49 protein-coding genes and 4 pseudogenes (2 of these 53 cut by a window edge) are annotated in these 57,438 nt (G+C 60.7%); 33 read left to right on the top strand and 20 right to left on the bottom strand.

Features of this window, described 5'->3' with window-relative positions:
* The 3 genes from G3N95_RS10250 to G3N95_RS10240 all read right to left on the bottom strand — a co-directional run.
* Positions 1-261: the 5' portion of a hypothetical protein gene (locus G3N95_RS10250; protein WP_241018352.1), read on the bottom strand. The gene continues 78 nt to the left of window position 1, outside the view; only the first 261 of its 339 coding nucleotides appear in the window; it begins with the start codon at positions 259-261; its stop codon lies off the left edge, out of view.
* The gene (locus G3N95_RS10245) at positions 258-1,385 is read right to left on the bottom strand and encodes a glycosyltransferase family 4 protein (RefSeq protein WP_205969869.1); all 1,128 of its coding nucleotides are present in this window, start codon (positions 1,383-1,385) and stop codon (positions 258-260) included. Before G3N95_RS10245 ends, G3N95_RS10250 begins: the two co-directional genes overlap by 4 nt.
* A gap of 264 nt (positions 1,386-1,649) precedes the next feature.
* Positions 1,650-4,031, bottom strand: coding sequence for a PIG-L family deacetylase (locus tag G3N95_RS10240; protein ID WP_205969868.1), 2,382 nt, complete (start codon positions 4,029-4,031; stop codon positions 1,650-1,652).
* A gap of 462 nt (positions 4,032-4,493) precedes the next feature.
* On the opposite strand from G3N95_RS10240, the gene G3N95_RS10235 reads away from it, so the two are divergent.
* From G3N95_RS10235 to G3N95_RS10225, 3 genes and pseudogenes are all read left to right on the top strand, one after another.
* Complete coding sequence (locus G3N95_RS10235) at positions 4,494-5,678, top strand: glycosyltransferase family 4 protein (protein WP_241018351.1); 1,185 nt, start codon at positions 4,494-4,496, stop codon at positions 5,676-5,678.
* Positions 5,679-5,722: 44 nt separating this feature from the next.
* Entirely contained in the window at positions 5,723-5,911 is a 189-nt protein-coding gene (locus G3N95_RS10230; protein ID WP_205969866.1) for a hypothetical protein, read from the top strand.
* Between the two features lie 185 nt (positions 5,912-6,096).
* A pseudogene (locus G3N95_RS10225) lies at positions 6,097-6,273 on the top strand (porin); the annotation flags it as partial.
* 61 nt (positions 6,274-6,334) lie between these two features.
* Here the strand turns inward: G3N95_RS10225 and G3N95_RS10220 are convergent.
* The 4 genes from G3N95_RS10220 to G3N95_RS10205 form a co-directional block, all read right to left on the bottom strand.
* Positions 6,335-7,474: a porin gene (locus tag G3N95_RS10220; RefSeq protein ID WP_205969865.1), complete on the bottom strand. Its 1,140-nt coding sequence runs from the start codon at positions 7,472-7,474 to the stop codon at positions 6,335-6,337.
* Positions 7,475-7,608: 134 nt separating this feature from the next.
* Positions 7,609-8,421 (bottom strand): ABC transporter ATP-binding protein, encoded by an 813-nt coding sequence (locus G3N95_RS10215; protein ID WP_205969864.1) that lies wholly within the window; start codon positions 8,419-8,421, stop codon positions 7,609-7,611.
* Positions 8,418-9,494, bottom strand: a complete 1,077-nt coding sequence (locus G3N95_RS10210) for an iron ABC transporter permease (protein WP_205969863.1) — start codon at positions 9,492-9,494, stop codon at positions 8,418-8,420. Before G3N95_RS10210 ends, G3N95_RS10215 begins: the two co-directional genes overlap by 4 nt.
* A gap of 16 nt (positions 9,495-9,510) precedes the next feature.
* Positions 9,511-10,749, bottom strand: a complete 1,239-nt coding sequence (locus G3N95_RS10205) for an ABC transporter substrate-binding protein (RefSeq protein ID WP_241018350.1) — start codon at positions 10,747-10,749, stop codon at positions 9,511-9,513.
* Positions 10,750-10,943: 194 nt separating this feature from the next.
* Between G3N95_RS10205 and G3N95_RS10200 the strand changes: the two genes are divergently transcribed.
* The 3 genes from G3N95_RS10200 (at position 10,944) to G3N95_RS10190 (ending at position 14,534) form a co-directional block, all read left to right on the top strand.
* Entirely contained in the window at positions 10,944-11,657 is a 714-nt protein-coding gene (locus tag G3N95_RS10200) for a response regulator transcription factor (RefSeq protein ID WP_205969862.1), read from the top strand.
* Positions 11,654-13,048: an ATP-binding protein gene (locus G3N95_RS10195; RefSeq protein WP_205969861.1), complete on the top strand. Its 1,395-nt coding sequence runs from the start codon at positions 11,654-11,656 to the stop codon at positions 13,046-13,048. The genes G3N95_RS10200 and G3N95_RS10195 overlap by 4 nt, the downstream gene beginning before the upstream one ends.
* A 145-nt stretch (positions 13,049-13,193) precedes the next feature.
* Positions 13,194-14,534: a chloride channel protein gene (locus G3N95_RS10190; RefSeq protein WP_205969860.1), complete on the top strand. Its 1,341-nt coding sequence runs from the start codon at positions 13,194-13,196 to the stop codon at positions 14,532-14,534.
* Positions 14,535-14,579: 45 nt separating this feature from the next.
* On the opposite strand, the gene G3N95_RS10185 is transcribed toward G3N95_RS10190, so the two are convergent.
* Together G3N95_RS10185 and G3N95_RS10180 are read right to left on the bottom strand one after the other, a co-directional pair.
* Positions 14,580-16,307: a methyl-accepting chemotaxis protein gene (locus tag G3N95_RS10185; RefSeq protein ID WP_205969859.1), complete on the bottom strand. Its 1,728-nt coding sequence runs from the start codon at positions 16,305-16,307 to the stop codon at positions 14,580-14,582.
* Between the two features lie 151 nt (positions 16,308-16,458).
* On the bottom strand, positions 16,459-17,391 hold the full coding sequence (locus tag G3N95_RS10180) for a LysR family transcriptional regulator (RefSeq protein WP_205969858.1): 933 nt from the start codon (positions 17,389-17,391) through the stop codon (positions 16,459-16,461).
* A 143-nt stretch (positions 17,392-17,534) separates the two neighbouring features.
* On the opposite strand from G3N95_RS10180, the gene G3N95_RS10175 reads away from it, so the two are divergent.
* The 3 genes from G3N95_RS10175 (at position 17,535) to G3N95_RS10165 (ending at position 21,029) form a co-directional block, all read left to right on the top strand.
* Positions 17,535-18,863, top strand: a complete 1,329-nt coding sequence (locus G3N95_RS10175) for an MFS transporter (RefSeq protein WP_205969857.1) — start codon at positions 17,535-17,537, stop codon at positions 18,861-18,863.
* A gap of 78 nt (positions 18,864-18,941) precedes the next feature.
* Positions 18,942-20,462, top strand: a complete 1,521-nt coding sequence (locus G3N95_RS10170) for a M81 family metallopeptidase (RefSeq protein WP_205969856.1) — start codon at positions 18,942-18,944, stop codon at positions 20,460-20,462.
* A 90-nt stretch (positions 20,463-20,552) separates the two neighbouring features.
* Positions 20,553-21,029: an NUDIX hydrolase gene (locus G3N95_RS10165; RefSeq protein ID WP_205969855.1), complete on the top strand. Its 477-nt coding sequence runs from the start codon at positions 20,553-20,555 to the stop codon at positions 21,027-21,029.
* A 35-nt stretch (positions 21,030-21,064) separates the two neighbouring features.
* Here the strand turns inward: G3N95_RS10165 and G3N95_RS10160 are convergent, their stop codons facing one another.
* Complete coding sequence (locus tag G3N95_RS10160) at positions 21,065-21,592, bottom strand: NUDIX hydrolase (protein ID WP_205969854.1); 528 nt, start codon at positions 21,590-21,592, stop codon at positions 21,065-21,067.
* A gap of 262 nt (positions 21,593-21,854) precedes the next feature.
* On the opposite strand from G3N95_RS10160, the gene G3N95_RS10155 reads away from it, so the two are divergent.
* The 5 genes from G3N95_RS10155 (at position 21,855) to G3N95_RS10135 (ending at position 27,374) form a co-directional block, all read left to right on the top strand.
* On the top strand, positions 21,855-22,676 hold the full coding sequence (locus G3N95_RS10155) for a DeoR/GlpR family DNA-binding transcription regulator (protein WP_205969853.1): 822 nt from the start codon (positions 21,855-21,857) through the stop codon (positions 22,674-22,676).
* Positions 22,677-22,769: 93 nt separating this feature from the next.
* Positions 22,770-23,756: a sugar kinase gene (locus G3N95_RS10150; RefSeq protein ID WP_205969852.1), complete on the top strand. Its 987-nt coding sequence runs from the start codon at positions 22,770-22,772 to the stop codon at positions 23,754-23,756.
* Entirely contained in the window at positions 23,749-25,032 is a 1,284-nt protein-coding gene (locus G3N95_RS10145) for a D-tagatose-bisphosphate aldolase, class II, non-catalytic subunit (protein ID WP_205969890.1), read from the top strand. The genes G3N95_RS10150 and G3N95_RS10145 overlap by 8 nt, the downstream gene beginning before the upstream one ends.
* Before the next feature lie 146 nt (positions 25,033-25,178).
* Positions 25,179-25,955, top strand: a complete 777-nt coding sequence (locus tag G3N95_RS10140; protein ID WP_205969851.1) for an L-iditol 2-dehydrogenase — start codon at positions 25,179-25,181, stop codon at positions 25,953-25,955.
* 84 nt (positions 25,956-26,039) lie between these two features.
* Positions 26,040-27,374, top strand: coding sequence for a sugar ABC transporter substrate-binding protein (locus G3N95_RS10135; RefSeq protein ID WP_205969850.1), 1,335 nt, complete (start codon positions 26,040-26,042; stop codon positions 27,372-27,374).
* Positions 27,375-27,444: 70 nt separating this feature from the next.
* Here the strand turns inward: G3N95_RS10135 and G3N95_RS10130 are convergent, their stop codons facing one another.
* The 5 genes from G3N95_RS10130 to G3N95_RS10110 form a co-directional block, all read right to left on the bottom strand.
* Positions 27,445-28,203, bottom strand: a complete 759-nt coding sequence (locus G3N95_RS10130; RefSeq protein WP_205969849.1) for a hypothetical protein — start codon at positions 28,201-28,203, stop codon at positions 27,445-27,447.
* A gap of 28 nt (positions 28,204-28,231) precedes the next feature.
* A complete protein-coding gene (locus tag G3N95_RS10125; RefSeq protein ID WP_241018349.1) occupies positions 28,232-30,562 on the bottom strand; it encodes a TonB-dependent receptor in 2,331 nt (776 codons plus the stop codon).
* A 272-nt stretch (positions 30,563-30,834) separates the two neighbouring features.
* The gene (locus G3N95_RS10120) at positions 30,835-31,821 is read right to left on the bottom strand and encodes a FecR family protein (RefSeq protein ID WP_205969847.1); all 987 of its coding nucleotides are present in this window, start codon (positions 31,819-31,821) and stop codon (positions 30,835-30,837) included.
* A 4-nt stretch (positions 31,822-31,825) separates the two neighbouring features.
* On the bottom strand, positions 31,826-32,338 hold the full coding sequence (locus G3N95_RS10115) for a sigma-70 family RNA polymerase sigma factor (RefSeq protein WP_205969846.1): 513 nt from the start codon (positions 32,336-32,338) through the stop codon (positions 31,826-31,828).
* A 358-nt stretch (positions 32,339-32,696) separates the two neighbouring features.
* Positions 32,697-33,389 carry a DUF2325 domain-containing protein gene (locus tag G3N95_RS10110; protein WP_241018348.1) on the bottom strand — a complete coding sequence of 231 codons (693 nt, stop codon included), beginning with the start codon at positions 33,387-33,389 and terminating at the stop codon, positions 32,697-32,699.
* A 576-nt stretch (positions 33,390-33,965) separates the two neighbouring features.
* Here G3N95_RS10110 and G3N95_RS10105 point away from each other — a divergent pair.
* Both G3N95_RS10105 and cysS read left to right on the top strand, forming a co-directional pair.
* Positions 33,966-36,146, top strand: a complete 2,181-nt coding sequence (locus tag G3N95_RS10105; protein ID WP_205969845.1) for a TonB-dependent receptor — start codon at positions 33,966-33,968, stop codon at positions 36,144-36,146.
* 247 nt (positions 36,147-36,393) lie between these two features.
* On the top strand, positions 36,394-37,788 hold the full coding sequence (cysS, locus tag G3N95_RS10100) for a cysteine--tRNA ligase (protein WP_205969844.1): 1,395 nt from the start codon (positions 36,394-36,396) through the stop codon (positions 37,786-37,788).
* A gap of 5 nt (positions 37,789-37,793) precedes the next feature.
* On the opposite strand, the gene G3N95_RS10095 is transcribed toward cysS, so the two are convergent.
* Positions 37,794-38,201 carry a hypothetical protein gene (locus G3N95_RS10095; RefSeq protein ID WP_241018346.1) on the bottom strand — a complete coding sequence of 136 codons (408 nt, stop codon included), beginning with the start codon at positions 38,199-38,201 and terminating at the stop codon, positions 37,794-37,796.
* A 144-nt stretch (positions 38,202-38,345) separates the two neighbouring features.
* Positions 38,346-39,182 carry an MFS transporter gene (locus G3N95_RS10090; RefSeq protein ID WP_205969842.1) on the bottom strand — a complete coding sequence of 279 codons (837 nt, stop codon included), beginning with the start codon at positions 39,180-39,182 and terminating at the stop codon, positions 38,346-38,348.
* Between the two features lie 88 nt (positions 39,183-39,270).
* Here G3N95_RS10090 and G3N95_RS10085 point away from each other — a divergent pair, with 88 nt between their 5' ends.
* Both G3N95_RS10085 and G3N95_RS10080 read left to right on the top strand, forming a co-directional pair.
* On the top strand, positions 39,271-40,197 hold the full coding sequence (locus G3N95_RS10085; protein ID WP_205969841.1) for a LysR family transcriptional regulator: 927 nt from the start codon (positions 39,271-39,273) through the stop codon (positions 40,195-40,197).
* An 89-nt stretch (positions 40,198-40,286) separates the two neighbouring features.
* Positions 40,287-40,700 (top strand): hypothetical protein, encoded by a 414-nt coding sequence (locus G3N95_RS10080; protein ID WP_205969888.1) that lies wholly within the window; start codon positions 40,287-40,289, stop codon positions 40,698-40,700.
* Between the two features lie 19 nt (positions 40,701-40,719).
* On the opposite strand, the gene argC is transcribed toward G3N95_RS10080, so the two are convergent.
* Positions 40,720-41,649, bottom strand: coding sequence for an N-acetyl-gamma-glutamyl-phosphate reductase (argC, locus tag G3N95_RS10075; RefSeq protein ID WP_205969840.1), 930 nt, complete (start codon positions 41,647-41,649; stop codon positions 40,720-40,722).
* A gap of 127 nt (positions 41,650-41,776) precedes the next feature.
* Here argC and G3N95_RS10070 point away from each other — a divergent pair, with 127 nt between their 5' ends.
* Together G3N95_RS10070 and G3N95_RS10065 are read left to right on the top strand one after the other, a co-directional pair.
* Positions 41,777-42,661, top strand: a complete 885-nt coding sequence (locus G3N95_RS10070) for a LysR family transcriptional regulator (protein ID WP_205969839.1) — start codon at positions 41,777-41,779, stop codon at positions 42,659-42,661.
* Between the two features lie 202 nt (positions 42,662-42,863).
* Complete coding sequence (locus G3N95_RS10065; protein WP_205969838.1) at positions 42,864-43,991, top strand: aminotransferase class V-fold PLP-dependent enzyme; 1,128 nt, start codon at positions 42,864-42,866, stop codon at positions 43,989-43,991.
* 186 nt (positions 43,992-44,177) lie between these two features.
* Here the strand turns inward: G3N95_RS10065 and G3N95_RS10060 are convergent.
* A pseudogene (locus tag G3N95_RS10060) lies at positions 44,178-44,995 on the bottom strand (IS5 family transposase).
* A gap of 75 nt (positions 44,996-45,070) precedes the next feature.
* Here G3N95_RS10060 and G3N95_RS10055 point away from each other — a divergent pair.
* The gene (locus G3N95_RS10055) at positions 45,071-45,325 is read left to right on the top strand and encodes an HIT domain-containing protein (protein WP_205969837.1); all 255 of its coding nucleotides are present in this window, start codon (positions 45,071-45,073) and stop codon (positions 45,323-45,325) included.
* A gap of 124 nt (positions 45,326-45,449) precedes the next feature.
* Here the strand turns inward: G3N95_RS10055 and G3N95_RS10050 are convergent, their stop codons facing one another.
* On the bottom strand, positions 45,450-45,623 hold the full coding sequence (locus G3N95_RS10050) for a hypothetical protein (protein WP_205969836.1): 174 nt from the start codon (positions 45,621-45,623) through the stop codon (positions 45,450-45,452).
* Here G3N95_RS10050 and G3N95_RS10045 point away from each other — a divergent pair.
* From G3N95_RS10045 to G3N95_RS09995, 12 genes and pseudogenes are all read left to right on the top strand, one after another.
* Positions 45,586-45,877, top strand: a pseudogene (locus G3N95_RS10045) (integrase); the annotation flags it as partial. The gene G3N95_RS10050 and the pseudogene G3N95_RS10045 sit on opposite strands and share 38 nt — an antisense overlap.
* 523 nt (positions 45,878-46,400) lie before the next feature.
* Positions 46,401-46,561 (top strand): annotated as a pseudogene (locus G3N95_RS40510) (IS5/IS1182 family transposase); the annotation flags it as partial.
* Positions 46,562-46,779: 218 nt separating this feature from the next.
* A complete protein-coding gene (locus G3N95_RS10040; RefSeq protein ID WP_205969834.1) occupies positions 46,780-47,760 on the top strand; it encodes a TauD/TfdA family dioxygenase in 981 nt (326 codons plus the stop codon).
* 13 nt (positions 47,761-47,773) lie between these two features.
* Positions 47,774-48,115 (top strand): cupin domain-containing protein, encoded by a 342-nt coding sequence (locus G3N95_RS10035; protein WP_205969833.1) that lies wholly within the window; start codon positions 47,774-47,776, stop codon positions 48,113-48,115.
* A 91-nt stretch (positions 48,116-48,206) separates the two neighbouring features.
* Positions 48,207-49,787, top strand: coding sequence for a class I tRNA ligase family protein (locus G3N95_RS10030; RefSeq protein WP_205969832.1), 1,581 nt, complete (start codon positions 48,207-48,209; stop codon positions 49,785-49,787).
* Between the two features lie 30 nt (positions 49,788-49,817).
* On the top strand, positions 49,818-51,122 hold the full coding sequence (locus tag G3N95_RS10025) for a SidA/IucD/PvdA family monooxygenase (RefSeq protein ID WP_205969831.1): 1,305 nt from the start codon (positions 49,818-49,820) through the stop codon (positions 51,120-51,122).
* On the top strand, positions 51,112-52,431 hold the full coding sequence (locus tag G3N95_RS10020; RefSeq protein ID WP_205969830.1) for an FAD-binding oxidoreductase: 1,320 nt from the start codon (positions 51,112-51,114) through the stop codon (positions 52,429-52,431). Before G3N95_RS10025 ends, G3N95_RS10020 begins: the two co-directional genes overlap by 11 nt.
* A 99-nt stretch (positions 52,432-52,530) precedes the next feature.
* Positions 52,531-53,772, top strand: coding sequence for a diaminobutyrate--2-oxoglutarate transaminase (gene ectB, locus G3N95_RS10015; protein ID WP_205969829.1), 1,242 nt, complete (start codon positions 52,531-52,533; stop codon positions 53,770-53,772).
* An 83-nt stretch (positions 53,773-53,855) separates the two neighbouring features.
* A complete protein-coding gene (locus tag G3N95_RS10010) occupies positions 53,856-55,097 on the top strand; it encodes an MFS transporter (RefSeq protein WP_205969828.1) in 1,242 nt (413 codons plus the stop codon).
* A 51-nt stretch (positions 55,098-55,148) separates the two neighbouring features.
* Complete coding sequence (locus tag G3N95_RS10005) at positions 55,149-56,096, top strand: succinylglutamate desuccinylase/aspartoacylase family protein (protein ID WP_205969827.1); 948 nt, start codon at positions 55,149-55,151, stop codon at positions 56,094-56,096.
* A gap of 6 nt (positions 56,097-56,102) precedes the next feature.
* Positions 56,103-56,795, top strand: a complete 693-nt coding sequence (locus G3N95_RS10000; RefSeq protein WP_205969826.1) for a glutathione S-transferase N-terminal domain-containing protein — start codon at positions 56,103-56,105, stop codon at positions 56,793-56,795.
* Positions 56,796-56,837: 42 nt separating this feature from the next.
* A protein-coding gene (locus G3N95_RS09995; RefSeq protein ID WP_205969825.1) for an ATP-grasp domain-containing protein crosses the window boundary here: on the top strand, positions 56,838-57,438 show its start. Its footprint extends 653 nt past the window's final position; the window shows 601 of its 1,254 coding nt (coding positions 1-601); its start codon is at positions 56,838-56,840; its stop codon lies beyond the right edge, outside the window.

Here is a 57,438-nt window from a genome sequence, read left to right as displayed (position 1 = left end):
CCGCTCCGCGGCATGAAAGATCTCGGCCAGTGCGGCCTGCGCAGAAGCGGCATCATGGTGGCGCGTCGCGTCCGAGAGCGTGAGGATCGTCTGCATTGCATCGCGTTGCTCGTTCAGCAGCAGTTGCAGCGCGCTGCCGAAATTGTCCTGATCATGGGCTTCAGGGTTCATGTCGAGTCCGTTGGGCAGTGCTGAGTTCGTCGGTGATGGTGCTTGCTCGATGAAGAAACGTATGACGGACAGTTCTTGTTCCAGCTTCACATCGAAGACTCGTTGCGCTTCCAGTCGGGTATCGACGATTTCCCGGCGATGCCGTTCCCTTCGAAAACGTTCTGGGCGATCTTCAGGTAGCGCTCGGCGGTGTCGCGCAACGTATAGCCGTCCATCGCGCGACGCGCGCGTGGCGCATGCAGCGCATCGAGCAGTGCGTGTGCATACGCTGACGTGTTCTTCGTATCGACGAGCGACACGCCAGGGAAATCGCGGGCGAATTCGAATGCCGCGATCCGGCTCGCCACCACGGGAATACCCGAAGCCAACGCTTCAAGGAAGCCGATGCTGTGCGCCTCCCTATGCGAGGGCATCGCGAATACCTGCGATGTCTGCAGAATGGCGGCGACGTTCGATGCGGGGCCGCACAGCGTGACCTGGGCGGCCAGGTTCAAACGGTGCACGAGATTCATGGCCTTATCGTGATAGGCCTGATCTTCGATCACGCCATAGAACACGAGACGTGCATCGGGCTCGTGTTGCAATACGATATCGAACGCATGAACAGTTTCCAGTTGTCCTTTGTCGCTGACATAGCGCCCCAACTGCACGATTTGCTTCGAGGCACGGAAATCGTCAGCGCTCTGCGCAGACGCCGCGTTTTCGAAGCGCGGCAGATCCACGCCATTCGGAATCACCGTCACGCACGGATGCGGGCCGACTTCGCGCAGATAGTCACACGTGTTTTGCGGCGATACGCCGACGACCACTTTTGCGCGATGCGACAACATGCGCTCGGCCCATTTCAGCTTGGGATTGGCGAAATCGTTGGAGCCCGAGTGCATCACATAGACGACGGGTGCGACGCTGGGCAGAAGGCGTACATAGAGCGCCGCGAGCGTGGCGTGCGCGATGATGATGTCGGGTCGGAAGCGTCGGACGCAACGCCAGAGATGCCTGAGGCGTCCTACTCTTCCCAAGGGGGAATCAGGAAAGTCGCACAGCACGCCTGCTGCCGAGAGTTCGCTGCGGCTGTGATCGAAATCAGCCAGCTGCGGTTGCATCGAGGTGATGCAGACTTCGTGGCCGCCCTCCCTGTGCTGGATGGCGAGACCCTTTGCCAGAATCTCCGCACCCGACAGCCGTGGCGCATAGACAACCTGTAGTATCCGCACGTATCACCCTTCCTAATGGGGCTTGTACCTGGAGCACCGGCTCGCCGAACCGTGGAACTCTTGTTTTTGTAGCGTACGGTTGCATGGTTCGATCATCGTTCGTCGCGATCGACCTAAGTGGATATACCATAACCAATCCATGCGACGCGATTCGGTCAAGCACTAGTCGTTACTGGACACGCTTATTCTTTCGGGAGAACTTTTCGTTTCTCTATCTCGATGAGAATTGAACTCGATTCTCATTTTAAGAGGATCAAAGTACCTCTATTGGACGACGCGTTCGAGCCATAGCGATTCCGAGTAAACGGCGGGCAGCAAAAATGATTCCGCAGGTGTACTTCGTATGTCGTTTTCGTTGAACGGATATCGAACGAGGGTGGATTTACCGGCCGTGAAAAGCGTATTGGTCAATATTGCGTCGGTCCTTTCGTAGAAGAAGAGTGCCGTACTGCTCGCATCGTGAAGCACGGATGGCGCGGCATCTTGCCAGCGAATATCCGGCAGGTACTTCAGAAAAACGGGCGCCATATCGGGACGAGCGACATTCCATCTCCACACATCCACGCCGCCTGGTTCTGCGAAATGCGGAACCGTGATGACAATCGACATGTCCGCGCTGGCGTCATTCGTGAATCGCGTCATGTCACGCTTGAATAGCGAAGGAAGGAGAGACGTTTTGCCAGTGCTCCAGCGACCATTGTCGAATCCGAATGTCGTCACCGCCATGCCGGGACTTTCGTCGGTAGATTGAATGGCAATAAACGGGGCGGATCTTTTTTGCTCGCTTCTCAGCGAGAGAATTTGCACACCGGATCGGAAGCGATGGCTGTCGAGTACTTTTGTCTGCTGGATATGTCCGGCATGATCGGCGCCTACGGTCCAAAGCTCGACGGTGTGGTCCGATCTTTGGACTGCAATCAATATTTTTTCGCTCGGTGATTCCTTCGTTGAGAAGGAAATGTACTGCTGTGCGCGTTCAGCGGGAATGTCGTCATTGCTTTGAAACCATAGTGTGGGTGCGAGAAAGCGGTTGCCATTGCTCTTCAATAGCCAGAACGCGGATCCGCCATGTCTCGGCGTGACGACCATCAGATCCGCGCGGCCGTCGCCGTCGAAGTCGCCGATCAGAAAGCGCGCACTGTCGAAACACAACGTGTCGGTGTTGCACGTCGGTTGCGTCGCACGGCTGTCGAAGCTTACGGCGTTGGCGTACCAGTTATCCGGGGTTTCGGACAGGCGCAGAACAGAGTTCTGAACGTAGACATCGAAACCGGGACCGTCGGACCTTCTTTGAAGGTAGATGGCCGAAGGCGTGCCTTGTCCCGTCACGTCGCCATACATCGCGCCGGCGAGGCGAAGATCGGTGGACCAGGCCGGACGTGCTGCGGACCATCTGTAGCGCGTCGTCAATGAAGCGCAGCCCCGGATATGAAGCCGGTTGTCTTCTTCGCCCAGGCACCGTCGTGAGGGCGTAAATATCAGACCAAAATCCCAGGGCGTCCAACGTTGCGACGCACTCCATTCTTCACAAGGTTCCTCTGTGAGTGCGCCATTCTGTTCGCTCACACATAGCCCCGACGAAGCGGAGACGAGTGCCGCGTTGTGCTGGTTGCCCGCGTAGGTAGCACGTGGCTCCCATTTCCACTGCTGATTACGTGAGTCGTCGCAGGGTGCTAGGACAGGCTCGCGACCCGCACCGCGCGATGTCAGACATTGATTAGACCCTGCATTGAATAGAACGGACGGTAGCGCGACGAAATCTGGAACCTTGTGAAGCGTCGTATCGTTGCGCACGTAGTTGCGCAATACCCAGTTTCCGTCCCATTGATATTCGCCGAATACATGCGCAAAGTCGCCTCCGTCGACGGAGAAATAGCTCGCCGCCACATCGCGCTTGCGCTGCGCCGCGTCGCCGAATAGCGTCGGCGGCCAGTTCCCCGTCGGATAGGTGATGTAGTAGCCGATGGGTACGGATCGCTCCAACGTCTGCGCAATGTGGCGTGTGATACGGGCGGCGTAGATGTGATCGGGATGTTCGATGAACGGAACGGTGTCCGGGTTGAGTGTCGCGATGCGCGTGGCGTCTTGCAGGATCGACTTCAACACGGCGGAAAGCGAGTCGCGCGTGTAGCGTGCTGCCGGAATTTCTCCGCGTCCCATCGGATAAGTGGAGAGCGTTGCGCCCTGGTCCCAGAGCAGTGCGAGCGGTACTCGGCCGCCGCGAACTGCGCCGCCGGGTAGTCGAAGTTCGAGCAGCCGCACGCGGGGCTGCGCTTTCAAAGTGAGTTGAAAAACGGGCTTTCCCGCAATTCTTATCGTCGATTCACCCCATGCGTTCGCTACACCGGCGGCACGCGCATAGGCGAGACGCGAGCCTTCTTCGCGCTTCTGCACATACGCGAAGTTCGCGCCATTGGCGCCGCCAATCAGATGAACCGTCGTGACACACCATCCCGCGCGCAGCCGTTCGCTGATTTCAGGCTCAACGAACAGCAGATCGTCGTCGAGATGCGCGACGACGGTGACGAGCGTGCCGGCGCTGCAATCGACCGTGGATGCATGCGAAGTCGTCGCGCCGGAAATGAAGCAAAGACAGAGAAGAAAAAGTACAAAATGCGACAGCCGGGAAAGTGGCGAGGTACTCATAGGATTCCGATCGTCCCTGTTCTTCTTGGTATTGTTCCCGAGAGCCGTCATAGACGGTATAAAGTAGCTTCGGCTTGTTTGCGCACAGTAGTGAAAGGCGTGTTCTGCTTACGATTTGAAAGACGCGCTAGTCTTTTATGCAGACACAAAATTGACGCGATTGCATCGCAATCGATGTCCGGACCAGTCTATCTTTGTGAGTCAGTTTTTAATAGAGAATAGTGCGCGCGCGTTAAGCGAGAATTGCGCTGTGCAAAACAGCCTTTAATCGACAAATTGCAGTCACGAGTAGCAATACATACAAACGTAACAAGCTGCACGTAATACAGTGAGTGGCGGCTGCTGCTGCGTTCGCCAGTGGTCTGAACAATCAGGAAGATCATCGAAATCAATAATGGCATCCCGACGGGTTAGCGCGTCGAGCGTTTCTGCCAACAGCAGTGTTTTGAGGACGTCATGCGGATGCTGTTCGTTATCGGTCACCTGGGTGACTACCATGTGCCGCGCTACGAAGCTCTGATGCGGCTCGCGGCCAGGCGTGGCGATGAAGTCTGTCTCGTCGAAGTATTCGGTCGATCAGGTTTCTATTCATTTCCGCAGACGCGGCGCGCGTCGTTCTTCGAGCAGCGTCACGAGCGGGTCACTACGTTGGAGAAAGATGTCAGCGATGCAGGCGGCCGCTGGTTGAGTGTGTTTGCGCAACTCACTGCGATCGTCCGGCGGGTCGAGCCCGATGTGGTTGTCACGTTGGGCTACGACACGCCCTATTCGTTGTGGCTCTGTTTCGTCAGACGGTTCACGCGACCCTTCGCGCTGATCTACATGTCGGACTCCAAAGCCGACGACGGGACACGCAACGACGTCAAGGAATGGCTGAAGAGGCGGCTCGTGCGACGGTTCGATGCCGCGCTCGTTGCCGGTGAACGGCATCGCGACTATGCGGAGTTTCTGGGCATTCCGCGCTGGCGTTCGCGCGTGGGCTTCGACGTGATCGACGTCGACACGTTTTCGCGTCGCGCAGCGGCCGCCTATTCGACTGCCGATGAAGTGCGCGATCTGCGCGGCTTGCCACGACGTTATGTGCTGTGTGTGAGCCGCTTCGTCGCGCGCAAGAACGTGGACGTCGTGATCAATGCGTTCGCGAGTTCCCGCCTTGCGGATCAGGCAATCGAACTCGTCCTGATCGGGCAGGGAGGCGACGAGCCCGCGCTGAGAAGCCTCGTTTCGCAGCGCGAACTCGATGGCAGCGTGCGGTTTCTCGAGGCGTTGCCGAATGGCGAGATGCCCGCGATCTACAGGCTGGCCGATTTCGTCGTGCTGGCAAGCGAGTTCGATCAATGGGGTCTTTGCATCAACGAGGCGTTCGCGGCATCGCGAACGGCCATCGTCACGGACACATGCGGCGTGGCGCGCGAACTCGTGGTGAACGGGGTCAACGGTTATGTGATCGAACCCGGAAACGCGGACATGCTCGCAGCGCGCATGCGCACGCTCGCGCTGGACGATGCACTGCGCGAACGGCTATCGGCACGCGCACGGCTGACCGTCGAACAGTGGAAGCCCTCCGTGTTCGCGAGCAATCTGATGGAGCTCGCCGACTGCGTGCTCGATCCCGATGAGGTCGTTTCGCGAGCGGAACATGAATAGCGCACGTGGGCATGCGATCCACGCGCCAACGCAGGGAGACAATCATGGATCAGCAGGACGGCTTTAAGGGGCGCACGCCGTTTTACCTCTGCATGATGGCCGAAGAGCAGGACGAAGCGCTCGCGGATGTGATGGCGCTGGCAAAGCCGGGTGCCGAGTGCGAGCTGCGTGCGGCGCTCGACGCGCTTGCGGAGATTCACGAACTCGTAAAGAGCTATCTCGACGCGGTCTGATCTGAGAACATCTCGCAGATTGCAGCGCGCAGCCACGCAATGCCGGGGTCGGCGGAGAACTGGACGTGCATGTGCACCTGAATCCATGCGGTCAAGTACACGAGCGCAAACTACACGGGCCTCACATTCGGCGGCGTGTACAGCCTGGCTAGTGTGGCGGGTGAAACGTCGCGCAATCAGATGTGGTCGGCGCGGACTATTTCCTGTCGAAGCGCACGGACGTGTATCTGATCGGCGTCTATCAGAAGGCATCGGGTACGGACTCGACGGGTAGGGCCGCCGTCGCGGCCATCAACAATCTGACGCCTTCCGCCAGCGACCGGCAAAGCACGGTGCGCGTGGGTATCCGGCACAAGTTCTAACGGTGTTGATGCGAGCCGCCGGATTCCGGCGGCTCGATGCTTCTAGAGCGGCAGCGTCTCTTTAGAACCGATGCCGCATCCCAACCGCAACGACGACCTGCTGATCGTTCGACGAAGGGCTTTGCCCGCTGATATCGGCAGTGAGGCCTGAACCGTCGCTCGCGATGTGCTGGTAGCTCGCCTGCACATAGAGATCCGTTCGCTTCGACAGAAAGTAATCGGTTTGCACGGAGACTTCATGCCACTTCGGATGATGCTGGCCCGTTGCGTTCGACATCGAGCCCGACGTGTACGTGTATTCGCCGTTCAGCGCGATGGTCGGCGTGAGCGCATAACTCGCGTTGACTTCATAGTTGCTGAAGTTCATGCCTTCGCCGTTTGCCGCGAGACCGAGACTGTTTGCGCCGTTGATCGTCGCGAGGCCGCCCAGTTGCGTGCGCGTCCAGACGAAACCGAACGTGGCCGCGCCGATCGCGTAGCTGCCGCCCGCGCCGTAAGTGCGCTGGCGCGCTGCGATGAACGTGCGGTCGGTGAGCGTCAACGCGCCGTTCGTGTTGCTGCTGCCGCCGTTGTTCGCCTGGAAGTAGCCTGCGCCGAGATGTAACGGACCGGCTTCGTACGATGTGCCGAAGCTGTACAAGCGGTTGTCGGCGAATCCGCCGGCTTCGTTCGAGAAGCCATACAGCGCGCCGAACTTCACGCCCGCATAGCTGTTGCTGGCGTACTTCACCGCGTTGTTCACGCGGAACGAGTTGTTCAGATTGTCGTTGTCGTACGGGTGCGCGGACAGATTGTTGCCGCCCGGATGATGACCCGTGAAGCTGAGCGGCGCGAGATAGTCGACCACGGAATCGTACTGACGTCCGAGCGTCACGGTGCCGAGCCTGTCATTCGCCAGTCCCGCATACGCCTGGTAGCCGAACAGACGTCCGCCCTGGCGCAGCGTGCCGTTCATCACGCTAAAGCCGTTCTCCAGCTGAAAAATCGCCTTCGTGCCGCCGCCCAGGTCTTCGCGTCCGAGCATGCCCCAGTGGCTGCCCGTCACGTTGCCGCTGCCCGCTTGCCACGCGCTGCTGCCCTGCTGGTTGTCGCTATAGGACAGCCCCGCATCGATCACGCCGTAAAGCGTGACGCTGTCTTGCGCCTGCGCATGGCAAGCGTAGCTTGCCGCGATAGCGGCCATGACGAGTGTCTTTTTCATCTTTTTTCCCCGTGGTTGATTTGAACGAATTGACGAGCCACGCAGCGGCGCGGCGCCCGCCGGGTGGCGGGCGTCGTGCTTCGAAACGAATGCGGCGTGGTGAAGGTGGCTGGCTGGGACGCGTCGACGAATGTCTAGCGGCTGGCGATGCCGTCCTGAACGGAGAGTCCGTCGATCAGGACTTGATGCTGGCCGCGCGAACAAGGCTCGATTCGCGCGGTGACACCGAATACTTCTGCAAGGCTTGCTTGCGTGATGACCTCGACACTCGGGCCGAAGCCCGCAATGCGGCCTGCGTGCAGCAGCATCGCCTGATGGCAGGCACGCATGGCGGTGTTGATGTCATGCAGAACGACGACCGTGACGATGCCGCGTTCGCGTGTGATGTCGCGAAGCACGCGCATCACATGGAACTGGTAGTTCAGGTCGAGCGCTGACAGCGGCTCGTCGAGCAGCAGCACTTGCGGTTCGCGCACCAGCGCTTGCGCCATGCCGACCAGTTGTCGTTGCCCGCCTGACAGTTCGTCGAGCGAGCGCGACGCGAGCGCATCGATGCCGAGCCGTTCGAGCACGGCACGCGCATTCGCGAGATCGTCGGCGCGTGTGGAATGCGCACGAAAAGCGCCGCGCGTCGCGCAGCTCGCGACGAGCACGGACTCGAGCACCTGCAGCTTTACGCCTGCCGGCAACGACTGCGGCAAGTACACGACACTGTGCGAGCGCGCACTCGTCGCCGATAGTTCGAGCGCTTCGCCGTCGAGCGTGAGTTGTCCCGCGTGCGCGCGCGTGAGACCCGCCAGCGCGCGCAGCAGCGTCGACTTGCCGCTGCCGTTCGGGCCGAGCAGCGCAGTGATCTGGCCGCGCGGCAGCGGTCCTGCATCGAGTGACCTGAGCACGGCGCGCTTGCCGTATTGCACGCCGAGACCGTGAATGGACAGGCCGTTCATTGCGCCGCTCCCTGCGAGCGCACGACGATCGCGAGAAAAAGGGGAATGCCGACCAGCGCCGTCACGATGCCGACCGGAATCAGCACGCCGGGCACGATGGTCTTCGACGCAATCGACGCGAGCGACAGCATCAACGCGCCGAGCAGTGCGCTGCCGGGCAGATAGAAACGATGGTCTTCGCCGAACAGCGCACGCGCGATGTGCGGTGCAATCAGCCCGACGAAGCCGATCGTGCCGACGAACGACACGGCCAGCGCCGACAGCACCGACACGCGCAGCAGCGTACCGAGCCGCAGACGCCGCACGTCGATGCCGAAACTCGCTGCGCGGTCTTCGCCGAGCCGCAGCGCGGTGAGTGTCCACGCGTTGCGCAGCGAGAGCGGCAATGCGATGGCGAGCGCGACGGCGAGCACGGCGATCTTCGGCCAGTCCGCACGCGCGAGCGAGCCGAGTGTCCAGAACACGAGTCCTTGCAGCGCGTCGGCGGAAGCGATGAACTGCATCAGCGAAACGAGCGCATGGAACGCGAAGACAAGCGCGATACCGAGCAGCACGACGCCCGACGTGTTCATGCCGCGCCAGCGCGCGACGCCGTCGAGCAGCAACGCCGACATGAAAGCGAACAGAAACGCGTTCGCTGATACCACCCACGTCTGCGCGATGCCGGGCAGCGTGACATCGAGCACGATGGCGAGCGACGCGCCGAACGCCGCTGCCGCCGATACGCCGAGCGTGTACGGACTGGCGAGCGGATTGTTGAGGATGGTCTGCATTTCCGCGCCCGACAGACCGAGCGAAGCGCCGACCAGCAGCGCCATCACGGCGTACGGCATGCGTATCTGCCAGACGATCACATTCGTCGCGGCATCGGCCGATGCGTGATCGAACAGCGCATGCAGCAGCGTGGAAAGCGGCAAGCCGGACGGGCCGGAACGCAGATCGAACAGTAGCGAGGCTGCGATCAGCAACGCGACCGCGCACAGCCATAGCGCGCGCAGACGCGTCATGCGCAGATACGGCTGCACGCTGTCGTCGGCGGGCGCTGAACGGGTCACGGAGAGTGAGTCGGACATGAGCGCAATCGTTCGTTCAGTGCGATGCCTGTAGCGCGGCTTGCGCGAGCGGCGTATCGACCCATTCCGTGCCTTGCGGCGGCACGGCGAGGAAGCGCTTGTACAGATCGGCTTGCGTCGCGTGCACGTCGAGATCGGCGAACTGCTTCGGATAGAACCACTTCGCAAACGCTTCGATCGCGAGAATGTTGTACGGCGAGTCGTAGTAGTTGTGCGAGATGCCGTGCGCGTTGCCGTCGTGAATCGCCTTGATCGTGTCGAAGCCGGGACGCGCGATCAGTTGTGCGAGACTCGCGCGCGCGTCGTGCCCGCTCGTCAACGCGCCGGCGCGCAACGACGCGAGGCCAGGTTTCGTGCGGCTGCCCGTGGCGATGTAGACGTCGGGTTGCGCGGCGATCACCTGTTCCATGCTGATGTCGCCGAGCACGCCCGGCACGAGACCTTGCGCGATGTTGCGTCCGCCAGCAGCCTGCACGAACTCGCCGAAGTTGCCGTTGCCCGCCGTGTGGCAGCAGCCCGCGTCCCATACACCCGCGAGCAGATCGACAAACACCTTCGGACGCTGCGCTTCGGGCACGCGGTTCACGACGTTTTGCACGCGCGCCAGATGCTGCTGATAGAACTGTACGTACGCATTCGCCTGCTGCTCGCGATGCAGTACGGCACCGAGCAGTTCGATGCTCGGCAGCGTGTTCTGCAGAGGATGCAGGCGGAAGTCGATGAACACGACGGTCGTACCCGTCGCCTCCAGTTGCTTCACGAGCGCGTTATAGCGGCTCGGGCCGTGGCCGCCCAGGCTGAAGATCGCGAGATCGGGCTTGAGGCTCAGCGCTTTCTCGTCGCTGATGCTGTCTTCCGTTGCCTTGCCGATCAGCGGAATCGTTTTGATTTCAGGGAATTTCTGCGCGTACGCGTCGTAGGTCTGCGGATCCATCAGCGGCAAATCGCCTTGCCAGCCGACGATGCGCGCAAGCGGCTTCTGCCCTTCGAGCAGCGCGACGGCCGACAGCAGCCGGCTTTCACCGAGCAGGATGCGCTGCGGTTCGGCGACGGGCACACGCACCGTGCGACCTGCCAGGTCGGTGACGGCAACAGGTGCCGTCGCGCTCGCGGGTTGCGCCGCCAACGCGGGCGCGCTGGCCACGAGCGTGCAGCCCGCCGTCAGCGCAAGTGCGGCGAACGTGACTGAAGAGGCGGCGCGCGATGCCGTCGAAGCGGCCCGACCGCAAGCCGAATAAAGCCTGGATATCGACATGATATAGTTGTTGGATGAGAATTATTTGCATTTACGGGCGCAACTTTAGCGGCGAGATGTAATGGCGATGTGTTGAGACGGCCCACTTTTGTAATGGAATGTGTTGAGCCGCTTTTTTCCGCCCGTAGCGCGGACAATGCGCGCTGGGCGGCATCCGCGAGGCGACGACGTCACGAAGGGAAGAAGAGCTTTTGATGGACCACATACTTGTCGTCGACGACGATCCGAACATTCGCCAGCTGCTCGGCGACTATCTGCGCAGCATGGGCTATCAGGCGACGACGGCCACCGGCGGCGCGCAGATGAAGCAGATCGTCGCGACCTTGCCCGTCGATCTCGTGGTGCTCGACCTGATGCTCGACGGTGAAGACGGACTCGAACTCACGCGCGAACTGCGCCGCGAGCGCGGCATGCCGATCGTCATCCTGAGTGCGCGCGGCGGTTTGCTCGACCGCATACTCGGCCTCGAAATGGGCGCGGACGACTATCTGCCCAAGCCCTTCGATCCGCGTGAACTGGTCGCAAAGATCAAGTCGGTGTTGCGCCGCTCGCGCAGCATGCCGGGCGCGCGTCCCGCCGATGCGGCCGCATTCATCGGCTTTGCCGGCTGGCGACTCGATACGCGCATGAAGCAGATGCTGTCGCCGGATGGCGTGGTCGTGTCGTTAGGCGGCTCCGATTACCGCACGCTGCGCACGCTGCTCGATCATCCCAACCGGCCGCTGTCGCGCGAGTTCCTGCTCGATCATGTGTTCGACAAGGAGCACACGCCGCTCGACCGCTCGATAGACGTCTGCATCAGCCGTCTGCGTCATCATCTGAAGGACGCGGCACGCAGCGCCGAGCTGATCCGCACGGTGCGCAACGAGGGCTACATGCTGGTCGCGGACGTCACGTACGAAGCATGAAACTGCATCTTTGGCCCGATTCGCTGTTCGGGCGGCTCGTGACGATACTCGCCGTCGGCATGTTCGCCGGGCAGTTGCTGACCAGCACGATCTGGTTCGACACGCACGACAACCGCACGCTTGAAATCCCTGCGCGCCTGTTCGCGAGCCGTCTCGCGGATACGGTCAGGCTGCTGCAACACGTACCCGATGCAGCGGCGCGCGACGGCATCGTGCATCGGTTGGCGGACGCGCGTTACCGGCTGCAATGGATCGACACGCCGCAGACCGTACAACCTGCATCGCTCGCGCAACGCTCGGTGAGCGATCTGATTTCCGGGGTGGTCCGCCGGCGTCTAGGCGAGCCTGTCGAAGTGCGCGTGATCGACGCCGAGATGCGCGACGAAGCGCGCAAGCACAAAGGCATTCTGAGTCTCTTCGATTCGCGCATGCCGACGGGCGATTTCCACGTGCAAATGAAGCTGCCCGATGCACGCGAAGGCGTCTGGCTCGACGTGCAGGCGAACGAAGGGCAGGCGGGCATGCAGAGCGAGCCGGGTTCGCTCGTGGTCGACTATCTGGTGCGGATCTATCTGATCCGCTTTGTCGCCATCTGCTTGCTGGCGTTCGTCGCCGTGCGCTTCGCGGTGCAGCCGCTGCGCGATCTCGCGAAAGCCGCCGATGCGCTCGGCCGCAATATCTATCGGCCGCCGCTGCCCGTCAGCGGTCCGCTCGAAGTGCGCAGCGCGGCCATGTCGTTCAATTCGATGCAGCGTCAGTTGACGGAGAGTCTCGCCGAACGCACGCGCTTTCTGACCGCGGTGTCGCACGATCTGCGTTCTCCGCTGACGCGCCTGCGACTGCGCACGGAGATGCTGCCCGACGCACAGTGGCGCGAGCGTCTGCGCGGCGATCTCGATGACATGGAGGCGATGGTGCGTGCGACGCTCGATGCCGTGCAAGGCATCGAGGTGACGGAAGACCGCCGCGACATCGATCTCGATTCGATGCTCGAAGGGCTCGCCGAAGATGCACGCGACGCGGGCCACATGGTCACGGTCGAAGGCAGCGCGGCGCGGCCCGTTGCGGGTTTTCCGCGCAATCTGAAGCGCTGTTTGCAGAACCTGCTCGACAACGCGATTTTCCATGGCGGCGAGGCATCGATTCACGTCACCGACGACGGTCGCGCAGTGCGCGTCGCGATCCGCGACAACGGGCCGGGCATTCCTGACGAAGCGATGCTCGCGCGCGTGTTCGAGCCGTACTTTCGCGGCAAGGCGGCGAGCGGCGGCACGGGTCTCGGACTGACGATCGCGCAAAGCATCGCCGCGACGCACGGCGGCACGCTCACGTTGCGTAATCGCACGTCGGGCGGGCTCGAAGCGGAGCTGATTTTGCCGCGCGAATCGTGAGATCGACGGCGGTGAGCCGCGTAGCACAAGGCTTCGCCAGTCTATTCTCAGGATGCATCAATTGAGTGAATAAAGTTGTTTGATGTATTTAGGGGAAAACCCTATAGTAGGCGGCTCATAGGGTTTAATCGCGAGCCACGTCGTCATGCCGTCCTTCATCACACTCGAACGCAAATCGCTGGCGCGCCTCGCCGCCGTTACCGTTCTGACGGGCGTCGGTGCGGGGTTGGGCGGCATGCTGCTCGCGCTGCTGCTGCACGCAATCCAGCATGTCGCCTATGGCTACAGCCTCCATGCGATCGTCGGCGGCGAGAGTTTCCTGGAAGGCGTGAGCGGCGCGTCGGCTGAACGGCGCGTGCTCGTGATGAGCGTCTGCGGTTTGATTGCCGGATTCGGCTGGTGGGCGGTGCGGCGTTTCGGTCAGCCGCTTGTCAGCATCAGGCAGGCGGTGAAATCGCCCGACGCGCGCATGCCGATGCTGAGCACGCTCGCCCATGCACTGCTGCAAATCGTGACGGTCGCGCTCGGCTCGCCGCTGGGCCGCGAAGTCGCGCCGCGCGAAGTCGGTTCGCTGGTGGCGGGCTGGTTGTCGCGCGTGGCGGGTCTGTCGGCGAACGAGACGCGCGTGATGATCGCGTGCGGTGCGGGCGCCGGCCTTGCCGCCGTGTATAACGTGCCGCTCGGCGGCGCCGTGTTCGTGCTCGAAGTGCTGCTCGTCACCTTCGATACAACCACGGTCGCGATTGCGCTCGTGACGTCGGTGATTGCGGCCGTCGTCGCGTGGATCGGGCTCGGCGACGAGTCGCAGTACGCGATTCCGTCGTTCGCGTTGAGCGGCAGTCTCGTTGCGTGGTCGGTGGCTGCGGGTCCGCTGTTCGGCATCGCCGCCTACGCGTTTTCGCGCTTCATGGAGCGCGCACGCAATGCAGCGCCCGGTGCAGGCTGGCTGACGATTCCTCTCAACGTGCTCAATTTCGCGGCGATCGGCGTGCTCGCCGTGCACTTTCCGCAATTGCTCGGCAACGGCAAGGGCACCGCGCAACTCGGGTTCGACGGTCAGTTGAGTATCGGGCTCGCGGCTGCGCTGCTCGCGTTGAAGGTTGCCGTCAGCGCAAGCAGTTTGCGAGTCGGCGCGCATGGCGGTCTGCTGACGCCTGGCTTGACGGTGGGCGCGCTGCTTGCCGTCGTGCTCGGCGGCGCGTGGAATCTGATTGGCGCAAGCGTGCCGACGGGCGCGTTTGCACTGGTCGGTGCGACGGCGTTTCTCGCTTCGTCGATGAATATGCCGATCACCGCGATCGTGCTCGTCGCCGAGTTCACGCACCTCGGACACGACATGCTGTTCCCGGTGGTGTTCGCGGTGGCGGGCTCAGTCGGTGCGAGCCGTCTGTGCGCGATGATGGCGAGCCGGGCGAGCGCCGCAGCGACGCATGCCGTGCGTGAGCGGACGGCTGCGATGAAGCTGCTGCCCGTCACGCATAAGTGAATATCGATTGGCGCATCGCGTGGCGTAGCCCGGATGCGCCGTTCTTCAGAACGTTTCCCAGTCGGCTTCGGCGCGGCTCATAGCCGGTTCGGCTTTTGGCGCAGCAGAGACGTGCGGTTTTGCGGGCGCTGCGCTGCGCGGCTTCGCCGGCATGGAGACTGCGGCGCGTGCAACGTGCTTCGATGCCGAAGGCGCAAGCGTCGTTCTGGTCTCTTGCGCAGCGGGCAGACGGAACGTCGACACCAGCTCGCGCAGCGTGGAAGCTTGCGATGCCATCGACTGCGCAGCCGCCGATGCTTCTTCGACGAGCGCCGCATTCTGCTGCGTCACTTCATCCATCTGCGAGATCGCGACGTTGACCTGTTCGATGCCGCGATGCTGTTCACCCGATGCAGCGCTGATTTCGCCCATCAGGTCGGATACCTGACGCACCGATTGCACGATCTCGCCCATCGTGCGGCCGGCTTCGTCGACGAGCGCGGTGCCGCTGTTCACGCGATTCACCGATTCGTCGATCAGATCCTTGATTTCCTTCGCCGCCGACGCGCTGCGCTGCGCAAGCGTACGCACTTCGCCCGCGACGACTGCGAAGCCACGGCCCTGTTCGCCGGCGCGTGCTGCTTCGACGGCCGCGTTCAGCGCGAGAATGTTGGTCTGGAACGCGATCCCTTCGATCACCGAGATGATCTGCGCGACCTGCTGCGAGCTGTTCGAGATGTCGCGCATCGTGTCGACCACGCGGCTCACGACGTCGCCGCCGCGCGCCGCCGTATCCGAAGCGCGCGCAGCGAGCGCGTTGCCCTGGTTGGCGTTCTCGGCGTTCTGCTTGACGGTCGAAGTCAGCTCTTCCATGCTCGCGGCCGTTTCTTCGAGCGATGCAGCCTGTTCTTCCGTGCGCTGGCTCAGGTCGGTGTTGCCCGCCGCGATCTCCGACGAGCCCGTCGCGATGCTTTCGCTGCTCGAACGCACACGGCCCACGGTATCCAGCAGACGTTCGTTCATGTTGCGCAGCGCGTCGAGCAACTGGCTCAACTCGTCCTTGCCGTCGACGTGAATGACGGCCGTCAGATCGCCGCGTGCGACGGTTTCGGCCACTTCGACGGAGCGCCGCAGCGGTCCCGTGATCGAACGCGTAATGACGACGGCGATCCATGCGCCCAATGCCAGCGCGAGCGCCGCGAGCAGCAGGGTCCACATGCGCGCGCTGCGGAACGCGTCGCCTGCCTTCGCCACTTCTGCCGTGGAGCCGTCGTGATTCAGCTTGATGTCGCTGTCGATCAGATCGAGCGTCGCTGTGAAGCGCTTTGACCCTTCCGTTGCGGTCAGTTGCCGTGCTTCCGTTGCGCTTTCGCTGCCCGCGTCGATGAGCTTGGTGACCTTGTCGTCGACTTCCAGATAGCTGGACCACGAAGATTTGACGCTGTCGAAAAGCCGCTGTTCTTCCGGCGACGAAACCAGCTTCGAATAACCGTCCAGAGACGACGCGACCGCGCTGACAGCTGCCGTGTGCTGCGCGCGCGTGGCGCTCATCTGGTTGGCATCCGTGGCGAGCAGTTCGCGCAGCGACAGGCGCCGCACGTCGTCGACGCGGCTGCGCAGCGTGCCCAGTGCTTCGACGCTCGGAAGCCAGTTGCTTCCGATCTCATTGGTGCCGTCATAGATACGCGACGCTTGCAGCAAACCAATACCGCTGATCGCGCAGAGAAGAATCAGAACGATTGCAAAGCCCGCGCCCAGGCGCGGACCGATTTTGAATGTATTGAGGAACGCCATTGCTTTGCCGTTGGTACATGTTGACTGACAAGTCTCTTATCGGCCGGCCTGTACGCGTTCTCCAATAAAGTTTCAAAGATGACGGATAGCCAACGGGCATACTGCTGACGTATTACGGGGGACGGATCTCGTGAAAGGTTACGGAGATATTTCAGCCTTCCTCCGTCGCTGCATCGCGCGCGAACATTGACATCTCGCGCAAGATCCATTCGAGCAGTTCGTTCGCGGCGGCGGCGAGCGGCCGTCCCGACTTCACGAGCAAGCGTGCTTTTGCGCCCTGAAACAAGGGGTGATCGATGGGAACGATCGCGAGTTCTTCCGCTTCGAGTTCGCGGTACGCGGCGAACTCGCCGATCAGCGTCACGCCGTCGCCATGCGCGACGAAGCGCTTGAGCGCGGTCAGCGAATTGCTGGTGAGCGTCGCGCGGATTTCGATGTTTTCCGCGAACTCCAGCATCTTCGCGGCGTGGCCGATGCCGAACGTGGCGGGCATCAACGCCAGCGGCCATTCGAGCAAATCCATCACGCTCGCCGGACCGCCGCGCTGCGCCAGCGGATGATCGCGCCTCACCAGCAGCACGACGGGCTGCGCCGAACTCGCGCGATACTCGATGCGCGGATGCGGCGGCGGATTGTACGCAAGCCCGATATGCGCACGGCTATCGGCGACCTGGTTCAGCAGATCGTCGACCGCGAGGATTTCGAGGCCGACATCGAGCATCGGATACTTCGCGCAGAAGGGCGCGATCACTTCCTCGACCAGCGGATCGACGTAGCCCTCGCTGACCGCCAGTTGCACCTGGCCTTGCTGAAGCCCCTTCAGCAAATGCAGTTGGTCTTCGAGCTTTTCCTGTTGTGAACGGTAGCCGCGCCAGAATTCGAGCAGATGCGCGGCGGCCTCGGTCGGCTTGACGCCGCGCGCTTCTCGCTCGAACAGCGTCGTATCCAGTTCCTCTTCGAGCAGCCTGATTTGCCGCGTGATCACGGAAGGCGAGGTGTTCAGGCTGTCCGCCGCGCCGCGAATGGTGCCGTGCGTCAGCACCTCATGAAAGTAGCGCAGCCTTTGCTGGTTGATTTCCCGCATGACGAGCGTCTCCAGGGACGATTAGCGAAGCGTTGCCTTCCAGGCAACGAAGCGTGAACTTAGTTGCTCTTGCTCGCGGTTTTTTACCCCGACAACATGGCGGAACGCAAGCACGGGTACGAAACCCGACACCGGAGACGCACATGACAGCGATACAAACCCTGAGGGAGAACGATGCCGTTCGGGCCCTCTACAACCGGCTCAACTGGCGGTTGCTGCCGTTTCTTCTCGCCTGCTACATGTTTGCGTATCTGGATCGCGTGAACGTCGGTTTCGCGAAGCTGCAGATGCAAAGCGATCTCGGCTTCTCCGATGCGGCGTATGGCGTCGGCGCGGGCATCTTCTTTCTCGGCTATGTGCTGTTCGAATTGCCCAGCAACCTGCTGCTGCCGAAAATCGGCGCGCGCAAGACGTTCAGCCGCATTCTGGTGCTGTGGGGGCTGACGTCGGCGTGCATGCTGTTCGTGCACAACGTGCCGATGTTCTACGGCATGCGCTTTCTGCTCGGCATCTTCGAAGCGGGCTTCGCGCCGGGGATGATCTACTACCTGTCGTGCTGGTACGGACCGACGCGCATGGCGCGCGCCATCGCGATCGTGTTTCTGGCCGGGCCGCTGGGCGGCATCGTCGGCGGGCCGTTGTCGGCATGGCTGATATCCGCGTTCTCGGGCGTCTACGGTCTCGCCGGCTGGCAATGGATGTTTCTGATAGAAGGCTTGCCGTGCATCGCGCTCGGCGTGCTCACGCTGTTCGTGCTGTCGAATCGTCCCGCCGACGCGCGCTGGCTGAACGCCGACGAAAAGCAGCTGCTCGAAAGCGAAACGGGCGTGGCGCACGCACACAATCATTCGTTCAAGGCCGTGGCGCGCGATCCGCGCATCTACGTGCTCGCGTTCGCGTACTTCTCGATCATCTTCCCGATCTACGCGATCAGCTTCTGGCTGCCGACGCTGATCAAGGAGCAGGGCGTCAGCGACACGCTGCGTCTCGGCTGGTACGCGGCGATTCCGTATGTCGCGGCGGGGATCGCGATGTATGTCGCGGGACGCAGCTCGGACCGCACGGGCGAGCGGCGCCTGCACTGCGCGGTGCCCGCGCTGACGGGCGCGCTGCTGCTGGTGGCGTCGATCTTCACGCAGGGCAATCTGTTCGCGACGCTCGCGCTCCTGACGGGCGCCACCGCGATGATGTGGATGGCCTACACGGTGTTCTGGGCGATGCCGGGCGAGTACATCAAAGGTCCGGCGGCGGCGGGCGGGATTGCGCTGATCAACACGATCGGGTTGTCGGGCGGTTTCTGGGGGCCGGCGGCGATCGGCTGGGCGCGCACCGCGACGGGCAACTCGCATCTCGCGCTGGTCGTGATGGCGTGCATGCCGGTGATCGCGGGCCTGCTGATTCTCGCCAGCCGTCAGAGCCGCAAGCCCGCTCACGACGCGGCTGAGCTGGCGCTGAGCCCCGAATCGAACTGACGGCATCCGAATTACGTTCGAATGCCATTCGAGTCTCAATCGACTCAAGCGCAACGAGTACGAGGACGCAACCCCATCATGAAGATCCTGATCGCCGGTTTTCAACACGAGACCAACACCTTTGCGCCGACCAAGGCGTCGTACCAGAGCTTCATTCAGGGCGAAGGCTTTCCGCCTTTGTCGCGCGGCGCCGACGTGCTCGCGCTGCGCGACGTGAACGTGCCGATCGGCGGCTTCATCCACGCCGCGCAAAGAGCAGGTCACGAACTCATTCCCGTGATCTGGGCGGGCGCGAGCGCGTCCGCGCACGTGACGGAAGACGCATATGAACGCATTGCCGGCGAGATCGTCGATGCCGTGCACGCGGGAGGCTTCGACGCGATCTATCTCGATCTGCACGGTGCGATGGTCGCCGAACATATCGATGACGGCGAAGGCGAGTTGCTGGCGCGCGTGCGTGACATCGTCGGGGCTGCAGTGCCGCTCGTCGTGTCGCTCGATCTGCATGCGAACGTGACGGACCGGATGCTGGAACTCGCGGATGCGATCGTTGCGTACCGGACGTATCCACATGTCGATATGGCCGAAACGGGCGAGCGCGCCGCCGCGCTGCTCGATACAGTAACGACCGACAGGCGCCCGCTGAAGCGCGTGTCGCGGCGCATTCCGTTTCTGATTCCGGTGAATGGCATGTGCACGCTCGTCGAACCCGCGCGCGGGATGTACGACATGCTGGCCGGGCTGGAACAGGGTGACGTTGCGTCGCTGTCGTTTGCGCCGGGATTTCCCGCCGCCGATTTTCCCGAATGCGGACCGGTGCTGTGGGCATATGGCTATGACGAAGACGCGCTCACCCGCGCGATCGATACGCTGTACGAGCGCATGCTCGCCGACGAATCGAAATGGGAAGTGCGCTTCCTGTCGCCCGATGAAGCCGTGTCCGAAGCATCGCGTCTCGCGCGGCACGCGGACAAGCCCGTCATCATCGCCGATACGCAGGATAACCCGGGCGTGGGCGGCGACTCGAACACGATGGGCATGGTGCGCGCGTTGCTGAAGCATCGCGTCGAGGGCGCAGCGGTCGGTGTGATATGGGACGCAGACGCAGCGGCAGCGGCGCATCGCGCGGGTGTCGGCGCGCGTATCGAACTCGCGCTGGCAGGGCGTTCGGGCGTGCCGGGCGACGAACCGCTGCACGGCGTGTTCGAAGTGGAGTATCTGTCGGACGGACGCTTTCGCTTCGACGGTCCGATGATGCACGGCATGCAGGGCGATCTCGGGCCGGTTGCGTGTCTGCGGATCGGCGGCGTGCGGATCGTCGTCAGCACGATCAAGATGCAGATCTTCGAACGCAACTTTTTCCGCGTCGCGGGAATCGAGGCCGAGGCGATGAAGATACTCGTGGTCAAAAGCTCCGTGCATTTTCGCGCGGACTTCCAGCCGGCTGCGCACGCGGTTCTGGTGGCGAAAGCACCAGGGCCGATGGCCGCCGACCCCGCTGATTTGCCCTGGCAGCGACTTGCGGCGCACATGCGTGTGCGGCCTCTCGGACCAGCGTTTGGCGAGCGGCGTGCTGTGGCGGAGGCTCAGTTGCCGTAAGCGATTTCATACGTTGAATACGCTTGCATGCGTGCGCCGTTTCGGGCGAAATGGCGCATCCTTCCTGTTCGGACGCATGCACTCACACCGATGATCTCATTCGAAACGGACGGCCATCGTTTCAATCTGCGTGCCGTCGCGGTGATCGTATCCGGCGATCACGTGCTGCTGCATATGCTGGAAGGCGACACATACTGGTCGCTGCCGGGCGGCCGCGTCGAAGCGGGCGAGGATGCCGCCACGGCCGTCGCGCGCGAAATGCGCGAAGAGCTGGATGTTGCCGTTTCAGTCGGACGGTTGCTGTGGATCGTCGAGAACTTCTTCACGATCGGCGATCGTCCTTATCACGAAGTCGGCCTGTACTTCTCTGCCAAAGTGCCGCTCAACGCTGCCATTCTCGAACTGGATGCGCGCCACGTTGGGGACGAACAGGGCCGCAGGCTGGAGTTCGCGTGGTTCAAGCGCAACGAACTGGCGAGCATCGACGTGCGTCCGGCTTTCTTGCGCGACGCGCTCGCTCAGGAGACGCTCCAGTTCGCTCACGTCGTCAGTCGCGATGTGATATGAGCGATACCGATTCCGTCCGTCTCGATACACTCAACTCAGCCTGACGACGGACCGTTCTTCGCAGGCTCTTTATGCAGCCCGCTGCGATCTCCGCGAAGAAACACAGCAACGGGCGCTGTCAGTGCAATGCTTTGCAATTCTTCCGGCGATACCAGACGCGCGGCGACGATCTCGCGATTATCGAGCCGCAGGTCGGGCAAGCGATCGAGGTGCAGCTCGAAGAAGTACACCCTGTCTCTTCGTCCGTCACACATGCCGATGACCTCTCCCGTGGGGACCAACGGGCACGACGAGAGACCAATCTCTTCCTCCAGTTCGCGCTGCGCTGCCACCTCGGGTGTTTCGCCGCGATGGATGCTGCCGCCAGGCAAACCCCACTCGGCCCGGTACGAGGTCTTCACCAGCAGCAGCTCCCGCCCGACGTAGATCGTCACTAGCGCGCCCTCATGGTGAGGCCGTCGAATGTGCCACCAGACGCGAGCGAGTTGAAACCCGAGCCGAAGCACGACGCGCCAGACGAAGTCGACAAACATGGCCGCTCGGGATCGCTCAAGACTCGGCATGCGGTCTCCTTTCGTTCGATGGTCAGAGGGGTTTTCCGTCAGCCGCGCGTGCGGCCTGGATCGCTCGGTGTGGGTCACACCGCCATTTGCGAACCGTAGTGTAGCGGGAGGCGGCTGCTACCGCCGACTTCTGACATCGGCCGAAAGGAGCAGTAGATCCGGGCAAACCCTGGCAAAAAACCAGAAAATTCGCTTTGACCTTCTTTCGACTCGAAACTAAACTCTTTCGAAACAAAAGTGTTTTCTTTCGAGATCCGGAGTCATGCTGGCAAACAAGAGTTCCCTCAGGCGGCGGCTGCAAATCGTCGAACTGGTACGCAAACGCGGCGAAGTATCGGTCGAAGAGCTCAGCCAGGCGTTCGACGTGTCGAGCGTCACGATCCGGACCGACCTGACTTACCTCGAGCAGCAGCGCTACCTCGTGCGCTCGTTCGGCAAGGCCCGTTATCTGGCGCAGAAGCCCGGTGAAAACGTGCTGGTGCCCATCGCCGACGGCGCGACCCGCAAGGCCTCCGAGACGACGATCGCCCGTTTTGCCGCCGAAACCGTCGACGATCACGAGTCGCTGATGCTGGGCACCGGCGAGATCGTTCACAAGATCCTGCCGTTCCTCTCCGACCGGTCGAATCTCGCCTTGTTGATGCAGGACGTCGGCATGGCGCAGACGGCGCAGCGCTTCCTGCATTGCGAACTCGTGCTGACGGGCGGCCAACTGGAACAGGGCGCGACCGCCATGACGGGGCCTGACGCGGAGTCCTCCGTGACGCGCCGATCGATCGATCTTTGCTTTCTCGAGGCGTCCGGCCTCGACCGGGACGGCAACCTGCTTTGCGCCGACCCGGCCGTCGCGCGTGTATTCCAGGCAGCACGTCAGGCAGCCAGCCGGACGATCGTGGTGGCGTACCAGCCGCAACTCAACGAGCGCGAAGGTGAAGTCTTCGCAAACGTCGCCGACGTCGATGCGCTGCTGATCGATGACGGAATCGACCCACCGACGATGGAGCTGATGCCTCGCAAGGGTCTTCAACTGCATCGAAGGGACAGCGGAATTCTGGAGTTTCGAAAGCCATCGTCTGGCGCTTGAATCTGCGGGGTGTTCCGTACTTTTGCCAACTGATCGTGAAGGGCGTCGTCATTCCCGCCGCCGTTTGCATCGACGTTCGAACGAAGAAGCGCCATGTCCAACACTGAACTGCATCAAGCCGGCAAGTCCGGCTACATCCTGACGATGGGCGAAATCCTCGTCGAAATCATGGCCACCGAGCGCGGACAATCGTTCCGCCGGCCGGGCACGCTGATCGGTCCATACGCGAGCGGTGCGCCCGCCATCTTCATCGATCAGGTGGCGAAGGTCGGTAGTCGCTGCGCGATGATCGGCTGCGTCGGCGACGACGACTTCGGCGTACTCAATGTCGAACGCTTGCGTGCGGACGGCGTGGATGTGTCGGGCATTTCCGTCATCAAGACGGCGACGACGGGCAGTGCGTTCGTCACATATCGCGAGGACGGCGATCGCGACTTCATCTACAACATCGCGAATAGCGCATCGGGTCATCTGTCGGTAGGCAACATCCGCGACGATCTGCTGAAGCGCTGCAATCATTTTCACGTGATGGGTTCTTCGCTGTTCTCGTTCCGCATCATCGAAGCGATGAAGAAAGTGATCGAGACCGTCAAGGGACATGGCGGCACGGTGAGCTTCGATCCGAACATCCGCAAGGAGATGCTCCGCATTCCGGAGATGCGCGAGGCGCTCGATTTCATCCTCGACTACACCGATGTGTTCTTGCCGAGCGGTCATGAGGTGATGCTGCTTGCCAGCGCGAGCAATGAACAGGGCGCCGTCGAAGAACTGTTGAAGCGAGGCGTGCGCGAAGTCGTGGTCAAGCGAGGAAAAGACGGATGCAGCTACTACGACGGTTCGAGCGCGATCGATCTTCCCGCTGTACCTGTTCAGGAGGTCGATCCGACGGGCGCGGGCGACTGCTTCGGCGCGACGTACATTGCGTGCCGCGCACAAGGCTTCGGAATCGAGAAGGCGCTTGGCTATGCATGCGCGGCCGGCGCGCGAGCCGTCACGTTTCGCGGGCCCATGGAAGGAACGGCGACGCTGGCAGAACTCGACGCATTCATCGCGAACCCTTCGGAGCACAGTCATGACTAACGTGGTATCGCGCCTCGCTCGTGATGCAGAGGCGGCGAAGCGGCTCAAGGGGATCTATTCGATCTGCTCGGCGCATCCGTGGGTATTGAGCGCCGCCATGAAACAGGCGCTCGATGACCACACGCCGCTGTTGATCGAATCGACCTCGAATCAGGTGGATCAGTTCGGCGGCTACACCGGCATGAAGCCGACCGATTTCGTGCGCTTCGTCCATCTGATCGCGGATCGCGTGGGTCTGCCGCGCGAGAGGCTGATTCTCGGCGGCGATCATCTCGGCCCGAATGCGTGGCGCAACCTGCCCGCGGAGGAGGCGATGCAACGCGCGGACGCACTCATCGACGCTTACGTGTCGGCCGGCTTCACCAAAATTCACCTCGATACCAGCATGAGTTGCGCAGGCGACCCAGCCCCTCTCTCGGACGATGTCGTAGCCGAACGCGCTTCGCGACTGTGCGCGGTCGCGGAAGCCGCTGCCGAACGCGAGGGCCGGACCGAAAGGCCCGTCTATATCATCGGCACCGAGGTGCCGGTTCCGGGTGGCGCTGCCGAAGAACTGGACACTGTCGAGGTTACCCACGCCAGCGCCGCGCTGGATACCGCCGCGGTTCATCGCAAGGCGTGGCACGATCGCGGCCTCGACGAAGCGTGGCAACGCGTGATCGCGCTTGTCGTTCAGCCGGGCGTCGAGTTCGATCATACGAAGGTCGTGGACTACAAGCCGCAGCTTGCCACCGAGCTTTCCGAAGTTCTCGAACGGTTGCCCGGCATGGTCTTCGAAGCGCACTCCACCGATTATCAGAAGCCTGAATCATTGGCCGCGCTCGTTCGCGACGGCTTCGCGATTCTGAAGGTCGGGCCTGGCGTGACCTTCGCGCTGCGTGAAGCACTCTATGCGCTTGCAGACATCGAGGCCGAGCTTATTGCGCCGGAAGCACGATCCAATCTTCGGCAGATAGTGGAAACAGTCATGCTTGCCAGGCCCGGTCACTGGGAGAAGTACTACCACGGCGACGAGCAGGAAAATCGGCTGCTGCGAACCTACAGCTACAGCGACCGGGTGCGCTATTACTGGGCGGACCCGGAGATCGACGCTGCCGTCAACAAGCTGATCAGCAATCTGACGGGGGTCGCCATTCCGGAAAACGTGCTGAGCCGCTACCTGCCCGAACAGTACTGGCAATTCAGGCGCGGAGCGCTCGACGCGACGCCGATGAGCCTTATCCAGAGCAGGATTCGCGAAGTCATAGGCGTGTACGCCGCCGCGTGCAAGGCGTAACGGTTTCCCGAATGGGCGAGATCGAAAGCCTCAACGCAACCTGAATCATTCGTCTTCGTCCATCAAACCACACGATATGTGTAGTACTCCGTATTTGTATGAGATTGCGGGAATCGATCGCGATGTCCCATAAGAGGAGATGCAGCATGCAACTGGAAGACAAGATTGCCATCGTCACAGGTGGTGGAACGGGCATCGGAGAATCGGTGGTGCGCCGATATCTGGCGGAAGGTGCGAAGGTCGTCGTCGTGGATGTCAAGGCGAAGCCCGAACTCGAAGCGACCTACGCGGATGCCGACAACGCCAGTCTGCTGCTGCTTCAGGCAGACGTCACGAAGCGCGACAGCATCGAAACGATCGTGTGCTCGACGATTGACCGGTTCGGTCGCATCGACATTCTCTTCAACAATGCAGCGGTATTCGACATGCGCCCTCTACTCGACGAGTCGTGGGACATCTTCGACCGGGTTTTCGCCGTGAATGTGAAGGGCATGTTCTTCCTCATGCAGCGTGTCGCCCAGCAGATGGTCGAGCAGGGCGGTGGCGGCAAGATCATCAACATGGCGTCTCAGGCGGGGCGTCGGGGCGAAGCGCTCGTGTCGCATTACTGCGCGAGCAAGGCTGCCGTCATCAGTTACACCCAGTCCGCAGCGCTCGCGCTTGCGCCGCATCACATCAACGTCAACGGAATCGCACCCGGCGTGATCGATACGCCGATGTGGAAAGAGGTTGATGCGCTCTTTGCGCGATACGAAAACCGTCCGCTCGGAGAGAAGAAGCGTCTGGTCGGCGAGGCGGTTCCGCTCGGCCGGATGGGCCGGCCGGACGAGTTGACCGGCGCAGCGGTGTTCCTCGCTTCCGCAGATGCGGACTACATCACCGCTCAAACGCTGAACGTGGACGGCGGCAACTGGATGAGCTGATCCACGCAGGCAGGATGCCGCTTCAAGCGCGGCGTCACAGTGTAGTAGTCCCGAACCGAAGCCAACAAACGAATGGAGACAGACATGAAGATGCAAGCCCCAACGCGCCGCGCGCTTCTCCGCAAAGCGCTGTTCGCTGGCGTGACCCTTTGCGCAGCCCACCTGGCAAATGCTGCGACGGTCACGATCGCAACCCTCAACAATCCGGACATGCTCGAACTCAAGAAGCTGTCCGCGAACTTCGAGAAGGCGAACCCGGACATCAAGCTGAACTGGGTGATTCTCGAGGAGAACGTACTTCGTCAGCGCGCGACGACCGACATCACGACGAACAGTGGACAGTTCGACGTGGTCGCGATCGGCACCTATGAAGCGCCGCAGTGGGGCAAGCGCGGTTGGCTCGCGCCGATGAACAACCTGCCAGCCGATTACGATCTCGACGACGTCGTCAAGACGGCACGAGACGGTCTGTCTTCGAATGGTCAGCTGTGGGCGCTGCCGTTTTACGTCGAGAGTTCGATGACTTTCTACCGCAAGGATCTCTTCGCGGCGAAAGGGCTCAAGATGCCTGATCAGCCGACCTACGACCAGATCAAGGAATTCGCCGACAAGCTGACCGACAAGGCAAACGGCACATACGGTATCTGCGTGCGCGGCAAGGCGGGCTGGGGCGAAAACATGGCGTACGTCTCGACGGTCGTCAATACCTTCGGCGGGCGATGGTTCGATGAGAACTGGAAGGCGCAGATCGACACGCCCGAATGGAACAAGGCCATTACGTTCTACTCGGACCTGCTGAAGAAAGACGGGCCGCCGGGAGCCAGTTCGAACGGCTTCAACGAGAACCTCACGTTGATGTCATCGGGAAAATGCGCGATGTGGATCGACGCGACGGTCGCGGCCGGCATGCTCTACAACAAGGCGCAGTCGCAGGTCGCCGACAAGGTGGGTTTCGCCGCTGCGCCCGTTGCGGTGACGCCGAAGGGCTCGCACTGGTTGTGGTCGTGGTCGTTCGCAATTCCGAAAACCTCGAAGTCACAGGATGCGGCAAAGAAGTTTGCCGAGTGGGCGACGTCGAAGCAATACATCGAACTGGTCGCGAAGGATGAAGGCTGGGCGTCGGTTCCGCCGGGCACGCGCAAGTCGACCTATGCCCGTCCGGAGTACAAGCAGGCCGCACCGTTTGGCGACTTTGTGCTGAAGGCAATCGAAACAGCGAATCCGAACGATTCGACGCTCAAGAAAGTCCCGTACAGCGGCGTGCAATTCGTCGGTGTCCCCGAGTTTCAGTCGTTCGGTACGGTCGTGGGGCAGTCTATTGCCGGGGTGGTCGCCGGGCAGACGGACGTTGCATCGGCTCTGAAAGCGGGTAATGCTGCCGCCGATCGGGCGGTGCGCCAGGCGGGCTATCAGAAGTAAGGGTTTGCAAAGACAAGGCGCCGGCAAATGCCGGCGCCTCCGTGAACTCCGTGTGCCTTACGAGAAATGTCTATCGTCCACGAGCCCAGTCGATCGCGGCATCGAACAAACGCTGCCCTGATGGAGAGAGGTTCGTAAATGAATCGTTGCTCATGAAGAACATCACGCGACGGGCCGGCGCGAGCGTTTCATAGTCCATCGTTGCGCCTGCTTCATAGGCGAAGATCGCGGCCTTGTCAGGCTGACCGTATACGGTTGCGATGATGGATGCGCCGAGACCAGGCTTGCCCCAACTCATTGCGGCCTGCTTGCCGTACACGTTGACGGTTCCTGCGGCAAGACCCGCGGAAATCGGATGAGGCGCATTCACGAGCCACAGATAACGCTCTTTTTCTGTCTCGCCGAAGTCGACATCGTGCCGCTTGCCGCTCATCGCCAGATCGTCGAGCAGATCGTTTTCCCAGGTGACGAGCGGCACGGGCAGCGCTCGCCATTCGGGAAGCACATCCTTCGACGACACCGTCGACGAAATGATGATCAGACTCGCGTCGCGTGCGAGATCGGGACGGTAGTTCTGGTCGACGAGTTGAACTGGATAGCCACGTTCACCGAGGTGGGCCGCGATCCGCTCATCGACCGCGACGTTGGGTCCGTTCAGTTGCACGACCATGACGATCTTGTTGCGTGATTCGACGGTGCTGGCGCGGGAAATGGCGGGTACAACGGAAGCGGTTGCCAGACCCAACGCGGAAAGCAGCGTCCTGCGCCGGGTTTGATCGACAGGATGACACTCGCGATTCGGGTTGTTCGGCGCGTTCTTGCGTTTCATGACAGGTTCCCTTGTTGTGCGTGCCCGTTCAGAACTCGAGCGTGGAAAGCAGCGAAACCTGCCGCGCGTCGCCGACGGCAACGAAGTATCGGTTGGCGCTGGACGGGTAATAGGTCTTGTTGAACAGGTTCTTCACGTTCAGCTGAAACGAGAGATTGCGTCCGCCCCATTTCGTGCTGTACGTCGCGAATGCATCGGCAACGGTGTAAGCGGGCAGCGTGAAGCTGTTCGCAGAATCGCCCGGACGTTCGCCGACGTAGTGTGCGCCGGCGCCGACACGCAACTGGTCACCGCCGAAGATCGCGCCGAAGTCATAGACGGCAGCAAGCGATGCCGTATGCTGCGCGACGTTCCACAACCGGTTGCCTGCATAGAGCGGGTCTTCCGTGGTTTTGGCGTCGATATAGGCGTAGCTCGCGATGACGCTCCAGTGCTGTCCGATCTGCCCGGCGACATCCAGTTCGACACCGCGCGAACGCGCTTTTCCGGAAGTTCTCCAGTCCGTTTGCTTGGTCGTGTCGTTGTACTGCGAGACCAGCACGTTCGATTTGTCGATGTTGAACAGCGCGAGCGTGCCCGTCAGCCCGGCCGGCATCGCGACTTTCGCGCCGACCTCCCAAGAGGTCGCTTCTTCCGGCAGCACTGATGAGTCGATCACGACGCCGGTGCTGAGCGGTGCAATCGTCGACGTCGGTTTCAGCGATTGCGTATAGCTTGCGTAGAGCGAAAAGTTCTCGGTCCACTTGTAGACGATGCCCGCGCGCGGCAACCATTTGGTCCCGTTCAGATCGGTGTTGATCTGAAACGGACGACCGCGTCCCGCGACCTGGTTATACGAGAGAAAGCGCGCGCCGCCGACCAGTATCCACTTGTCGGTGAGATGCAGGCTGTCCTGAAAGAACACCGATGCATCGTGCAACGTGTCCGTTTGATCGCTGTCGCTCGCGGATACTGTCGTCGACGGGCTTTCGAGGCCATACACGGGGTTCAGATAGTTGAACGTGTATTTCGTTGCCTGCCGCAGCAGATCTTTCCGATAGATGCGCCGGTATTCGTCGTCGACACCGACCTGCAGATCGTTGCGAAAACCGGCCACGGTGAAGTGTCCGTCGATATACGCAATCGCATAGCTGTCCGTGCTGAGTGCGCCATGCGTCGCGTCGTTGCTGCGCGAGAGCACGCCTGTCGTGCTGTTGACGCCTTGCACGCGCAACTGGCCGGCATCGTAGGTTTCGCGGTTGTAGCTATAGCCGAAATGTGCCTTCCAGTTCGCGTTGATCTGGTGATCGACACTCAACTGCGCGAGATGCGACTCGCCGTCCATTTCGTTGGACGGCTCGTCGAGACGTTCGCGCGCGGGAATCGCCAGCGGTTGATTGGTCTTTGGATCAAGCGCGGTGCCGCGATCGAACGGGTAGAGGAACTGCCTGTATTCATAGGACAGCACGACCTGCGTATCGCGCCCATACCACGCCAGCGATGGCGCAACGAGCGTTTCGCGATGCTCGCCGAAGTTGCGCCAATACTGCTCATCCGTGTGGTCGACGATGAGGCGGTATGCGAGTCCCGAATCGCCGACTGGACCTGTCAGATCGACAGTGCCGCCCGCGCCATTACGGCCGTGACCGTAGGTCGAACCGAGCAGCGAGACGGCATGATAAGGCGTGAGCAGTGGCTGCTTGCTCACCACATTGACGACGCCGCCCGGGTCCATGATCCCGTAGAGCAGGGACGACGGCCCTTTGAGCACTTCGACGCTATCGGCGGCCGCATTGAGGCCGCGGCCTTGCACGAGCGGCATGCCGTTGTGCATGATCGACCCATCGCGATTGCCGCCGAAGCCGCGTTTGAGCAGCGTGTCCTGCGTGCCCGCGAGCGTGTTGCCCTGGACGATGCCGCTCACGTTCGCCAGCGCGTCGTCGAGATTGCGCGGACGTTGATCGCGCAGCACCTGGGCCGGGACGGTATTGATGGCTTGCGGCGTGTCGATCACGGGGATGTCGGAGCGCGTCACGTTCGCTTCGGCGGGCGGCCTGTAGCTGCCCGCGCTGATTCCCGTCGAACTGACCTTGACGGCGGGCAGAACGGCACTGTCGTCCAGTTCGACATTGCTCGCGTCCTCGACGAGGGTGTAGCTGCCGTTCGTCTGCTGGAGCGCGGACACGCCCGATCCATGCAATAGACGGGTAAGACCTTGCTGCGTGTCGTATTCGCCGTGCAGTCCCGCGCTGTGACGATTCGCGGTGAGCGCGCTCGGGTACGACAGCATGATCCGGGCTTGCTGACCGAACTGGTTGAGCGCGGTTTCGAGCGGACCTGCGGCGATGTCGAAGGTCTTGCGCGGCGACGCTTTCGACATTTGCGTCGTGTCAGCTGAGACGGCAGGCGACGCAGCCGTCGCAAAGATCGTTGCAGCCGCAACGCCGATGATGTGCCGTTTGCGGACCGCTCGACGATGCGATGCGCGCCTGTGCTCATGCGTTTCAACGGCGGTGTTGGTCCAGGCCCTTGCAGAAAGTCCCATGTTTTACGAAGCTCGCGGAGGTAGATGATCTGGTGTTCTCATCTGCCTTGTCCCGCGAGAATCGAAAACAGCTCAATACCGGTGATTTTTTTAAGTGATTGATCGCGCTATGAATGCGCTGGCTTCACTGTGACCCAGTAGCGCGTGACGTACTCGAGTCTGACGGGCAGCGAACTGACTAGCGCGTTGAGCACCCGGTCCGTGTCCGCGAGCGGATAGGTGCCCGAGAGGCGGAAATCGGCGATCGACGGATCGCAGCGCAGATATCCGTCGCGATAGCGTGAAAGCTCCGACAGGAAGTCGGCGAGTCGCATATTGCTCGCGACCAGCATGCCTTGTGTCCATGCGGCTGCGTTCGCGCTGAACGGCTCTATCGGCATTGCCTGCGTCGACGTGAAGCGCATCTGTTCTCCGGCACGCACCACTTTGAACGCGTCTGGCGCAAGTGCAGGTTCTGCTTTGACCATGCCTTCGAACACGTCGATACGCGTGGTCGAGCTTTCCTCTCTGAGCGAGAAGCGCGTGCCGAGCGGTATCGCACGACCCTGCGCCGTTTGCGCGACGAATGGGCGAAGGGCTGGGCCTTCGTTGTGACCCGTGACGATCATGACTTCACCGCTAAGCAGAACGATGCGGCGTTCCGTGTCGGAGAAGCGGATATCGACGGCGCTTGCCGTATTGAGCGTGAGATGCGTGCCGTCGGTGAGCGTTACGTTGCGCTGCTCGCCCGTGCCCGTGCGCAGATCCGCGCTCCAGCTGCGCCACGCGGTCTGATCGCGCGCGACCCACGCTGTGCCGCCCGTAAAGAAGAGAAGAACGAGTGCCTTGACGCCGGCGCGCCGCGATGTCGAGCGCGGCCGCGTCAGTGCGGCGCGCGCTGCGCTCGCGCCTGAAGCTTCGTTGAGCGTCTGCAAGCGTTGGCTCACGGACTGGATGTGCCGCCACGCACGGTCGTGATCGACATGCTGCGTGCGCCATTGCTCGAAAGCGCGTCGCTGCGTATCCGTGGTTTCGCCGGATTGCAGGTCGAGCCACCACTCGACCGCGCTGCGCGCGACCTTCGGCTCGATGCCGGGAGGACTGTCGATCTTCACGCGCTCAATCCAGCTTCATCGCGAAGAAGCACTGCGCTGCCGCTTTCAGCAGATAGCGCTTCACGGTCGCAATCGAAATACGAAGAGTCGCGGCGATCTCCGCGTGCGTCGCGCCGTCGAGTTGCGACATCAGGAACGCACGTTTGATGGGCGCAGACAGGCCGTCGAGTAACGCGTCGATCTCACACAACGTTTCGAGCAGAACGGCGCGCTCTTCGGGCGAGGGTGCGAGCGATTCGGGCACTTGCGCCAGTGCTTCGAGATACGCGCGTTCGATCTGTTCGCGCCGCCAGTGATTGGCCAGCACGCGCTGCGCGACCGTCGTGAGGAAGGCGCGGGGTTCGAGCAGTTCGAGCGGCTCGTCGCGCGCAAGCAGGCGCATGAACGTGTCATGCGCAAGATCCGCGGCCCGATGCGCGCATCCCAGCTTGCGACGCATCCACGTATGAAGCCAGCCGTGATGGGCGACGTAGAGGTCTTCGACCTCGAGACGCAAAGAGAGATTGTCTGCCGACATTCGCGATCTTCCGCACGAAACAGTAAGCGAAAATGCAGGTTGGTAAATGAGAACTATTCCTATTGTCGCATAAGAACGATGCGGGCGGCATTCAATCTGAGCGTCGGCGCGCTATTGGAGTCCGGGCGGAGCGTGTGTCGTCTATCGTGGGCAGCACAATAAAAAACGGGCCCGGCAGCGATGCCGGGCCCTGAAAAAGGCGGTTTCGGAAAGCGATCAAACGTACCGACGTACTGTCGAGAGCCCCACCTCAACCACCTGCGTGGACGATGCTCCTCAGTGATGGAGAAGCTTAGGGGCTGATGCCTTAGCAAACTCTTAAGCCGGTGAGTCCAACGCAGGCTTTCGTGGCGACGGTTCAGGTCGTTGACGATGGATCGATTTCTTCGGGAGAGGAAAAGCCGAATAGACGTTGCAATGCGTCGGGCCGCTCGACCAGCACGCATTGTTTGCCGGTGCGCTTGCAATGGTCTTTGACGCGCCACCAGGCGTGGTGGCTTAAGCATCCTGTCTGGCAGATCACCAGATCGGCTTCGGCGAGGTCGGTATCGCGCACGATTGGGTTGACGCCCCCAACAGGCACGATGCGCGTACTCGCTTTGCCATCAACACGTTGACGCTGTTCGCATGCGGTGCCGTCTGCGCCAATCCAAAGAACGATCGTTTCGCGGCCTTGCGGGCGATGAACTGATGGTTCGCGCCTTGCCGGTGCATCGACCTGTTCTTGCCGGCCTGCACTCACTCCGTTGTGTTCGCGTGCAAGCGACTGGACACGCGATTCGAGATGCTGAACCTGACGTGCAAGAACGAGGCGAGTCGGCAGACCGGGCACGGCAGCCTTGATCGCTTCCATGTCTTCCAGCGCCCACGCGAGCGCCGTCTCTTTGATCATCGACGCTGCACGCAATCGCATCACCTCGGCTGCAAACGCGGCGATCGTCCGGTTCTGCTCGCCGATCAGTTGCGATATGCGTTGTTGAGCGCGCGCGTACTCATCGATGAGCGCAAGGTACTCCGCATCCGTTCTGCTCGTGAAGATGGCGTCAGGCATCGTGCGAGTGTCTTTCGATGACTGGGAAGCTGGCGGCGCGACAGTACATGTCGTTATCCGGATGTCACGCAACACTCGATAACCAGGACGCAAGCCGCACGACGCCGATGATCAAGCCTGCGCCTACGATTGCGAATCCAATCGCACGCCGGACATATCGTCTTGGCCGAATGTGCGCCTTCGTATCACTGATCGATACGTTCATGGTTTCGCTCCTGGTATCTACGTCGAGCAGCCTGACACGGTTGTCGGACTGTCCTTCAAGCGTTCGCGCAACCCGTCCTCCGCTTTGTCTGGCGATTCCATCATGCCACAAATTGTTATTAAATGCGAATGATTCGCGTTTAATATTGGGGCGAATCGCAGACGAGGCGTGCCCTTTCCGTCTTTGATGACGCGTTGCGGGGCGTCGCAAAACGCCAGGCGAGCGCGCCGCGCAGCGATCCATCCGTTGTCGCTCACACGCCACGTTCATTCAAACGACATTGCAATTGCGAATCGTTGTCATTACCATTTCGTCGAAAATTCCATCAACGATCGAACCAGGTGTTGTGCAGCCGCCTGCGATAACAACGAATGAAGATGTCACAGTCAAACCAAGCCATGCGCCTTACTCCTCGTTTCCGTCGTAACACGTCGATCCTCGGCGCTGCGCTGCTTGCCAGCGTCGGGCTGGTGTTGTCGACTGCTTCGTCGAGCGTCCGCGCGCAGGACGCCGTCACCGATAACGCCACGCTGCCGACCGTCAGCGTGAAAGCGTCTGCGGATACCGACGCGACGCAGGCCGAGAAGATCAACGGCGGCGCGCTCGGCACGCGCAAGCAGGTTGACACGCCGTTCTCGACGCACGTCGTGACCAGTGAAGAAGCCAAGGACCTGTTCGCGAACACCGCGAATGACCTGTTCCAGTACGATCCCGCCGTTTCGATCACGAGCACGAACGCGATCGGCGAAAACTCGATGTTCAACGTACGCGGCTTGCCGATCGACACGCTGAACAGCATCAAGGTCGACGGACAGAGCTTCCCGTCGTGGGACACGGATCTCGCACTCGAACCGTTCGAGCAGGTGGAACTGCTGAAAGGACTGTCCGGTTTCATGTACGGTTTCGGCTCGCCTGGCGGCATCGTCAACTACGTGCTCAAGCGCCCGACGGACACGCCTTATCGCAGCGTTTCTGTGGGCTACCAGTCGGCAGGCGTGTTCAGCGAGAAACTGGACGTCGGCGGCCGCTTCGGCAAGGACGACCGGTTCGGCTATCGCTTCAACCTCGTCAATGAAGACGGCAACACGGCCGAAGCGAACGGTCATTTGCGCCGCCAGGTTGCGTCGGCCGCGCTCGACTTCCGCATTACGCCGGACCTCACGTGGTCGGTCGATGCGTTCTACACGAAGCGCAAGCAGGAAGGCACGATTTTCGGCCTGATGTTCGGCTCGGACGCGGGTGGCATTCCGGACGCGAGTCTCGTCACGCATGACCTGTCGCAGCCGCAGAACTATTACCAGGTCGAAATGGCATCGTTTGGAACGGGCCTCGACTACCGTCTCTCCGAGAACTGGCGCGCCAGCGTGAAGTACCGCTTTGCGAAGGAAAACCGCACGAATTCGGACAGCCTGCTGTACGTCTACGACAACGCGGGCAACTACTCGAACACGCTGTATGCGGCGATGACGCGATACTTTTACCAGAACGTCGATGCGATGGTGGAGGGCAAGTTCAACACGGGCAGCATCAAGCACGACGTCGTGCTGGGCGCGGGATTCCAGTCGCAAGTCACCGAATACGACAACAGCGAAGGCTGGAACGTCGGCTACCCGCTCGGCATTGGCAACATCTACAGCAGCACGTACCTGACGAATGCCGATGTACACATCGGCGAGAATCTCTACAGGCAATCGCGCACGACGCAAGCGGCCGTCTACGCGAGCGATACCGTGCAATTCACGTCGCGCATCTCCGCGTTGCTCGGTTTGCGCTATACGCAGTTCCATCAGTTCACGTACGACCCGACGGGCGCGACCACGGCGAATTACGCTGCGTCGCCCGTGACGCCGACTGTGGCGCTGATGTACAAGACGGACCCGTATTCGACGCTGTACGTGAGCTACGTGCAGTCGCTCGAACAGGGCGGCTCGGCTGCGAATACGAACGTCAACTATCCGGCTACGTTCGGCCCGCTGCGCAGCAAGCAGTATGAAATCGGCTTCAAGACAGACCGAAGCAAGTGGGGTGCAAATATCGCGCTGTTCCGCGTCGATCAAGGCTACTACTACACGAACTCGGCCAACGTCTTCACGCAGGACGGCACCAAACGCTACACGGGTGTCGACGCGAGCGGCTGGCTTCAGTTGGCGAGCGACTGGCGCGTGATGGGCGGCGTCATGTGGCTCGATACCAAGGCAGTCGATATCGACGACCCGACCATCGAGGGCAAGCGAGTCTATGGCGCGCCGCGCTGGACGCTGACTGGCCGCGTCGAGTACAACCCGTCGTACATGCGACGCCTGACGCTCGCATTCGGTGGCCGCTATGTCAGCGACATGGCCGTCGATGCCGCCAACACGCAGTTCGTGCCCGCCTACACGGTGTTCGATCTGAGCGGCAAGTACGACACGCGCATCGCGGGCAAGGAAGTGACGTTCCGCGCGGGCATCAACAACGTGTTCAATCGTCGCTACTGGACGACGGCATGGGGCTACTACGTCAGTCCGTCCGCCACGCGTACGGCCGTCGCTAGCGCGACCATGCAGTTCTAACCGCGGATCGAATCGCACAAAGAACGAAACAGGTGTTGACCTTCGATCAGAACAGACGCTAGCATCGTGCACATGACAAGCCACGCCACTTCCCTCGTCTCGATCGTACGCGCATGTTGCCAAGACATGCCGGAGGGAAGCTGCGTCTAGCGTTTGCTATACGTCGAATCAATCGCCTTCTGGCCGCCCGTTGAAAAACCGGCGGCCTTTTTGTTTTTTGTGCAACCGCTGCAGAACGGAGAGTTCCATGCCGCCGCTGATGTTGTATGACACCTGGTCGCGCAGTTTGCGCCCGTTCGTATCGATCGAAGCGGGCCGTGCCGGTATGTATTGCTGCGGGCCGACCGTCTACGACCATGCGCATATCGGCAACCTGAGAACCTATGTTTTCGAGGACATTCTGCGTCGCACGCTGGTGCGCAATGGCTACGAAGTGCGTCACGTCGTGAACGTTACCGATGTGGGCCATCTCGTCTCCGATGCAGATGAAGGCGAGGACAAGATGGAAAAGGGCAGTCGACGCACGGGCGAGTCAGCATGGACAATCGCGAGCCGCTATACCGACGCGTTCGTGTCGGACTGGCGCGCGCTCAATCTGCTGGAGCCGTCGGTCTGGTGCCGCGCGACGGATCATATCGCTGAGCAGATTGCTTTTATCCTCGAACTTGAACGCGCGGGCTACGTGTACCGGACGAACGACGGCCTCTACTTCGATACGGGCAAGCAGGACAGCTATGGCTATCTCGCGCGTCTGGATCGTGCCGGCTTGCAGGCGGGCAAACGCGTCGCGCTTGGCGCGAAGAAGAACATCACGGACTTCGCGTTGTGGAAGTTCAGCCCCGCCGACGTCAAGCGGCAGATGGAATGGGACAGCCCTTGGGGACGTGGCTTTCCAGGGTGGCATATCGAGTGCTCGGCGATGTCTGCGAAGTACCTCGGCACGTGGTTCGATATTCATTGCGGAGGCGAAGATCATATTGCCGTGCATCACAGCAATGAGATTGCGCAGACGGAAGCGGCATACGGTACGCGACTCGCGAACTACTGGCTGCATGGGCACTTTTTGACTTTGAGCGCCACGAAGATGTCGAAGTCGGACGGAGATTTCATTCGTTTGCAAACGCTGCGCGACAGGCACATCGATCCGATCGCATACCGCTATCTGTGCCTGACCGCGCACTATCGAAGCAACCTGCATTTCAGCTGGGCATCGCTCGATGCTGCCCAGTCGGCGTTGAACCGGCTACGCCACGCCTATACCCGTTGGCCCGAAGACGGTGTCGCCGATGCACGCTTTGTCGAGCGATTCGATGCTGAGGTGAATGAAGATATCAACATGCCCAACGCGCTTGCGGTGCTTTGGGATCTGATGAAGAGCGACTTGCCGGGCGCCACGCGGCGCGCGACCGTCGACAGTTTCGATGCCATGCTGGGACTCGGGTTGCGCGACTGGACTCCGCTCGCCACGGAGATTCCCGATGACATTCAGGCCTTGCTCGACGAGCGCGCACGGGTACGGCTTGAACGGGACTGGGCAAAGTCCGATGCACTGAGAACGACACTACAGCTTCGAGGGTGGCAGGTTGAAGACGGACGCGATGGGCAACGTGTGGCTCGGATTTCCAATAGTCACTCCGAATGAACGGATCAATAGCTCGGCACGGGTTTGGGTAGAGCGCGCAGCAGCAGATAAAAGGCGGTCACATGCGTAATCATCAGCAAGGGCACGTAGATGACGGGAATCGCGTACATGGCGCCGAGTTCTCCTGCATGCGCAGGAAGATCGGTCTGGATGGCGTGGTAGTAATCGAGGATGAGGTCGGTTGCACCTGCCAGATTGAAAGCCAGGACGAACGACCAGAAGAGTGCCCGTATGCGCACCGTGAGCAGCGCCAGCATCGCGAGCACTCCCGTCGCCAGGTCGCCGTATGCGGCAAATACGGCGAAGCTCGGGGAAAGATGGGAACCGACGACGCCCGGCAGGATGAACACCAGACCGAAGAAACGGAAACTGTGCAAGGTGGCGATCGCGCGATGCGCGTCGACGGGGTTCATCGCCCTGATCCTGGGCCAGATGTATTCCACAAAGCAAAGCAGCCACGCGACATAGCCAAGTACAAGCTGCAGCTGGAAGATTCGTTCCGATGACATGATGTCTCCCGTCAGGTGGTGTCGTGTGTGCGGATGGGAAGGAGTGGATCAACGGGCGCGTCGGCCGAGCAACTGACGCAGCGAAAGCGCGTGCAACAGGACCGAGGCCGGCACCACGAAAGCTGGCGTCAGCACATCCGGGTAAGCGCCGGCGCCAATGCTTTGCACGCTTGGAACGATCAACTGGAATCGGCCGGGTGACGTCACCATGCCCAACGCAATCGCGACGACGAAGTCGGCGAGGCCGAAGATATTCCACGCAATCGCCGCTCTTCGCCCTTGATCCGTACCGCTCGCCAACGCGAGTGCCGCCGGCAGCGCGAACAGACCCGTCAACACATCGCCTGTTCCGGCGGGCAACGCAAATACGCCTGGTAGCGCGCCACGCAGCCACGCAGCCAGTGCCCAGCTTCCGAATACCCGGTAGAACTGAAGTGCGATGAGCCAGGATGCCGGCGTCGCGGCCAGCACCTGTCCCACGCGCTTCGAAAGAAGCAGCAGCGGCGCGCCGATGATGATCGGCAGGAAGATCGCCAACGGCAGCATCGGCACAGAGGACGTCGAGCCGTCCGTTCGGAACATGCCGTTGATTGCACAGCTCCACGCGAGCGCGAACCAGAGCGTGTCGGTGATCATGATCGTCAGCCAGATCGCGCGGCGTTGGTCCGGAGTCAGATCCGCGCGTTCGAGACCCAGCCACAAACCAAGCGCGATCAATCCGTGCGCCATTAACTGGTGAGCCGTCGTCGGAACGCCGCTGGTCGGGATGACCGGCAACCAGTAGATCAACCCGACCCACAGGACTGTCAGCGGGACGGTCCAACGCAGACTGCGCCACGCGGGACGCTGGGTGAAGACATCGGCTGTAATGGAAGTGCTGGCCATCGGCGGTTCTCCAGACATGTATCGGCAGACGGCGTTAGATGTACCATCCTCCTGTGTGAGCGACTATTCATCACAATGTTGACAAGCTATGAAGCAAAACTTCACAGTCAGGCAAGGTGCGCTCGACGGAGTAGAAGCGTTCCTGAGCGTGGCGCAGCATCGCAGCTTTCGCCGGGCCGCCGCTGAACTCGGCGTGACGGCATCGGCCATCAGTCAGGCCGTACGTGTGCTGGAAACGCGTATCGGCGCTGCACTCTTCATACGCACGACGCGAAGTGTCGGCCTGACGGAAGCCGGCGAGCGATTTCTTTCGCGCGCAAAGCCAGCCTTCGAGGAGCTGGTGGCCGCCAGCGAGGTTGCGCGCGGACTTGGGCAGCGGCCTGCAGGGTTGTTGCGGCTATCGGTGCCGCGTGCGGTGGTGCCGATTCTGCTGGAGCCCTTGATCGCATCCTTCTGCCAGGCGTATCCCGAGGTTGAAGTCGAAATCGACGCGACCGAAAAGCTGATCGATATCGCGGCGGAAGGATTCGACGCCGGAATCCGGCTAGGCCAGTTCGTGGCGACCGACATGGTCGCCGTCCCATTGACGCCCCCATTGCGTCTCACCGTCGTCGCGAGCCAAGGCTACTTTGCAGCGCGCAGCCGGCCTCGACATCCGGACGACCTGCGCCAGCACGCATGCTTGCGCTGGCGGAGATCCGGCGGCGCGCTCGCGCCGTGGTCATTCAACGATAACGGAGAGGCAATCGAGATCGCAGTGTCCGGCCCCTTCATCGCCAACGACTTTCCCACCATGCTCGGCGCGGCAATCGAAGGCGTGGGCCTTGCGCAATTGCCGGCGCCGATCGCCAGGGAAGCATTGAAAGCGAAAAAGCTGGTGCAGGTGCTGGAGCCCTTCGCGCCCGTGATACCCGGCGTGTTTCTGTACTACCCGGATCGTCGGCAGATCATGCCGAAGCTGCGCGCGTTCATCGATCATGTGAAAAGACGTTCTGCGAGCAAAGGCACAGAATGATGTTCGCATGCGTGAATGCTGAATATGTGCAGTTCAACGACAACGTGCGGCCGCATCCGCTGCAACGAGGTCGTCGACAGGAGTGAATGATGTCAAGCGAGTGGAAGCATCGTGCCATGCTGTTCATCAAGCGCTTCTGGCAGCCGACCAGCGCATGCATGACATGCATGCCTGGGAGCTGGGGCAACATCATGAGCATTGCCCACTGGTCGATTGCCTTGAACACGGGGCTTCTCACCGGAATCCTGGCGGTGGTGTTGACCTTCACGCCAGCAGCAAAGCTCTACAAGAACCGTTACGGCAATGCGCTGATCGTTGGGCTCCTGACGATAGTGGGCGATATCTACGCACACCCGAATCACTACGGTCCGCTCTTTGCGGAGCACGTGATAACGGGCGTGATATCGGGTCTGCTCACGCTGGTCGCTTCATATCTGTTCGAAGATCGTGCCCGGCGTGTTCGCGCCATGTGGGCGCGGACATTGGGCAAGCTTGTCCAATGATCGCCTTTGCGCATGGCCACTATCGCTGCGCGAGCATCAGGTTCAGGTTCTGGACCGCTGCGCCCGACGCGCCTTTGCCAAGATTATCGAAAACCGCGGACAGCAGGACGTGCCCGTGTTCGATGTTGGAAAACACGCACAGGCGCATGTCGTTCGTACCGTTCAGCGCTTGCGGATCCAGGTGCGGTACGACGCCCGATTCGTGCAGCGGCTCGACACGCACGTGGGCCGCATCGGCATAGTGACGCGCGAGGCAGGCGTGCAACGTGGCGCCGTCCACGCCCGGCGCGAGCAGCCGCAACGCCAGGGGCACCGTCAGCACGATGCCCTGGCGGAACGCGCCATACGCAGGGACGAAGATGGGGCGCTGCGCGAGCGCGGCGTGCTGCTGGATCTCAGGGGTGTGCTTGTGCGCGAGTTCAAGACCATACACCAGGTATGAAGGCGCGTTGGCCGCAGCTTGCCCCTCATGTTCCTCCACGCCGGCACGCCCGCGTCCTGAGTAGCCGGACACCGCATGAATGCTGACAGGGTAGTCGCCTGGTATGAGCCCGGCCTCCAGCAGAGGACGCAGCAAGCCAATTGCTCCGGTCGGATAGCAACCGGGATTGGTGACCCGACGTGCATTCGCAATGCGCTCGCTCTGTCCTTGCGTCATCTCCGGAAAGCCGTATGTCCAGTCCTGCTGTGTGCGGTGCGCGGAACTCGCGTCGATCACCCTGACGGCGGGATTGACGATGGCGTGCACTGCCTCGCGCGCGGCCGCATCAGGCAAACAGAGGATGGCGATGTCGCACGCGTTGATGGCTTCCGCGCGCCGCCGCGGATCTTTGCGTTCGGCAGCGGCAAGCGTGAACAGCTCGAGGTCGGTCCGGTTGCGCAGCCGTTCGTGGATTTGCAACCCGGTCGTGCCCTGGTCGCCGTCGATGAAAACAATGGGAGAGTGCATAGGTGGAATGCTCCGGTGGCTGCGGGTTGACAGGTAGAAGGAACCGCTATGTTCCATTGACGGCTAGAATAGGAAAAGTTGAATTTCATGACTTGTACATTCAGTTTTTCTGAATCTGGACGTCGACATGCGAGAGATCAGCCTGGACCGCCTGCGAACTCTGGTCGCCATTGCCGACCGCGGCTCGTTTGCCGATGCGGCGCGGGCATTGCATCTGGCGCCGCCGACGGTCAGCCTCCATATCGCTGAACTCGAAGAGCGCATTGGGGCGCCGCTCCTGTCACGCAAGCGCGGTCAGGTGAAGCCGTCGGGCATAGGCGAGGTACTGGTGGAGCGCGCGCGTCGACTGCTCGCCGATGCGGAGCAGGCGCTGGACGATATTCAACGTCAGGTGTTGGGGCTCGAAGGGCGCGCACGGCTCGGTGCGTCGACCGGCGCTATTGCCCACCTGTTGCCTCAGGCGCTCGAGGTGCTGCGCCAGCACCATCCCGCTATCGACATTCAGATCGCAGTTCTCACTTCGCAAGAAACGCTGTCCCGGCTGACGGATGGAACGCTGGATGTCGGACTCGTCGCATTGCCTCAGCCGCCGGTGGCGGGACTCGTGATAAAGCCGTGGCGCCGCGACCCCGTGATGGCCTTTGTGCCGGCGCACTGGCGGTGTCCGGCTCGCGTCACGCCTGAATGGCTCGCGGCCCAACCGCTCATTCTCAATGACACGACCACGGGTCTTTCGCGTCTGACCGCCGAGTGGTTCGCGACGGCAGGACACCATCCTGTGCCGCGCATCCAGCTCAACTACAACGACGCGATCAAGAGTCTGGTCGCGGCGGGTTACGGCGCAGCGCTGCTGCCCCATGAGGCCACTACGCCGTTACCGGACGGGCGCATCGTCATGCGTCCGCTGCGCCCGGCGTTGTGGCGTCGGCTCGCCATTGCCTATCGTGCGGGTTATGTCGAGCGTTCCACGCAGTACGTACTCGATGTGTTGTGGGATCTGCGATTGGCTTAGGCGTTGCCCTTGAAGGCTTCAAGAACGTCGGGGGCATTTTGCGACTTCGCTCCGGCGAAGGTTCATAATCGTGCCGATTGTTGCCACTGCAGCATTCCCCACCGGCATGACTTGATGGCATGGTTGATGCCGATGCGGTTGCAGGTGGCTTTCGTTAGAATCGGTTTGCGATTCTATTATTTGTCCATTACCGGAGGCGAACGTGCCAGGTTTACTTCCCGATGTCGATCGCGAGGGACTCCTCGAATATTCAGTCGTTTACACCGACCGATCAATCAACCATATGTCGCAGCTTTTTCAAGGCGTCATGCGGGATATCTCCGACGCCCTGAAAAGAGTCTATAACGCGAAGTCGGCCGTTGTCGTCCCGGGCAGCGGGACGTTCGGCATGGAAGCTGTTGCCCGGCAGTTTGCGACGAACAGGAAATGTCTGGTCATCCGCAATGGCTGGTTCAGTTTCCGCTGGTCGCAGATTTTCGACATGGGCAGTATTCCGTCTGAATCGATGGTGTTGAAGGCGCGCCCCGTCGAACAGGGAAGGCAGGCCGCCTATGCACCGGCTCCGATCGAAGAAGTGGTCGCCGCGATCAAGGAAAACAAGCCGGACCTGGTCTTTGCGCCGCATGTCGAAACTGCATCCGGAATGATGCTGCCCGATTCGTATTTGCGCGCGGTGTCCGACGCCGTCCATGCCGTCGGCGGGATGTTCGTACTGGATTGCATCGCCTCGGGTACCGTCTGGGTGGACATGCAGGCCAGCGGTGTCGATGTGCTGATCAGCGCGCCGCAAAAAGGTTGGAGCGCGTCACCCTGCTGCGCGCTGGTCATGTTGAGCCCGCTCGCCCGCGAAAGAATCGACGCAACGACCAGCACCAGTTTCGCTTGCGATCTTCGCAAATGGCTGCAGATCATGGAAGCCTACGAGAACGGCGGCTTCGCGTACCACGCCACGATGCCCACCGACAGTCTCGCGACGCTGCGCGACGTCATCAAGGAAACCGAGGCATATGGCTACGACAAAGTGAGAGCGGAGCAGCTGGAACTCGGCGAGCGCATTCGTTCGCTCTTGACCGGAGCAGGTTTCAAAAGCGTGGCGGCCGAAGGTTTTCAGGCACCGGGCGTCGTGGTCAGCTACACGGACGACGACGGCATACGATCCGGCAAGAAGTTCGCCGATGCCGGCTTGCAGATCGCGCCCGGCGTTCCCCTTCAATGTGACGAGCCCGAAGACTTCAAGACCTTCCGCATCGGCCTGTTCGGCCTGGACAAACTGCATGATGTCGAAGGTGCGGTCGCCAGGTTTGCGAAGGCACTGGACAGTATTCGTTAGTTAGAGCGCTTTTGCGCACCATGTGCGCATGGCTTGCCCGTGCAACTCCTGCGGGCATAGCTATGCGCACGATCCGGTCCCGGCGGACATTTCAGTCCCCACGAAGAAAAAACGCATTGCCGGGCCGGATACGCGCCGCTTGTCATCGCCGATCCAATAACTGCGCCGCGTTACTTAGAGACCGTTTCAAAAAGACTGCTCGGTACGTCTGAAGATGTTCCAGCAGACGAGCGCACAACCGAGTTTAAGGAATGCCTCGTGAATGTCGGCTCGACGCTCAAAGCGAATGCGAAGACGGCGAAAATTGTGCAGCCTGCGTGAGTACGTTCGACCACCCAACGGGACTTGCCGAGTCCGCTGCCGTGTTCCGTGCGGCGCCTGGCAATCACCGGTTCGATACCGCGCGCACGAAGCCGCTGACGATGCGGCTCGGAGTCATAGCCACGATCTGCGTAGATGACTTTGGGCGTGCGAAGCGGTCGGCCGCGTACGCCGCGAAGTGGCGGGACCGCGTCGATGAGCGGCAGCAACTGGGTAACGTCGTTGCGATTCGCGCCAGTCAGGATGGCACTGATGGGGACGCCATTGGCGTCGACGAGGATGTGATGCTTCGAACCTGGTCGCGAGCGATCGGTGGGGTTCGGGCCAGTTTTTCGCCCGCCCCAACGGCTCGCACCGAGGATGAATCGGTCGCTGCCCGTGAGAAATCGAGTTCGCCGGCTTCGCGTAACTTCGCAAGCAGCAGTTCGTGCAACGCGCTCCACACGCCGGCCCTTTGCCAATCGCGCAAACGCCTCCAGCAGGTTGGCCCGGAGCCGAATCCCAGCTTGGTCGAGAGGTTGCACCAGCGTATTCCGGTCTTGAATACGAACAGGAAGCCGTTCAGTGCAGCCCGGTTGGAAACCGGGAGCCGTCCTGGGTATTTCTTGCGGCGTGGGTTTTGCCGGTGGCAGCAAAGGCTCTATCAATGCCCATAGTTCGTCATCAATGATCGGTGCGCCCATCCCCGTGGTTCCGGTTGTTCAGACGACCAAGGTTAACAGCTTGGCGATAAGGTTAACAGCCCCCTCGGGGTCTTTTTGAAGCGGTCTCTTAATCTTCCAAGGCGGCACGTCTGCGATACATTTGATCTTGCTCCCGTCGAGCTGGCGGCGATGTTCGAACCTGGGCGGCGGATGCGCGACGCCATCATCGCAGAAGATACGACAGTCGGCGGATTCAACTTAGGGTCGAATAATGGGTCTATTGCCGGACAGAAAATACACCACGTGCACTTCCATCTGATTCCGCGCAGGGTGGGCGATGAAGCGTTGGCGGCTGCAAAAGCCGATTAAGTTGAGGAGCAGGCGCATTGCACCGTAATCACTTCGACCACACTCGTCAACAATCTTGGCTACGGCCTTGGTTGAATGCTTACGACTTTCCCGCCTTAAAGTGGGGCACTGGCTGACGCGCCATTCACGGCGCCTTGCGCCCTCCAGGCGGTAACAGTTCGCACGCCAGCTGGAGAATGCGGTTCATCACGTCTTCCGACTTCACGATGCCGCGCAGATACGAATACATCCGCTCCGGCGGCACGCTGATGCGCAGCGCCAGTGCTACGGGCCTCACCCGTTCCCGTCTGTGGTACATAGCGCGTCGCTTTTTCCGCATGACCGCCGATGTGATTGGCACAAATCCATCCTGTGCTAGCCGAAAAACTGCGACGCGCCAGCCCGCACTGGACGCGGGACACCCACGCCACGCATGCACTCACCCGCGGTGCGGAGCTGACGGCAGTGCGCGACAATTTGCGCCTCGTCTTGATCGCGACGACATCGATCTACCTCCAGAGCGACGAAATCAAACGCTACCGGCAGATGGACGAGGCATTCGCCGAACCATAACCGGCTACCCCCGCTCCTTGGGAGCTGCAGCTAAACGCGCTTTATTTTCCGTTTCCTCAAGCGATCACTAGTTAGATATTTCGATCAATTAGGATGTCGAATTAGATGCTTCCGTTAAATGTTAAAAATACTTAAACGAGGCGAGGAATTGTGCCTCGTACACCAATATTCAATCCCAAAAACCTATCGATACTGTTAGTGCAGGTACGGCGTCCGACCCTATATAGTGCAAAAAAATTGACTGATGAGCTTGCAAGGATCGAACAAGTTGTTGAGGCCACGCTCTACACGCGTGCTAAGCACCGATCTGGTACGCGGGAACGTATCTGACGCCACCGCACTGCCGAGAATCCGGCACCTACTGGTTGAAGATGAGCTGACGCAAATGCTGTTAGATGAGATCGGGATCGAGCTATGTGAGCGCGGGCTGATGATGAAGGAAGGGACGTATCGTGGATAGGGCCATCCTCGATGGCGTCCCCGTCGGCCAAGAATTCCATAAATGGTTGTGCCCCGAAGATGCACCAAGGCGCAGATTCGCACGTGGGCCAATCCCCCCAATCTATGTCGTCAAGAACCTGTTCCGACATCGCGAAGTGCGCTGCCGAGGACTGGTCCGGCACGGAGCGGCCGTTCTGCCTGTTCGCGGTGGCGAACCTTGTGACAGCGCGTACGCGGCTGTGACAGTGTCAGGTGAGAAGTCTGTCTTGAGTTCAAAAAGCAGGAAGTCGGCGGAGCAAGTACTCAGATTTTTCCTCGGTGGCCTTCTCGCTTTAAAAATTTCGAACCACAAGCGCCAAACCAACTGCGATCGGCTCATTGATCAATGTTTCCTTAGCCAGTAGCACACCCGCAACGCAAAGAATGCTAAAGAAGCGTTGCTTATTTTTTTAGGGGACCGCATGAGAGAAGATATCGATGCAAAGCGAGTTGAGACTTGTCATGTCTCCAGCGAATACGAATATACGCTGAACGACTCAAGCCGCGATGGTCTGCGAGCGGCGATCAGTCGGGAGGTTCGCTTGGAATTCGATCGAAAGAACACGCGATTCGCTGCGGCGATACGCGAGGCTGGTATTCCTGTCGAGCGCGTCAGGAATCAGCTATTCGAGACGGATGAACCATTTTTCATTCTGCGGAATCTTCCCGTCGACCAACCGACCGAGAAGTGGGCGACGAGCGAAACGCCATTTACTTCGGCCATCCTCGCCGGTCTGACCGGAAATGTCGGTTTGCGAAATTTCGGATATCGGGAAGAGAAGGGCGGTGCCATCCTGCATGATGTATGTCCCATTCCCGGGTCGGAAAACGCGCAATCGAACGCGGGACGAATCGAGTTCGGCTTTCATGTCGACAATCCTTTTCTGCCCCGGGTCGGGCGCCCTGAAGTGCTCACACTCGTGAGTATCAACAACGACTCCGAAACCGCGACACATTTGCTGACGATTGGCGAGATCAAACGCAGCTTGCCGACCGAAACGTTGAACGTATTGCGCCAAAGCATCTTCGATTTTCGACATGCTGATTCGTTCAACCTCAACAAATACAAGATTTTCGCGACGAATTCGCCGGTGATCAAAAGCGTGGACGGCTTCGACGAAATCCGCTGGGCCGTGTTCACGCAGTCGACAGACAAGCGGGCGGAAGCGGCGATTGCCGAGCTCAAGGCGCTTGCACAGACTGCATGCCGCCGAATCGTCCTGCAGCCCGGAGAATTGCTCATCTTCAACAACAATCGCTGCATTCACGGCCGTGGAGAAGTTGCAGGGTGGCGGTGGCTGAAGCGAATCTATGGTACGCGTCACGAGTCGATGATTGGAGCCGACGACCTGATAAGTGTTTGGGGTCTGTTGTCGAACCCTTCGGTCGATCATTCTTTCTAACGAGGACGCGCAAATGAAGGTACGGAAAGCCAGCACTGACGTGGTCAAAGCGGAATACGGCGGGGACTTCCGTCGGCTGTATCCGTGGGATGGCGTTACTACTCCCTCGTGGGGAGGTGCATGGATGACGATCGCTCCTGATCAGGCATCCACTCCTCACGATCACGACGAAGAAGAAACGTTCCTGATCTTGTCGGGAAACGGTGAGATGGAAGTCGAGGGTGAGCGATGCGCTGTCGAGAAGGGCGACATGATCTATCTGCCGCGTTTCAGCACTCACAAGCTGAGAAACGTCTCGTCGACAACGCCGCTTGAGCTGCTTTGCATCTGGTGGGGAGCGCCAACATCCGCCTGAAAGGCAACAGGAATACGACTTTATGATAATCATCTAAGTTTGGATACCTTACTAAAAATATGTTAGAGAGGCAAAAATCCGAGAGTGGAAGATGACAAGAACGACAATCGTCACTGCGACGCCCCCCACCCCGAATGGTGACCTGCATGTCGGTCACATCTGCGGCCCGTATCTCGGTGCCGATATTTATACGCGATACCTAAGACTGAAGAACGAGACGGCAGCTTACGTCTCTTACTCGGATCACAACCAGACCTATGTCGTTTCCACGGCGGCAAAGATGAATGCGATGCCGATGGCGCTGGCCGATGACTATGCCGACAAGATTCGCGAAACGTTGGAAATGGCGGGTATCGAAGCAGACACATTTCACAACCCGGATGCTGAACACGTCGCATTCGTCCAGAAGTTTTTCCAGCGGCTCTACGAGCACGGAAAGCTGACGTCGAAGACCAAGCACGTCTGGACGGATGCGGTGGACGGCTCAATGATATTCGAGTCCTACCTGCGTGGACATTGCGCTGTGTGCTTTGCCGAGACTGCTGGCGCGATCTGCGAGAACTGTGGCCATCCGAACGATGCCACGACCCTCAAGCTTCCTCGTAACGCGATCGCACCAAAGCACGGACTCGTTCGCTCCGAAGTGAAGCTGTTCGTACTCGAGTTGGAACGCTATCGTCAGGAAATCACGCGGTTCTTCTCGGAGAAGTCGAAGCACTGGCGGCCGCATTTGCTGCAACTGGTGGACGAGTTGCTCGCCCGCCCGCTGCCCGACTATCCGGTCACATATGTCTCGGATTGGGGGATTCCAGCACAGATCCCGGGACACGAGGGACAGGTGTTCAACGTGTGGGCGGAAATGATGCCGGGGCTGATCCATGCAGCCGAGATCGCAGCAGGCAAACGTCACGACGGCTCATTGCACTGGGAGCGTACCGCGGACACCCGCATCGTGCAGTTTCTCGGTTACGACAACTCGTTCTTTTTCGCGCTGGTGCACTTGGCAATGTCGTTTGCCGACGGGCGAATGCGGCAACCGGACTTCATCGTGACAAACGAGTTCTATGAATTCGAGAACTTCAAGTTCTCGACAAGCAAGCGCAACCTTATCTGGGGCCGTGATCTGTTAGCTGAAGTGCCGAAAGATCGTGTGCGATATTACCTAGCACTCAGCAACCCCGAGCATCAGAAGGTCAATTTTACGCGTGCGGGAATGGACAAACTTCTAGACGCTCGATTGATCTCGCCGTGGCGCAAGGTCGACGCGCAGTTGATCGATGCGGCCGCACGTGCGGGCGTACGACCAGGCGACCGACTCGAGGTGACGGCCGAACAACGTACTGAATTGCAGTCGATTTTGGACCGCTTCGAACAGTTTTATACGGTTGAGAAGTTCAGCCCGCAGCGCATTGCTGAACACGTCAGTGCGCTACTGATCTATGCATCGAACTGTCTCTCCGACGTGGTGCCGTCGATCGGCCGTCAGCAGGTAGCCTTTGTTTACGGGCTGGTCGCGAACGTGCTGCCAGTGGTTCTCGCTCCTCTCATGCCGGAAAGCGCGGCGGGCATCAGGGTGCGTCTGGAGATGCCGAGTATCACAGGTTGGGAGGTTCAACCTGAGATTACTGATCTCACCTGGTCTCTGTCAAAGCCCATGGCTGCCTTGATCTAATCCCGCACAGGTATACAAATCGTGACAAACATGAACGTACTGGATTTCGTCGGCATCGGATTCGGACCCGCCAACATTGCGCTTGCCGTTGCACTCGAAGAGCGCGGATTTGACGGCAGTTACGTGTTTCTAGAGCGGCATCAGTCACCTGGCTGGCAGCGAGAAATGCTGCTGGATGACTCTGACATCCAGAATCATCCGCTGCGCGACCTGGTCACTCCGGCCAATCCGCGTAGCTACTATTCATTCACGAACTATCTCCACGTCCACAAGCGGCTATTCGATTTTCTTAACCTAGGAATCACATTCCCGTTAAGACGCGAGTATGCCGACTACGTGGTGTGGGTGGCCCGGCATTTTGCGCAGCACGTGCGGTACGGCGTGGATGTGCAGTCGATCAGCCTCACAACGGTCAAGGGTGAGCTCCTTTATCGCATCGAGTCTTGCGATGCAACGTGGTATGCGCGCAGCGTCGTGCTCGCACCCGGGCGTACGCCGAACATTCCGCAGGTATTCGAGCCAGCGGCCGGTCCGGACGTCTTTCATCTGACTCGTTACGAGCAGTCGCTTACGCTGGTAGCCGACAGACTCGAAGCTGGCGGAGCCATCGCGGTGATCGGAGGTAGCCAAAGTGCTGCCGAGCTTGTGCTCGATCTGGCCGCGCGCTTTCCCGCATCAACGGTGCACGCCGTGCATCGCGCTTACTCATTCCGTCTCAAGGATACGAGTCCGTTTAGCGAAGAGGTCTATTTCCCTGAGTTCGTCGACTACTACTACAACGCGAGCGACGAGGGCAAACGGATACTCAACGCAGAACTCAAGGCGACAAACTACTCGTCCGCCGACGGCGACGTGATCCATAAGCTCTATCTGAGGCTGTATGCGCAAAGGATCGAAGGCAAAGAGGTTATCCGGATGCATCGCAGCCACGAGGTCGAGGCGTGCGAGCGTGAAGGCGACCGCTATCGCATCGAGATACTCGAGCGGCTTACCGGCGCAAGGCAATCCCTGCAGGTGGATGCCGTGGTTCTGGCCACCGGCTTCAAGAACTTCGGGCGAGGTCTGGCCGAGGAACCGATTCATCCGCTGATGACCGGCATTCGCGCCGCATTCGCAGCGGATCGGAACGGAGGCTTGCAAATCAACCGGAACTACTCACTGCAGCCACGTGATGTGGACGGAACGCCGCCGTTCTTCGTGAACGGGCTGTGCGAATCCTCGCACGGGCTCGGTGATGCGGGCTCGTTCAGCATCCTGTCTCTGCGCGCCGTAGAAATCTCGTCGGCACTGCGGGCGTCCCTGAAGACGGTGGAGGGAGCAGCAATTGAAGCCTAACGGCCACACCGCTTCCGAGCGGTCAGACCTAGGCTTTGGCGTACCGGTCTGGGCGGGGCCCGCGCGCGTCGTGACGATGTCACCGGCGGTGCCGGCGGTCGCCGACACAGTGATCATCGGAGGCGGTTTCACCGGTCTTGCGACGGCCTACGCGCTGGCGAAGAGCGGGCGTGACGTTGTGTTGCTAGAGGCCCGCCAGATCGGTTTCGGCGCAAGTTCTCGGAACGCCGGCTTCTGCACGATCGGGCCGTCCGCATCGGCGTCGTCCGTACTCGAGGCTTACGGGGCCGAAGAAGGAGCGCGGTATTTTCGATGGTTCCTGAACGCGGTGAGCTCGATTCAGAAGCTCGTCGAAGAGGAATGTCTCGACATTGATTGGCGGGTATCCGGCCGATTGTCGCTTGCGTGCTCCGCGCGTCATGCGGCACGTCTCAGGCGAAATTTCGACATCCAGCACGACGTGTTTCGTCTTCCGATCGAATTTCTGGATGGAGCCGCGCTGCGCGAACACATCGGCGCGACGGGATTCGTCGCAGCCATCTCGGATAGGACGAGCGCATGTCTGAACCCGCGCAAGCTGGTGGGAGAGTTGGCGCGAATCGCGTTGAAGCACGGGGCGAGCGTTCACGAGGACGCGCCTGTCATCCGGGTGCGCGAGTCGTCGTCGGACGTCGAAGTGACACACGAGCACGGCGTCGTGCGCGCACAGTGCGTCGTGGTTGCGACCAACGGATACAGCGAATCCCTCGGTATCGGGGCGCAACACTTCACCGTTCCGTTGGGCAGCTTCATCGTCGCGACCGAGCCGTTGTCGCCAGACACTCGAAGGCGTCTGCTTCCGACGGGAAAAGTGGCCTCCACGATCAGCAATTACTCGAACTACTTCCGGATTCTTGAGGATGGAACGCTGTTGTTCGGTGGACGGAAATCACTGGCGTCATACGGTGATTTCGCGGACATCGGCAACGAACTGGCGGCGGCGGCGCGCGAGCTGTTCGGCGACGCTATAGAGCTCCCCACCGTCGCCCGATGCTGGGGCGGCCGCCTCGCCTTCACGCGCGATCGAACACCACGGATCGGCCATGTCAGTGAGCGTGTTCTGTTCGCCGGTGGCTATTGCGGTCACGGCGTGCCGACCTCGGTGTCGGCAGGGTTCGCGTTGGCTCGCTATATCGGTGATGGAGAGCGGGCTCATTGCCCGTTCTTTTCGGACACGATCCGCCCGTCGCTCAGCTATCGGATTGCTCGATCGCTCATGCCGCTCATCGGTGCCTATTATCGTTCCGAAGATCGTAAGGATCTCAAATAAATCAACCGAATTGCAGGAGTGACCATGTATATCGAGGAAAAGCTGGAAGGTTACATTGCAGAACAGGAAGCGAGCCGGGCCATCGTCGATGAATGCGGTATGAGCGCCGTCGAGCGGATCGAGTCGAATGTCCGGTCGTACTCACGTGGCTTTCCGACCGTATTTTCGACTGCGAAGGGGGCGCTGCTGTACGACGAAGCAGGCAACGCCTATGTGGACCTGCTGGCTGGCGCCGGGTCGGTCAACTACGGGCACAACGATGCACGCATCAAGGATGCGGTGGTCGAGTACCTGCTCAACGACGGGGTCGTCCAAGGACTCGATCTCGCGACGACGGCCAAGGTGGCGTTCCTTCGCGATTTCGCGCGAATCGTGCTCGGTCCGCGCGGCATGGACTACCGCATCCAGTTCACCGGGCCGACCGGCACGAATGCTGTCGAGGCCGCATTGAAGCTGGCTCGCAAGGCGACAGGGCGCACGGTGGTCGCGTCGTTCACCAACGGCTTCCATGGTGTCTCGCTTGGCGCGCTGGCGGCCACAGGTAACGACTTCAAGCGCTCCGCCGCGGGTGTGTCGTTGAACGATGTGGTGCGCTTGCCGTTCGACTGTTACATCGATGGGAACTTCGACTCAATCGCTTACGCGCGCCAATTGTTCGGCGATCCGAGTTCTGGGTATGCGAAGCCGGCCGCGTTCATCGTCGAGACCGTTCAGGGGGAAGGCGGTCTGAACGTCGCGTCTGAGGCATGGTTGCGCGGCCTGCAGGCGCTGGCCACCGAGTTGGGGGCGTTGCTCATCATCGACGATATTCAGGCAGGGTGTGGTCGCACCGGAACGTTCTTCAGTTTCGAGCGGTTCGGAATTCAACCGGACGTGATTTGCCTGTCGAAGTCGATCGGCGGGAACGGGCTGCCAATGGCGATCGTGCTCATCGCCCCTAAGTACGACATCTGGGCGCCAGGCGAGCATAACGGCACGTTCCGCGGCAACAACCTTGCGTTCGTGGCGGCGAGAGCCGCGTTGTCGTACTGGGAAGACGCGCATTTTCTCGGGCAACTCGACGACAACATTCAGGTCATGGATCTGGGACTGGAGGCGGTGCTGAAGAAGCATCCGAAGTTGCTGGTCCGGAAAAAGGGCCGCGGCCTCTTTCAGGGAATCGAATTCGCGCGGCCGGAAGATGCGCTGCGCGTTCGCGCGGCGATGTTTGATCGGGCGGTGGTGATGGAGATGTCGGGGCCGCGTGGCGAAGTCCTGAAACTCATGCCGCCGTTGACGATTCCTGCGACGTTGCTCGAGCGGACGATCAAGTTGATCGACGAGTGCATCGCTTCGTTGTAGTCGAGGCCGCGCAGGCCGCTCCGGATCGCGGTTCCGTAGCGGCCGGCAGACATCTGCAGGATTGTGGGGGATGGGAATACCTGATGGAAACGAGAATCTTTCAAATGGCGCGATATCGCCGGCTTCCTCGCGAGATCCACATGATGTTGCTGGGCACGTTGCTGACGCGGGGCGGCTACTACATGGCTTGGCCGTTCTTTTCAATCACGCTGTTCGAAAAGTTCGGCCTGCCGGCAATCGCGGTGGGCGGCTTTCTGGCGGTAGCAACGGCGTGCGGCGCATTCAGCGGCATTTATGCGGGTTATCTGTCCGACAGGTACGGGCGCAGAGCCGTCATCAGCATCAGCACGGTGGTGGCGGCGATCGGCTACATGCTCATGAGCGCAAGCGATTCGTTGACGGGCTACTCGGTGTCGATTCTTGTGGTAAGCATGGGTTGCGCTCAACTGGAAGCCTGCTGCAAGGCGCTGATCGGGGATCGCGTGACCGATGCCGGTGATCGCGAGTTCGCGCTCTATTTTCGCTACTTCGCATTGAACATTGGCGTCGCCGCGGGGGCGCTCATCGGGGTGACTGCCGGGATCGCCAATCCGCTCACGACTTTCATGACGGTGGGGGTGATTCATCTTGTCTATGGCGCGGTGCTTTGGGCCCTGCTGCGGCAGCTCGAACCACGCAAGGCAGCGCAGGTCCCTGGCGAGCAGGGAAGCTTTTCCGATGCGTGCGCACGAATTCTCGGCCATCGCGCCTTTGTAACCCTGTTGATCTGCAACATGCTGGTCGCGCTGGTCTACGCGAATTTTGATTCGACGTTGGTCCAGTACATCGCTCGATCCAGTCCGGACGGCGGCCGTCGCCTGGTCGCCTGGTTGATTGCCGTGAACGCTGCGACAGTGACCATCGCGCAATTTCCGGTGCTGAGATTGCTCGAAGCCCGTTCGATCGAGTTGAGGCTCACGATAGGCCTGGCGCTCATGTTCGCTGCGCAGGTCGGTTTCGCCACAGCGGGCGTAAAGCAGATGTCGATACTCGTTCTGGCGACGATCGTGTTGAGCCTCGGCGAACTGATCGTGTTCCCGACGTTCAGCGTGAAGATCGATCGCTTGACGCCCGACGACCTCCGCGGCAGCTACTTCGGTGCCGGCAACCTGTACTCGCTCGGCAGCGCGGTCGCGCCGTTGCTTGGCGGCGGACTTCTTCAGTACCTAGGCGGCACTGGACTGTTCGCGGTGCTTTCGATGATCTGCCTATTCGTGCTCGTGCTGCACGCCGTGACAAGTCGAAAAGAGGCCCACGTAGCGTCCGAGCGGCCTGAGACGGTTTGAGCGGCGCGGTGTTAGGGAATCGAATCGATGTTCCATTATTTCGAGAGAACCATGACGATTATCAACTTCAACGAGTTCGACCTGAATCAGTTCCCGGTCGGACGTACGAGCAAAGGCTATTTCGTCGTCGATGACGACATGCGCCATCCTATCCCGTTCTTTGTGATTCGTTCGGAAGTGCCTGGCCCGGTTCTGACCGTCACGGGTGGCGTCCATGCGAGCGAATACACCGGTATCGAGGCGGTGGTCCGGCTGTCTAGGGACGCGGATCGATTGCGCAGCGGAACGCTGATTGTCATGCCTGTCGTGAACACGGCAGGGTTCAAAAAGCGCAGCGTGTCCGAGAATCCTGTCGATGGCAAGAACCTCAACCGGTTGTTTCCGGGCTCGCCCGATGGAAGCGCGAGCGATCGACTGGCTCACGCGCTGTTCTCGAAGGTGATATCGATATCCGACGCCTATATCGACGTGCATTCCGGCGACATTGGCGAAGCGTTGACGCCGTTCACGTTCTTCGATGCGGGGAACGAAGCAAGTCGCGTGCTCGCGGCGGTGTTTGGCTTGCCTTACATCGTCGGTGCGCCGCGCGACGGGTTCAGCTGCCGTGCGAGCTCTTCGATCGATGTGCCCGGAATCCTGGTCGAGGCGGGGCATTCGGGTAGCGTCGACGACGCTTGCGTGCAGCAACTCACGGATGGCATTCATCGAGTCATGGTCCATCTGGGCATGTGCGGAGAAGCCATGCCGGCGTCTCAGATACCGCGAGAACTATCACTCAGGACGCTGACCTCCGAGCTGGACGGGTTGTGGTATCCGCAGATTCAGCCCGGGATGAAGGTGTCCCGCGGGACGGCGGTCGGGCGACTTGACACGTTGCTGTGCGACGGCGGCTACGTTCCGCTCGCAAAGGACGAGGGGATTGTCCTGTTTTTCGTTAATACGCTGGCGATCAACAAAGGCGATGTCGTATGCGCCGTTGGCGTGGATGCGGACAGGTGACCAGCAATGTTGAAGCTTTACTGCGGTACCAAGAAGTATTCGTCGTGGTCACTGCGTCCGTGGTCACTGTTGCGTGAAGCGGCGGTTCTGTTCGAGGAAATCGTGATCCCGTTCGAGGCGATTCCGGGATCCCGCGAGTTCACCGACGACTTCAAGCAGGCGGCCGCGCTTGTCCATCCGTCGTCGCGCGTTCCGGTGCTTCACGATGGATCGATCGTCATTTGGGAAACGCTTGCGATTTGCGAGTATGTCTCGCAAGAGTACTGCGATGGCCGGCTCTGGCCGCATGATCGGGCGACGAGGGCATTCGCACGCTCGCTCGCGACCGAACTGCAGAGCGAATTCGCATTAATCCGCTCAACCTTCCCATTTTGGTGCACAAGACGAATGGACAAGCGCATGAGGCCGACGGGGGCAGTGGGGGACGAGTGGGAACGCCTGACGCGCGGCATGCACATCGCGCTGGAAGCGTCCGGTGGGCCGTTCCTGTTCGGCGAATACTCGATCGTCGATGCGATGGTGTTGCCGATGATGTCACGCGCGTCGACATACCTCGACATCACGGATTCATTGATCGGCGGTTATCTGGATTTTGTGCTGTCGCGTGCTTCGTATTGCGATTGGGTCGATGCGGCCCACCACGAGCCAGTCATCCTGCTGGAGCTCGAGCGGTACGCGAACGCGTTGGCTGCGGCGTGATCAGCAACAACCTGGACCTACGCGCGTGAATGGATCATTCAAATGGAGCTGAGATTGAAAGACGCTGTATTGATTCTCGAGTCAAATTTGTCGGGGTATGGGTACTCGGCCATCCAGTATTTGAAGGAGATGGGCTATCACACCATCTTCCTGAGCCGTGATGTCGGTGAGTATCGAAACTCGGTGACCAATCCGACCGATGTGGCGGACGAGGTTGCGTTGGTGGATACCTACGACATCGGAAAGATCCTCGATTTCGCTTACGGATCGGAGCGAAAAATCGTCGCGTGCCTGGCGTTCGATGATTTCCGTGTGCTGCAGTCCTCGATCGTCAACCGGTACCTCGGGAATAACGCGCATCCGTCGGTGCCAGCGTTGCTGGCATGCCGATTCAAGAGCGTGCTTCGCAAGAAACTTTCCGGGTCGCGCTATGAGCTGCGTCACATCGTGTTCAACGAAGCGAACGCCATGGCTGCGATCGATGAGCCGCCATTCGGCTTTCCCTGCGTGGTCAAGCCTGTTGACGAGAACGGTAGCGTCGCGGTGCGTGTGTGTTACAGCGCCACGGATATGCGAGAGGCCGTGGGCGACATTCTGGCGCTACCAGCGGTCAACAGTCGCGGCTATTCGTCGTCGCGGAAAT

It is taken from the genome of Paraburkholderia sp. Tr-20389 (assembly GCF_017104565.1).
In the GTDB taxonomy this organism is placed as follows: domain Bacteria; phylum Pseudomonadota; class Gammaproteobacteria; order Burkholderiales; family Burkholderiaceae; genus Paraburkholderia.
Note: the sequence above shows the minus strand (reverse complement) of the source record. Positions and strands in the feature narration are given on the sequence as shown.

What these genes read in the sequence shown, in the direction of transcription:
- G3N95_RS10190 (WP_205969860.1), top strand. Translation starts at nt 13,194, where the DNA reads ATGCCGTCCTTCATCACACTCGAACGCAAATCGCTGGCGCGCCTCGCC.
- argC (WP_205969840.1), bottom strand. Translation starts at nt 41,649, where the DNA reads ATGCACTCTCCCATTGTTTTCATCGACGGCGACCAGGGCACGACCGGG.
- G3N95_RS10095 (WP_241018346.1), bottom strand. Translation starts at nt 38,201, where the DNA reads ATGAACCCCGTCGACGCGCATCGCGCGATCGCCACCTTGCACAGTTTC.
- G3N95_RS10040 (WP_205969834.1), top strand. Translation starts at nt 46,780, where the DNA reads ATGAGAGAAGATATCGATGCAAAGCGAGTTGAGACTTGTCATGTCTCC.
- G3N95_RS10070 (WP_205969839.1), top strand. Translation starts at nt 41,777, where the DNA reads ATGCGAGAGATCAGCCTGGACCGCCTGCGAACTCTGGTCGCCATTGCC.
- G3N95_RS10155 (WP_205969853.1), top strand. Translation starts at nt 21,855, where the DNA reads ATGCTGGCAAACAAGAGTTCCCTCAGGCGGCGGCTGCAAATCGTCGAA.
- G3N95_RS10030 (WP_205969832.1), top strand. Translation starts at nt 48,207, where the DNA reads ATGACAAGAACGACAATCGTCACTGCGACGCCCCCCACCCCGAATGGT.
- G3N95_RS10195 (WP_205969861.1), top strand. Translation starts at nt 11,654, where the DNA reads ATGAAACTGCATCTTTGGCCCGATTCGCTGTTCGGGCGGCTCGTGACG.
- G3N95_RS10170 (WP_205969856.1), top strand. Translation starts at nt 18,942, where the DNA reads ATGAAGATCCTGATCGCCGGTTTTCAACACGAGACCAACACCTTTGCG.
- G3N95_RS10180 (WP_205969858.1), bottom strand. Translation starts at nt 17,391, where the DNA reads ATGCGGGAAATCAACCAGCAAAGGCTGCGCTACTTTCATGAGGTGCTG.
- G3N95_RS10165 (WP_205969855.1), top strand. Translation starts at nt 20,553, where the DNA reads ATGATCTCATTCGAAACGGACGGCCATCGTTTCAATCTGCGTGCCGTC.
- G3N95_RS10105 (WP_205969845.1), top strand. Translation starts at nt 33,966, where the DNA reads ATGAAGATGTCACAGTCAAACCAAGCCATGCGCCTTACTCCTCGTTTC.
- G3N95_RS10130 (WP_205969849.1), bottom strand. Translation starts at nt 28,203, where the DNA reads ATGAAACGCAAGAACGCGCCGAACAACCCGAATCGCGAGTGTCATCCT.
- G3N95_RS10160 (WP_205969854.1), bottom strand. Translation starts at nt 21,592, where the DNA reads ATGCCGAGTCTTGAGCGATCCCGAGCGGCCATGTTTGTCGACTTCGTC.
- G3N95_RS10205 (WP_241018350.1), bottom strand. Translation starts at nt 10,749, where the DNA reads ATGTCGATATCCAGGCTTTATTCGGCTTGCGGTCGGGCCGCTTCGACG.
- G3N95_RS10035 (WP_205969833.1), top strand. Translation starts at nt 47,774, where the DNA reads ATGAAGGTACGGAAAGCCAGCACTGACGTGGTCAAAGCGGAATACGGC.
- cysS (WP_205969844.1), top strand. Translation starts at nt 36,394, where the DNA reads ATGCCGCCGCTGATGTTGTATGACACCTGGTCGCGCAGTTTGCGCCCG.
- G3N95_RS10115 (WP_205969846.1), bottom strand. Translation starts at nt 32,338, where the DNA reads ATGTCGGCAGACAATCTCTCTTTGCGTCTCGAGGTCGAAGACCTCTAC.
- G3N95_RS10085 (WP_205969841.1), top strand. Translation starts at nt 39,271, where the DNA reads ATGAAGCAAAACTTCACAGTCAGGCAAGGTGCGCTCGACGGAGTAGAA.
- G3N95_RS10185 (WP_205969859.1), bottom strand. Translation starts at nt 16,307, where the DNA reads ATGGCGTTCCTCAATACATTCAAAATCGGTCCGCGCCTGGGCGCGGGC.
- G3N95_RS10240 (WP_205969868.1), bottom strand. Translation starts at nt 4,031, where the DNA reads ATGAGTACCTCGCCACTTTCCCGGCTGTCGCATTTTGTACTTTTTCTT.
- G3N95_RS10140 (WP_205969851.1), top strand. Translation starts at nt 25,179, where the DNA reads ATGCAACTGGAAGACAAGATTGCCATCGTCACAGGTGGTGGAACGGGC.
- G3N95_RS10135 (WP_205969850.1), top strand. Translation starts at nt 26,040, where the DNA reads ATGAAGATGCAAGCCCCAACGCGCCGCGCGCTTCTCCGCAAAGCGCTG.
- G3N95_RS10220 (WP_205969865.1), bottom strand. Translation starts at nt 7,474, where the DNA reads ATGAAAAAGACACTCGTCATGGCCGCTATCGCGGCAAGCTACGCTTGC.
- G3N95_RS10235 (WP_241018351.1), top strand. Translation starts at nt 4,494, where the DNA reads ATGCTGTTCGTTATCGGTCACCTGGGTGACTACCATGTGCCGCGCTAC.
- G3N95_RS10150 (WP_205969852.1), top strand. Translation starts at nt 22,770, where the DNA reads ATGTCCAACACTGAACTGCATCAAGCCGGCAAGTCCGGCTACATCCTG.
- G3N95_RS10010 (WP_205969828.1), top strand. Translation starts at nt 53,856, where the DNA reads ATGGAAACGAGAATCTTTCAAATGGCGCGATATCGCCGGCTTCCTCGC.
- G3N95_RS10175 (WP_205969857.1), top strand. Translation starts at nt 17,535, where the DNA reads ATGACAGCGATACAAACCCTGAGGGAGAACGATGCCGTTCGGGCCCTC.
- G3N95_RS10200 (WP_205969862.1), top strand. Translation starts at nt 10,944, where the DNA reads ATGGACCACATACTTGTCGTCGACGACGATCCGAACATTCGCCAGCTG.
- G3N95_RS10210 (WP_205969863.1), bottom strand. Translation starts at nt 9,494, where the DNA reads ATGTCCGACTCACTCTCCGTGACCCGTTCAGCGCCCGCCGACGACAGC.
- G3N95_RS10025 (WP_205969831.1), top strand. Translation starts at nt 49,818, where the DNA reads ATGAACGTACTGGATTTCGTCGGCATCGGATTCGGACCCGCCAACATT.
- G3N95_RS10230 (WP_205969866.1), top strand. Translation starts at nt 5,723, where the DNA reads ATGGATCAGCAGGACGGCTTTAAGGGGCGCACGCCGTTTTACCTCTGC.
- G3N95_RS10125 (WP_241018349.1), bottom strand. Translation starts at nt 30,562, where the DNA reads ATGTCGAAAGCGTCGCCGCGCAAGACCTTCGACATCGCCGCAGGTCCG.
- G3N95_RS10110 (WP_241018348.1), bottom strand. Translation starts at nt 33,389, where the DNA reads ATGCCTGACGCCATCTTCACGAGCAGAACGGATGCGGAGTACCTTGCG.
- G3N95_RS10145 (WP_205969890.1), top strand. Translation starts at nt 23,749, where the DNA reads ATGACTAACGTGGTATCGCGCCTCGCTCGTGATGCAGAGGCGGCGAAG.
- G3N95_RS10050 (WP_205969836.1), bottom strand. Translation starts at nt 45,623, where the DNA reads ATGTACCACAGACGGGAACGGGTGAGGCCCGTAGCACTGGCGCTGCGC.
- G3N95_RS10090 (WP_205969842.1), bottom strand. Translation starts at nt 39,182, where the DNA reads ATGGCCAGCACTTCCATTACAGCCGATGTCTTCACCCAGCGTCCCGCG.
- G3N95_RS10005 (WP_205969827.1), top strand. Translation starts at nt 55,149, where the DNA reads ATGACGATTATCAACTTCAACGAGTTCGACCTGAATCAGTTCCCGGTC.
- G3N95_RS10080 (WP_205969888.1), top strand. Translation starts at nt 40,287, where the DNA reads ATGTCAAGCGAGTGGAAGCATCGTGCCATGCTGTTCATCAAGCGCTTC.
- G3N95_RS10000 (WP_205969826.1), top strand. Translation starts at nt 56,103, where the DNA reads ATGTTGAAGCTTTACTGCGGTACCAAGAAGTATTCGTCGTGGTCACTG.
- ectB (WP_205969829.1), top strand. Translation starts at nt 52,531, where the DNA reads ATGAGCGCCGTCGAGCGGATCGAGTCGAATGTCCGGTCGTACTCACGT.
- G3N95_RS10215 (WP_205969864.1), bottom strand. Translation starts at nt 8,421, where the DNA reads ATGAACGGCCTGTCCATTCACGGTCTCGGCGTGCAATACGGCAAGCGC.